Annotated in this window: 48 protein-coding genes and 2 pseudogenes (1 of these 50 cut by a window edge); 21 read left to right on the forward strand and 29 right to left on the reverse strand. The window is 72.2% G+C overall.

Annotation, left to right across the window (positions count from 1 at the left end):
• The first annotated feature begins 535 nt into the window (after positions 1-535).
• Positions 536-1,534, forward strand: a complete 999-nt coding sequence (locus tag IE260_RS28525; protein ID WP_189876968.1) for a small ribosomal subunit Rsm22 family protein — start codon at positions 536-538, stop codon at positions 1,532-1,534.
• Between the two features lie 21 nt (positions 1,535-1,555).
• On the opposite strand, the gene IE260_RS28530 is transcribed toward IE260_RS28525, so the two are convergent.
• A complete protein-coding gene (locus IE260_RS28530; RefSeq protein ID WP_189876970.1) occupies positions 1,556-1,771 on the reverse strand; it encodes a DUF6243 family protein in 216 nt (71 codons plus the stop codon).
• Between the two features lie 96 nt (positions 1,772-1,867).
• Here IE260_RS28530 and IE260_RS28535 point away from each other — a divergent pair, with 96 nt between their 5' ends.
• A complete protein-coding gene (locus tag IE260_RS28535; protein ID WP_189876972.1) occupies positions 1,868-2,503 on the forward strand; it encodes a TetR/AcrR family transcriptional regulator in 636 nt (211 codons plus the stop codon).
• A 91-nt stretch (positions 2,504-2,594) separates the two neighbouring features.
• Positions 2,595-3,326: a bifunctional DNA primase/polymerase gene (locus IE260_RS28540; protein ID WP_189876974.1), complete on the forward strand. Its 732-nt coding sequence runs from the start codon at positions 2,595-2,597 to the stop codon at positions 3,324-3,326.
• Positions 3,327-3,350: 24 nt separating this feature from the next.
• Here IE260_RS28540 and IE260_RS28545 read toward each other — a convergent pair whose 3' ends face one another.
• From IE260_RS28545 to IE260_RS28555, 3 genes and pseudogenes are all read right to left on the reverse strand, one after another.
• Positions 3,351-4,343 carry an SCO2278 family lipoprotein gene (locus tag IE260_RS28545; protein ID WP_189876976.1) on the reverse strand — a complete coding sequence of 331 codons (993 nt, stop codon included), beginning with the start codon at positions 4,341-4,343 and terminating at the stop codon, positions 3,351-3,353.
• A pseudogene (locus IE260_RS28550) lies at positions 4,303-4,410 on the reverse strand (iron transporter); the annotation flags it as partial. The pseudogene IE260_RS28550 and the gene IE260_RS28545, both read right to left, overlap by 41 nt.
• A 56-nt stretch (positions 4,411-4,466) precedes the next feature.
• Positions 4,467-5,243, reverse strand: coding sequence for an ATP-binding cassette domain-containing protein (locus tag IE260_RS28555; protein WP_229881395.1), 777 nt, complete (start codon positions 5,241-5,243; stop codon positions 4,467-4,469).
• A gap of 75 nt (positions 5,244-5,318) precedes the next feature.
• Here IE260_RS28555 and IE260_RS28560 point away from each other — a divergent pair, with 75 nt between their 5' ends.
• Positions 5,319-5,963 (forward strand): PhzF family phenazine biosynthesis protein, encoded by a 645-nt coding sequence (locus tag IE260_RS28560; protein WP_189876978.1) that lies wholly within the window; start codon positions 5,319-5,321, stop codon positions 5,961-5,963.
• Positions 5,964-5,990: 27 nt separating this feature from the next.
• Here the strand turns inward: IE260_RS28560 and IE260_RS28565 are convergent, their stop codons facing one another.
• Together IE260_RS28565 and map are read right to left on the reverse strand one after the other, a co-directional pair.
• Positions 5,991-6,638 (reverse strand): biliverdin-producing heme oxygenase, encoded by a 648-nt coding sequence (locus IE260_RS28565; protein WP_189876980.1) that lies wholly within the window; start codon positions 6,636-6,638, stop codon positions 5,991-5,993.
• 155 nt (positions 6,639-6,793) lie between these two features.
• Entirely contained in the window at positions 6,794-7,651 is an 858-nt protein-coding gene (gene map / locus IE260_RS28570; RefSeq protein WP_189876982.1) for a type I methionyl aminopeptidase, read from the reverse strand.
• Positions 7,652-7,710: 59 nt separating this feature from the next.
• Here map and IE260_RS28575 point away from each other — a divergent pair, with 59 nt between their 5' ends.
• Positions 7,711-7,941 (forward strand): hypothetical protein, encoded by a 231-nt coding sequence (locus IE260_RS28575; RefSeq protein WP_189876984.1) that lies wholly within the window; start codon positions 7,711-7,713, stop codon positions 7,939-7,941.
• A gap of 19 nt (positions 7,942-7,960) precedes the next feature.
• On the opposite strand, the pseudogene IE260_RS42025 reads toward IE260_RS28575, so the two are convergent.
• A pseudogene (locus tag IE260_RS42025) lies at positions 7,961-8,095 on the reverse strand (MFS transporter); the annotation flags it as partial.
• Positions 8,096-8,229: 134 nt separating this feature from the next.
• Positions 8,230-8,832, reverse strand: coding sequence for a hypothetical protein (locus tag IE260_RS28580; RefSeq protein WP_189876986.1), 603 nt, complete (start codon positions 8,830-8,832; stop codon positions 8,230-8,232).
• 339 nt (positions 8,833-9,171) lie between these two features.
• On the opposite strand from IE260_RS28580, the gene npdG reads away from it, so the two are divergent.
• Positions 9,172-9,885, forward strand: a complete 714-nt coding sequence (gene npdG, locus IE260_RS28585; RefSeq protein ID WP_189876988.1) for an NADPH-dependent F420 reductase — start codon at positions 9,172-9,174, stop codon at positions 9,883-9,885.
• A 65-nt stretch (positions 9,886-9,950) separates the two neighbouring features.
• The gene (locus IE260_RS28590) at positions 9,951-10,139 is read left to right on the forward strand and encodes a hypothetical protein (protein ID WP_189876990.1); all 189 of its coding nucleotides are present in this window, start codon (positions 9,951-9,953) and stop codon (positions 10,137-10,139) included.
• Here IE260_RS28590 and IE260_RS28595 read toward each other — a convergent pair.
• Positions 10,129-10,926, reverse strand: coding sequence for a site-2 protease family protein (locus IE260_RS28595; protein ID WP_189876992.1), 798 nt, complete (start codon positions 10,924-10,926; stop codon positions 10,129-10,131). The two genes, IE260_RS28590 and IE260_RS28595, sit on opposite strands and share 11 nt — an antisense overlap.
• Positions 10,927-11,167: 241 nt before the next feature.
• Here IE260_RS28595 and IE260_RS28600 point away from each other — a divergent pair, with 241 nt between their 5' ends.
• On the forward strand, positions 11,168-14,464 hold the full coding sequence (locus IE260_RS28600) for an AfsR/SARP family transcriptional regulator (RefSeq protein ID WP_189876994.1): 3,297 nt from the start codon (positions 11,168-11,170) through the stop codon (positions 14,462-14,464).
• Positions 14,465-14,481: 17 nt separating this feature from the next.
• On the opposite strand, the gene IE260_RS28605 is transcribed toward IE260_RS28600, so the two are convergent.
• The 3 genes from IE260_RS28605 to panB form a co-directional block, all read right to left on the reverse strand.
• Positions 14,482-15,342 (reverse strand): ABC transporter permease, encoded by an 861-nt coding sequence (locus tag IE260_RS28605; RefSeq protein WP_189876996.1) that lies wholly within the window; start codon positions 15,340-15,342, stop codon positions 14,482-14,484.
• A complete protein-coding gene (locus IE260_RS28610) occupies positions 15,339-16,364 on the reverse strand; it encodes an ATP-binding cassette domain-containing protein (protein WP_189876998.1) in 1,026 nt (341 codons plus the stop codon). The genes IE260_RS28605 and IE260_RS28610 overlap by 4 nt, the downstream gene beginning before the upstream one ends.
• Positions 16,365-16,573: 209 nt before the next feature.
• Positions 16,574-17,449 (reverse strand): 3-methyl-2-oxobutanoate hydroxymethyltransferase, encoded by an 876-nt coding sequence (gene panB / locus IE260_RS28615; RefSeq protein ID WP_189877000.1) that lies wholly within the window; start codon positions 17,447-17,449, stop codon positions 16,574-16,576.
• A 292-nt stretch (positions 17,450-17,741) separates the two neighbouring features.
• Here panB and IE260_RS28620 point away from each other — a divergent pair, with 292 nt between their 5' ends.
• Both IE260_RS28620 and IE260_RS28625 read left to right on the forward strand, forming a co-directional pair.
• The gene (locus IE260_RS28620; protein WP_189877002.1) at positions 17,742-18,794 is read left to right on the forward strand and encodes an endonuclease/exonuclease/phosphatase family protein; all 1,053 of its coding nucleotides are present in this window, start codon (positions 17,742-17,744) and stop codon (positions 18,792-18,794) included.
• Between the two features lie 165 nt (positions 18,795-18,959).
• Positions 18,960-20,180, forward strand: coding sequence for an MFS transporter (locus IE260_RS28625; RefSeq protein WP_189877004.1), 1,221 nt, complete (start codon positions 18,960-18,962; stop codon positions 20,178-20,180).
• Positions 20,181-20,428: 248 nt separating this feature from the next.
• On the opposite strand, the gene IE260_RS28630 is transcribed toward IE260_RS28625, so the two are convergent.
• The 3 genes from IE260_RS28630 to IE260_RS28640 are packed head-to-tail and all read right to left on the reverse strand — an operon-like array spanning position 20,429 to position 23,524.
• Positions 20,429-22,183 (reverse strand): NAD+ synthase, encoded by a 1,755-nt coding sequence (locus IE260_RS28630; protein WP_189877006.1) that lies wholly within the window; start codon positions 22,181-22,183, stop codon positions 20,429-20,431.
• Between the two features lie 52 nt (positions 22,184-22,235).
• Positions 22,236-22,862: a DUF305 domain-containing protein gene (locus IE260_RS28635; protein ID WP_229881400.1), complete on the reverse strand. Its 627-nt coding sequence runs from the start codon at positions 22,860-22,862 to the stop codon at positions 22,236-22,238.
• Complete coding sequence (locus IE260_RS28640; RefSeq protein ID WP_189877008.1) at positions 22,859-23,524, reverse strand: thioredoxin-like domain-containing protein; 666 nt, start codon at positions 23,522-23,524, stop codon at positions 22,859-22,861. Before IE260_RS28640 ends, IE260_RS28635 begins: the two co-directional genes overlap by 4 nt.
• 366 nt (positions 23,525-23,890) lie before the next feature.
• Here IE260_RS28640 and glnA2 point away from each other — a divergent pair, with 366 nt between their 5' ends.
• A complete protein-coding gene (glnA2, locus tag IE260_RS28645) occupies positions 23,891-25,252 on the forward strand; it encodes a gamma-glutamylpolyamine synthetase GlnA2 (RefSeq protein ID WP_189877010.1) in 1,362 nt (453 codons plus the stop codon).
• A 101-nt stretch (positions 25,253-25,353) separates the two neighbouring features.
• Here glnA2 and IE260_RS28650 read toward each other — a convergent pair whose 3' ends face one another.
• Positions 25,354-25,800, reverse strand: a complete 447-nt coding sequence (locus tag IE260_RS28650; RefSeq protein WP_189877012.1) for a VOC family protein — start codon at positions 25,798-25,800, stop codon at positions 25,354-25,356.
• 192 nt (positions 25,801-25,992) lie between these two features.
• Between IE260_RS28650 and IE260_RS28655 the strand changes: the two genes are divergently transcribed.
• On the forward strand, positions 25,993-28,989 hold the full coding sequence (locus IE260_RS28655; RefSeq protein ID WP_189877014.1) for a bifunctional [glutamine synthetase] adenylyltransferase/[glutamine synthetase]-adenylyl-L-tyrosine phosphorylase: 2,997 nt from the start codon (positions 25,993-25,995) through the stop codon (positions 28,987-28,989).
• A 219-nt stretch (positions 28,990-29,208) separates the two neighbouring features.
• On the opposite strand, the gene IE260_RS28660 is transcribed toward IE260_RS28655, so the two are convergent.
• Both IE260_RS28660 and IE260_RS28665 read right to left on the reverse strand, forming a co-directional pair.
• A complete protein-coding gene (locus IE260_RS28660) occupies positions 29,209-30,063 on the reverse strand; it encodes a phosphatase PAP2 family protein (protein ID WP_189877016.1) in 855 nt (284 codons plus the stop codon).
• Positions 30,064-30,248: 185 nt separating this feature from the next.
• Positions 30,249-31,283 carry a LacI family DNA-binding transcriptional regulator gene (locus IE260_RS28665; RefSeq protein WP_189877018.1) on the reverse strand — a complete coding sequence of 345 codons (1,035 nt, stop codon included), beginning with the start codon at positions 31,281-31,283 and terminating at the stop codon, positions 30,249-30,251.
• Positions 31,284-31,661: 378 nt separating this feature from the next.
• Between IE260_RS28665 and IE260_RS28670 the strand changes: the two genes are divergently transcribed.
• The 7 genes from IE260_RS28670 (at position 31,662) to IE260_RS28700 (ending at position 44,312) form a co-directional block, all read left to right on the forward strand.
• Positions 31,662-32,933 carry an extracellular solute-binding protein gene (locus IE260_RS28670; RefSeq protein ID WP_189877020.1) on the forward strand — a complete coding sequence of 424 codons (1,272 nt, stop codon included), beginning with the start codon at positions 31,662-31,664 and terminating at the stop codon, positions 32,931-32,933.
• Between the two features lie 130 nt (positions 32,934-33,063).
• Positions 33,064-34,068: a carbohydrate ABC transporter permease gene (locus tag IE260_RS28675; protein ID WP_189877022.1), complete on the forward strand. Its 1,005-nt coding sequence runs from the start codon at positions 33,064-33,066 to the stop codon at positions 34,066-34,068.
• Positions 34,069-34,081: 13 nt separating this feature from the next.
• Complete coding sequence (locus IE260_RS28680) at positions 34,082-34,993, forward strand: sugar ABC transporter permease (RefSeq protein ID WP_189877024.1); 912 nt, start codon at positions 34,082-34,084, stop codon at positions 34,991-34,993.
• 186 nt (positions 34,994-35,179) lie between these two features.
• Positions 35,180-36,862, forward strand: coding sequence for a glycoside hydrolase family 13 protein (locus IE260_RS28685; RefSeq protein ID WP_189877026.1), 1,683 nt, complete (start codon positions 35,180-35,182; stop codon positions 36,860-36,862).
• A gap of 135 nt (positions 36,863-36,997) precedes the next feature.
• A complete protein-coding gene (locus tag IE260_RS28690; protein WP_189877028.1) occupies positions 36,998-38,371 on the forward strand; it encodes an alpha-amylase in 1,374 nt (457 codons plus the stop codon).
• 133 nt (positions 38,372-38,504) lie between these two features.
• The gene (gene pulA / locus IE260_RS28695; RefSeq protein WP_189877030.1) at positions 38,505-43,907 is read left to right on the forward strand and encodes a pullulanase-type alpha-1,6-glucosidase; all 5,403 of its coding nucleotides are present in this window, start codon (positions 38,505-38,507) and stop codon (positions 43,905-43,907) included.
• A gap of 51 nt (positions 43,908-43,958) precedes the next feature.
• A complete protein-coding gene (locus IE260_RS28700) occupies positions 43,959-44,312 on the forward strand; it encodes a 5-carboxymethyl-2-hydroxymuconate Delta-isomerase (RefSeq protein ID WP_189877033.1) in 354 nt (117 codons plus the stop codon).
• 1 nt (position 44,313) lies between these two features.
• Here IE260_RS28700 and IE260_RS28705 read toward each other — a convergent pair whose 3' ends face one another.
• The 5 genes from IE260_RS28705 to IE260_RS28725 all read right to left on the reverse strand — a co-directional run bounded on the left by IE260_RS28705 (position 44,314) and on the right by IE260_RS28725 (position 49,623).
• Positions 44,314-45,003, reverse strand: a complete 690-nt coding sequence (locus tag IE260_RS28705) for a TetR/AcrR family transcriptional regulator (RefSeq protein WP_189877035.1) — start codon at positions 45,001-45,003, stop codon at positions 44,314-44,316.
• A 57-nt stretch (positions 45,004-45,060) separates the two neighbouring features.
• Positions 45,061-46,134, reverse strand: coding sequence for a PDR/VanB family oxidoreductase (locus tag IE260_RS28710; protein WP_189877037.1), 1,074 nt, complete (start codon positions 46,132-46,134; stop codon positions 45,061-45,063).
• The gene (locus IE260_RS28715; RefSeq protein WP_189877039.1) at positions 46,131-47,045 is read right to left on the reverse strand and encodes a metal-dependent hydrolase; all 915 of its coding nucleotides are present in this window, start codon (positions 47,043-47,045) and stop codon (positions 46,131-46,133) included. The genes IE260_RS28710 and IE260_RS28715 overlap by 4 nt, the downstream gene beginning before the upstream one ends.
• Positions 47,046-47,143: 98 nt before the next feature.
• Complete coding sequence (locus IE260_RS28720; protein WP_189877041.1) at positions 47,144-49,063, reverse strand: hypothetical protein; 1,920 nt, start codon at positions 49,061-49,063, stop codon at positions 47,144-47,146.
• Positions 49,064-49,113: 50 nt separating this feature from the next.
• A complete protein-coding gene (locus tag IE260_RS28725) occupies positions 49,114-49,623 on the reverse strand; it encodes a tetratricopeptide repeat protein (RefSeq protein ID WP_189877043.1) in 510 nt (169 codons plus the stop codon).
• 137 nt (positions 49,624-49,760) lie between these two features.
• Between IE260_RS28725 and IE260_RS28730 the strand changes: the two genes are divergently transcribed.
• Positions 49,761-50,189 (forward strand): hypothetical protein, encoded by a 429-nt coding sequence (locus IE260_RS28730; RefSeq protein WP_189877045.1) that lies wholly within the window; start codon positions 49,761-49,763, stop codon positions 50,187-50,189.
• Positions 50,190-50,274: 85 nt separating this feature from the next.
• On the opposite strand, the gene IE260_RS28735 is transcribed toward IE260_RS28730, so the two are convergent.
• The 6 genes from IE260_RS28735 to IE260_RS28760 all read right to left on the reverse strand — a co-directional run bounded on the left by IE260_RS28735 (position 50,275) and on the right by IE260_RS28760 (position 56,660).
• The gene (locus IE260_RS28735; protein ID WP_189877047.1) at positions 50,275-51,789 is read right to left on the reverse strand and encodes a DUF1996 domain-containing protein; all 1,515 of its coding nucleotides are present in this window, start codon (positions 51,787-51,789) and stop codon (positions 50,275-50,277) included.
• A gap of 162 nt (positions 51,790-51,951) precedes the next feature.
• Entirely contained in the window at positions 51,952-52,980 is a 1,029-nt protein-coding gene (locus IE260_RS28740; RefSeq protein ID WP_189877049.1) for an SDR family oxidoreductase, read from the reverse strand.
• Positions 52,981-53,040: 60 nt separating this feature from the next.
• Complete coding sequence (locus IE260_RS28745) at positions 53,041-53,634, reverse strand: winged helix-turn-helix domain-containing protein (protein ID WP_189877051.1); 594 nt, start codon at positions 53,632-53,634, stop codon at positions 53,041-53,043.
• Positions 53,635-54,013: 379 nt separating this feature from the next.
• Entirely contained in the window at positions 54,014-55,045 is a 1,032-nt protein-coding gene (glnII, locus tag IE260_RS28750) for a glutamine synthetase (RefSeq protein ID WP_189877053.1), read from the reverse strand.
• Between the two features lie 372 nt (positions 55,046-55,417).
• Entirely contained in the window at positions 55,418-56,143 is a 726-nt protein-coding gene (locus IE260_RS28755) for an SCO2207 family protein (protein WP_189877055.1), read from the reverse strand.
• 157 nt (positions 56,144-56,300) lie between these two features.
• Positions 56,301-56,660 carry an arsenate reductase family protein gene (locus IE260_RS28760; protein WP_189877057.1) on the reverse strand — a complete coding sequence of 120 codons (360 nt, stop codon included), beginning with the start codon at positions 56,658-56,660 and terminating at the stop codon, positions 56,301-56,303.
• 176 nt (positions 56,661-56,836) lie between these two features.
• Here IE260_RS28760 and IE260_RS28765 point away from each other — a divergent pair, with 176 nt between their 5' ends.
• A protein-coding gene (locus IE260_RS28765; RefSeq protein WP_189877059.1) for a hypothetical protein crosses the window boundary here: on the forward strand, positions 56,837-56,944 show its 5' end (the start). The gene runs 207 nt beyond the window's last position; only the first 108 of its 315 coding nucleotides appear in the window; its start codon is at positions 56,837-56,839; its stop codon lies off the right edge, out of view.

Here is a 56,944-nt window from a genome sequence, read left to right on the forward strand (position 1 = left end):
CGTGCCGGGGGGTGTCCGTCCTCGGAACGGCGCGGAATCGGTGGGTGACCGGCTCGCCCGGCGTTGACGCGCCAACCTCTGCGGGCGGACACCCCCCGGCACGTCCCCTTCTCGCCGTACGCGCCTGCCGCGCCGTCGCGGTGCCCTTGAGACGGATGTCGATCTGGGACGGCTCGATGCCGTCGCGCTGCAGAGCGGTCGGCATCTCGGTGCCGAACTGCCGGGCGCGGCCCCCTGTACGACACACCTGCGGGCGGGCGCCGACCCAACGACCTCTACGACGACCCCGACAACCCGGAGCCCGGTGACGAGAAGCGAAAGCTCCCGCGGGTGCGCTCGTGGGCGGCGACAGCCTCGAGCTGACGCATGACGCCGCGCGGGAAACGGTGGGCACCGGCCCGTTGCAGGCCCGTACCAGAGTCCGCTCTCCGCAGGCCCCGGCATCCCGTCCAGCGGACCGCGCCAGGGCCTGCGGCCAGGCGTGGGGGGCCCGCGCCCGCGTCGGGCGACCCGTCGTGCGCCGTAGAATCGCCGGGTGAACGCCCCCGCAGCCCCCGCCGCCGACACCCTGCGCGCCGCCCTCGCCGGTCTGGTCGACGGGCTTCCGCCCCGGCAGGCCGCGCAGGCGGTGGAGCGGCTGATCGCCAACTACCGCGGGGCCACCCCGACCGACGCCCCGATCCTGCGCGACCGCGCGGACGTCGTCGCGTACGCCGCGTACCGGATGCCGGCGACCTTCGAGGCGGTGCGGTCGGCCCTGGCGGCGTTCGCGGAGGCCGTGCCCGACTGGGTGCCCGGCTCGCACGTCGACGTCGGCGGCGGCACCGGCGCGGCGACCTGGGCCGTGGAGGCCACCTGGGGCGGCGTCCGTCCGGTGACCGTGCTCGACTGGGCCGAGCCCGCGCTCGCGCTCGGCCGGGAGATCGCCGCCGCCAACCCCGCCCTGCGGGACGCCCGCTGGCAGCGCTCCCGGATCGGATCGGCGCTCAGGGTCGAGAACACCGACCTCGTCACCGTGTCCTACGTCCTCAACGAGCTGACCGCCCCCGACCGCGCCGCCCTCGTCGACGCCGCCGCCACCGCCGCGCAGGCCGTGGTGATCGTCGAGGCGGGCACCCCCGACGGCTACGCCCGCGTCATCGAGGCCCGCGACCGGCTGATCGCCGCCGGCTTCCAGGTGGCCGCGCCCTGCCCGCACAGCGCCGTCTGCCCCATCGTCCCCGGCACGGACTGGTGCCACTTCTCGGCGCGGGTCAGCCGTTCCTCCCTGCACCGCCAGGTCAAGGGCGGCTCCCTCGCCTACGAGGACGAGAAGTTCAGCTATGTCGCCGCGGCCCGCTTCCCGGTGGCTCCGGCTGCCTCCCGCGTGGTGCGGCGCCCGCAGATCCGCAAGGGGCAGGTCCTGCTCGACCTGTGCGAGGCCGACGAGCAGCTCCGCCGCCGGACGGTCACCAAGCGCCACGGCGACCTGTACAAGGCCGCCCGTGACGCGGACTGGGGCGACCCCTGGCCGCCGGCGGGGGAGCAGCCGTAGGACCCGCCCGGCAGGGACCGGTCACGAGGACGCCTCCGCGTCCGTGCCCCTCCCTTCCGTCGCGTTCGACTCCTCCCGCTTCTCCTGGAGCCTGCGCAGCAGCTCCCGCTTCTGGGCCCGGGGGTCCTGGCCGCCGCCGATCCGGCCGTTGCGGCCGCCGCCGCGCAGCGCCTTGCGGCCGAGGTTCCGGCGGGTGCCGCCGACTCCCAGCATGTTTCCCGCTCCGCCTCGGGTCATGGTGACGGTCCTCTCCCTTCGCAGTACGAGACGGTTCGTCTCGTGCATTCACTGTCCGGCGAGACGCGCCGTCTTGTCAACTGATAAATTCGACGCATGGCCGTACAGAAATCCGCCGCCCCCGGCAAGCCGCACCCCGACGCCACCCGGCGCAGCGAGCGGTCGCGCCGGGCGATCTACGACGCCGCCCTCGCGCTCGTCGGGGAGGTCGGCTACCCCAAGACCACCATCGAGGCCATCGCCGCCCGCGCCGGCGTCGGCAAGCAGACGATCTACCGCTGGTGGTCCTCCAAGGCGGACGTCCTGCTGGAGGCGTTCATGGACCTCGGCGAGCGGACCGCGCAGGCGGCGGGGCAGGACGCCGACGCCGTCCCGGACACCGGCGACCTCGCCGCCGACCTCAAGGCCGTGCTGCGCGCCACCGTGGACGAACTGCGCGACCCGAGGTTCGAGGCACCCTCCCGCGCCCTGGCCGCCGAGGGCGTCGTCAACGAGGAGCTCGGCCGGGTCTTCGTGACCAAGCTGCTGGAACCGTCGCTCCAGCTCTACGTCGACCGGCTGCGCGCCGCGCAGGAGGCCGGCGACATCCGCCCCGACATCGACCCGCGCATCGCCCTGGAGCTCTTCGTCTCACCGCTCGCCCAGCGCTGGCTCCAGCACACGGCCCCGTTCTCCTACGAGTACACCGACACCCTCGTCGACTACGCCCTGTACGGACTCGTCCCGCGCTGACCAGGGAAGTTTGTCCCTCCGCGCCCCCGACGCACGGAATGGTGGGACCATAGGGCATGCTGTTGCGCACGACGGCGAGGCGAGGGGATAGATGAGCGCGGAGTTCGGCGGCCGGACCGGCCTGCAGGGCAAACTCTCCCAGTGGCTGCGTGGACGCCGCCCGAAGGAGGCCGCCGACGAAGGCGGCCGCGAGTCCCTGCTGCTCGCCGCCGCCGCCGCGGGACTGCCGCTGGCGCCCGCCGCGCACCCGGCCGGCTACCGGTGTTCCTGCGACCGCGTCGGCTGCCCCACCCCGGCCCGGCACCCGGTGTCGTTCGCCTGGCAGACGCAGTCCACCACCGACCGCGCGCAGATCGAGCGCTGGGCCCGGCACCAGCCCGAGGCCAACTTCATCACCGCGACCGGCATGGTGCACGACGTCCTGGACGTGCCCCTGGAGGCCGGTTCCGAGGCGCTCAGGCGGCTGCTCGACTCCGGCGTCGAGGTCGGCCCGGTCGCCGAGAGCGACGACGGCCGCATGCTGTTCTTCACCGCCACCCGCGGCACCCCCGAGGACGAGGACGAGTGGTGGCCGTGCGAGCTGGACTGCCACCCCGAGACGATGGACGAGCATCCGGGCCTGCGCTGGCACTGCCGCGGTTCCTACGTCCTCGTACCGCCCGCCCGGCTGCCCGGCGAGCACCAGACGGTGCACTGGGTGCGCGGTCCCGAGCATCCGCTGCCGGATCCGCTGACCCTGCTGGAGTCCCTCACCGACGCCTGCGCCCGCTACGTCGGCGAGGAGAGCGGCCACGCGGGTACAGCCTGGCCCCTGCGTCACTGAGCTGAGCGCGCCCGACGCGGCGCCCTACTCGCCCTTCGCCGACGTCAGTCCCTGGATCCGGCCCAGGACGGACACCTGGCCCGGGCCCGCCGGGTCCATGGCGACCTCGTTGGAGACGAACTCCATCGTCAGCGACTGCTTGATCTCGCCGTCCGTGAGCGCCAGCACGTCCTTGTTCGGGGTGGGCACCGAGGCGCCCCGCGCGGCGGTCTGCTTCTCGAAGTGGCGCGTGGCGAAGAACACCAGCGCCCCGCCGTCCTTCGTGCGCAGCGCCAGCGGAGCGTAGTCGCCGTTCGTCAGGGGCTCGTCGATGTACTGGGTGACCAGTCCCGGCCGGGTCGACCGCTTCTCGCGCAACTGCCGCCAGGAGCTGGTGTGGGCGCCGTCCGCGAAGGTCTTCCCGCCGTCCTCGAGGTACGTGGCGTAGTCCTCGCTCAGGTCGGCGGGCGCCGCGGCCAGGTCGGTGGAGTTCGCGGGGACGGCCTCGGCCCAGCCGTCCTCGTCGGTCTTGAACTCGGGCACGTCGTCGGGGGCGACCAGCGTGAGGTAGGCAACCTCCCAGGGGTCCTCCAGGCCGTCCCGGGTGAACACCAGCAGCCAGCGCGCCTCGCCGCCCTTGTTGCCGCGGGCGTCGGCGAGGAACCAGCGCGGCCAGCCCGCCTTCTCGGGGATCGTGTACTTCGCGTCCGTCAGCTTCAGCGGGGTGTGCGACGGATTGCCGTCCGGGTTGTTGGCCCGGCCGGCCTTCAGCCGCGCCGAGTCGATGGCGGCGAGGGCGCCGGTGGTGTGGTCGGCGTCCAGGGAGGCGTCGTACGCCTTGTCGGCCTCGTTGTACGCGGCCGTGAACTGCCGGAGCGCCTCCGCGGCCTCGGCCCGGGTGGTCGCGGGGAGCACCACGCGCTCGCCGTGCACCACCACGCAGCCGCTCGCCGTCAACGACAAAGCGGTCACCGAGGCCGCTATCAGTGCGCTCCGGTCAAGCCTGCGGGGCCTTCGAGGGCCGCGATCCCTGCTCATCAGGTTCCTTCACCTTCCCCTTCCCGGAGGCGAACCCTACCGGGGCGGGGAACGGCGCGGGCGGGGGGCCGGGGTACCGCCGTCACACCGTGACCTCACGCCCGAACTGCGGGCCGTGTCAGGTCACATGTCGCGTCGGGGAGTGACCGGCACCGCGCCCGTGCGGGGATGCGGGAGCACCTCCACGGGCCGGTCGCAGACCTCGGACAGCAGCCGGTCGGAGAAGACCTCGGCCGGCGGACCGTCGGCCGTGACCCGGTGTGCGTAGGCCGCCGCCGGCCCCAGGTCGTGCAGGACGACGACCACCGCGTCCCCGGCCCGTGCCCGGCACAGCCGAAGCACCAGTTCCTGGTGCCGCAGGTCCAGGGCGGCGGTCGGTTCGTCGAGCAGCAACAGCGGGGTGCGCTGGGCCAGCACGCGGGCCGGCGCGACCCGGGCGCGTTCGCCGCCGCTGAGCGCGGAGAACGGCCGGGCGGCGAAGCCGGTCACCTCCGTGCGGGCCATCGCCTCGGCCACGGCCGCGTCGTCCTCGTCCTCGAGGTCCGTACCGGACCAGGGCGCCCGGCCCATCCGGACGACCTCCTCCACCGGGAACGGGAAGGCCCCGCCCCCGACGCACCGCGCGTGAAGGCGTACCGCAAGCACGTGCGCGAGGGCACCCTCGCCCCCGTCCCGCTGTGGTGGGTGTCCTTCCTCGACGGCCGGCTGATCCTCGACGGCCACGACCGGGCCGCGGCCCTGGCGGAGAGCGTCGAGCCGGCCTGCGTGGAGCTGGCCCGCCTGCCGGACGAGGCGGACTGGCGGCGGACCGCCGAGGAGATCACCGCGGCGCACGAGGAGCGGCTGCGCACCTGGTCGCCCGCCCCGCACAGCCGCACCACGGGTGGCAACGCGCGGCACTGGAGCAGACCCACGGCGATGTGATGTCCACCCTGCCGTACGACGAGGCCGCCACCCCGGTGTTTGAATGCCACCGTGACTGACTACGACGTGCTGCGGGTCTTCTGCGCGCCGAACGGCGGCTACGGCAACGAACTGGGTGTCGTCCGCGACGGCTCGGTGATGCCCGAGCGGGCCGACCGGCAGGCCCTCGCCGCCAAACTCGGCTTCAGCGAGACGGTGTTCGTCGACGACCCCGAGCGCGGCGTCGTCGACATCTACACGCCCACCCTGCGGCTGCCGTTCGCCGGTCACCCCTGCGTCGGCACCGCCTGGCTGCTCGACGTGCCCGAACTCGTCACCCCTGCGGGAGTGGTCGGTGCCCGGCTGGACGGGGAGTTCAGCTGGATCGAGGCGCGGGCGGAGTGGGCGCCGCCCCGCACCCTGCGCCGGTACGCCACCACGGCCGAGGTCGACGACCTCGCCGTGCCGCCGCCGGGGGAGTGGATCTACGCCTGGGCCTGGCAGGACGAGGCGGCGGGCCGGATCCGCGCCCGTGCGTTCCCGGGCCGTGACGACGGGATCGACGAGGACGAGGCGACGGGCGCGGCCGCGCTGCTGCTCACGGACCGGCTCGGCCGGGCCCTGAACATCACGCAGGGCGCCGGATCGCAGATCCTCACGGCACCGCAGCCGGGGGGCTGGGTGGAGATCGGCGGGCGGGTGTTCCTGGAGCGCTGAGCCGGCCCACGCCCGCCCGGGGCCGGCTCACGCGGAGAGCGGGAACTCCTCGCCGAGCGCCCGGAAGACCGCCGTGTTCAGGGCGAACGCCCGCTTGCACTCGGCCACCACCCGCAGCTTCTCCAGGTCGTCCGCGCGGATGCCGTCCAACAGCTCCCGGTACTCCCGCTTGAACGCGGCGGGGTTGGGGATCGACTCGAAGACGTAGAAGCGGACGCCGTCGCCCTTCTTCGCGAAGCCCCAGGTCCGCTCCGCCTTGTCGCGGATGATCTGGCCGCCGGACAGGTCGCCCAGGTAGCGGGTGTAGTGGTGCGCCACGTATCCGGCCGGCCACCGCTCGGCGCACTCGCGCACCCGTGCCGCGTACTCCTCGGTCGCGGGCAGTGCGGCCAGCCCCGTCCGCCAGCCGGGCCCGCGCAGGTGCGCCAGGTCCCGCTCCAGCGAGGACAGGCGCATCAGCTCCGGCCGGATGAACGGCCCGGCCACCGGGTCCGACGCCAGCCGCCCGGCAGCGGCCTCCAGTGCCTCGTAGACGAACCACAGCTGCTCGGTGTAGCGCGCGTACGCGGCGACGCCGAGCCGGCCGCCGAGCAGGTCGCTCATGAACGTCGAGGTCTCCGCTTCGACGTGCTGCTCGTGGGAGGCCGTGCGGATGAGAGTCGAGAAGGAGTCCATGAGCCTGATCTTCTTTGGTTAGGCTAACCTAAGTCAATGCCTTTCCCGACGGGTCGTCGGTAAAGTTTCCGACAGAGTGTCGGTAAAAGAGTACCCTGGTGGGACGAAAACGGCCCGCTCTCCGAAGAGGGCGGGCCGGCCGGCGGTCGGTGCGGTCAGGGCAGCGTGAGGATCTCCGCGCCCGTGTCCGTCACCACCAGCGTGTGCTCGAACTGGGCCGTCCGCTTGCGGTCCTTCGTCACGACCGTCCAGCCGTCGTCCCACATGTCGTACTCGTGGGTGCCGAGCGTCAGCATCGGCTCGATCGTGAACGTCATCCCGGGCTGGATGACGGTCGTCGCGTGCGGGCTGTCGTAGTGCGGGATGATCAGGCCGGAGTGGAACGAGCTGTTGATGCCGTGACCGGTGAAGTCGCGGACCACGCCGTAGCCGAAACGCTTGGCGTAGGACTCGATGACCCGGCCGATGATGTTGATCTGCCGGCCCGGCTTGACCGCCTTGATCGCGCGGTTCAGCGACTCGCGGGTGCGCTCCACCAGCAGGCGGCTCTCCTCGTCGACGTCGCCGACCAGGTAGGTCGCGTTGTTGTCGCCGTGCACGCCGCCGATGTACGCCGTCACGTCCAGGTTGACGATGTCGCCGTCGCGCAGCACCGTGGAGTCCGGGATGCCGTGGCAGATGACCTCGTTGACCGAGCTGCACAGCGACTTGGGGAAACCGCGGTAGCCGAGCGTCGAGGGGTAGGCGCCGTGGTCGCACATGAACTCGTGCGCCACCCGGTCCAGCTCGTCCGTGGTCACGCCCGGCGCGATGAGCTTCGCGGCCTCGGCCATCGCCTGCGCCGCGATCCGCCCGGCCACGCGCATCGCCTCGATGGTCTCGGGCGTCTGCACCTCCGGTCCGGTGTACGGCGTGGGCGCGGGCTTGCCGACGTACTCGGGCCGGCGGATGTTTCCGGGTACGGAACGGGTGGGAGACAGCTCCCCTGGTACGAGCAGCGACTGGCCAGACATGCCAGCGAGTCTAACCAGCGGGCATACGAGAGCATGTTCCCTGGCGAAAGGAGCCGGTCATGGCCCTGTTCAAGAAGCGCACGGTCGGAAAGCCGGGCGAGTGGTACTACTGCCTGGAGCACAAGAAGGTCGAGGAGGGGCCGGAATGCCCGGCCAAGAACCGCTTCGGGCCGTACGCGTCCCGCGCGGAGGCCGAGCACGCGATGGAGACCGCCCGCGAGCGCAACCTCGAATGGGAGAACGACCCCAAGTGGCACGACGCCCCGGCCACGCGCGGGGACGACGACTGACCGGTCGGCCCGCCACGGCCGTCGGCGCCGCGGCTGCGCGCTTCTCGCGCAGCCGCACCGCGTGCAGGCCGGTCCGCACGTCGTACGTCATCAGCTTCGGCAGGCACAGCGCCGGCAGCTCCACCGCGCCCGCGCACAGCAGCCCGCCGGACCACCCGGGAGGCCTGCCGGGTGGAGAGGCCGGGCAGCAGTGCGCAGGCCCGAGGGGGCTGCGGAGCCGTCGGTCACGGGGCTCGTGGTCGACCGGGGGCAACCGGTGTGCGCGGCGGCCTCCACTCGCCCCCTCCCTCACCAGCGGGGCGGGGGCGGGGCCGTCAGGTGGTCTGCGAGACGGGAGAGGAAGGAGCGGACACGAGGGCGGCTCCGTGGGGGTGGCACCGCGTTCTCCCCGGCCGCCGCGCTGACCAGGTGCTGCACCGTGTCCAGGTCCAGCTCGGCGCCCTCCGGCACGGTCAGCGTCTCGTGCGCCATCGCCGTCAGCTCCCGTTCACCGGAACCCAGCGCCAGCACCGTCGCCCCGGCCCGCCGGGCGTCGTGCACCCGCTCCAGGAGCGGCGCGCCGGGAGCGTCGGGCGTCACCACCAGCAGGGTCTCCCCGCGCCGGGCCGCCGCGAGCCGGCCCAGCCCCACCGCCAGATGCGCGGGATCCGAGGGGCGCGCGTCGTGCCGCACGAGGGTGGGGGCCAGCTCCGGGGTCCCCGACCAGGCGGCCTCGTCCACCAGGTGCGCCGCCAGGTGCCACGGCTCGTGGCCGGCGGTGCCCACCAGCAGCAGCCCGCCCCCGTGCGAGACCACCGATCCCCGCAGCGTCCCCGCGAACCTCCGGGTGGCCCCCAGCCACTCGGTCCCGGCGAGCACTTCCCGCAGCAGCGCGACCCGTACGGCGTCCATGCGCACGCATCCTGCCGCAACCCGCGCCGTCCGGCCCGGATTTCGCCCCGGATTCGCCCGACCCGGCGAAGGCGCCGCAGGCGTCCCGGCCGGTGAAGCGGTGGCTGTCCGCCCAGGTGGCCGACCGGCCGTCGGCGAGGTCGCCCCAGGAGTGCGGGCCGCAGCCGTCGTGGACGGCGCCCGGGGCCTCCTCGGCGTGCAGGGCGCCGGTCGTCGAGGCAGGCATCGCGCTCGCCAGCCTCCCGGCGGAGCCGACGGCGACCGCCTCGCGGCGCGCGGCCGGGCCGGCGGGGCGCACCCGGACCGGTGGGGCGGCCGGGGCGGACGTAGGGTCGGCCCATGACCACTAGCGACAGTGCACAGCAGTCCGCGAAGGCCCCCGCCAAGGACCCCTGGGACCTGCCCGACGTCTCCGGACTCGTCGTCGGCGTGCTCGGCGGCACCGGCCCCCAGGGCAAGGGACTGGCCTACCGCCTCGCCAGGGCCGGCCAGAAGGTGATCGTCGGCTCCCGGGCCACGGAGCGCGCGCAGGCCGCCGCCGAGGAGCTCGGGCACGGCGTCGAGGGCGCCGACAACGCCGAGACCGCCCGCCGCAGCGACGTCGTGATCGTCGCCGTGCCCTGGGAGGGACACGGCAAGACACTGGAATCGCTGCGCGAGGAGCTGGCCGGCAAGCTCGTCGTGGACTGCGTGAACCCCCTCGGCTTCGACAAGAAGGGCGCCTACGCGCTGAAGCCGGAGGAGGGCAGCGCCGCCGAGCAGGCCGCCGCCCTGCTGCCGGACAGCCGGGTCACCGCCGCCTTCCACCACCTGTCGGCGGTCCTGCTGCAGGACCCGGCGATCGAGGAGATCGACACCGATGTGATGGTGCTGGGCGAGGAGCGGGCCGACGTGGAGATCGTGCAGGCCCTCGCCGGACGCATCCCCGGCATGCGCGGGGTCTTCGCGGGACGGCTGCGCAACGCCCACCAGGTGGAGTCGCTGGTCGCCAACCTGATCTCCGTCAACCGCCGCTACAAGGCACACGCCGGGCTCCGCGTGACGGACGTATGAGGCGATGGGGGACACTGGTGGGCACAAGCAGTGCCCGCACGTGTCCCCCGACAGGAGCCCCTTCCATGCCCCGTCTCGCCCTCTACGCCCTGATCGTCTGCGCCCTCGCCGTGGTCGCCGCCGTCGTCTCCTTCGTGGAGGGAACCGTCCTGATCGGCGTCGTGTGGGTGCTGCTGGCGGGGCTGTCGTCCAACATGTGCTGGTACTACGTCAAGCGCGGGCGGGCCGTGCGGCGCGAGTCCGTCACGGGCTGACCGAGCAGATCTCGGCCGTCTGCCAGAAGCGGAACAGCTCGAAGCCGCAGTACGAGTCGAAGTCGCTGATCCCCAGGGCGCGCAGGATCGTGTCGATCACGTCGAAGAACACGGCGTTCAGCGACGGGATCCACAGCAGCGCGAACACGATCAGCAGCCCGAAGGGCGCGAGCGGCTCCAGCTGCCGCCGGACGTTGTACGACAGCCAGGGCTCGATCACCCCGTAGCCGTCCAGGCCCGGCACCGGCAGGAAGTTCAGGATCGCGGCCGTGACCTGGAGCAGGGCCAGGAAGGCCAGCGCGAACCGGAAGTCGCGCGGCACGCCGTCCAGCGCGTCCAGCCAGAACGGGGCCGTGCACACCGCGGCGAACAGCACGTTCGTCAGCGGACCCGCCGCGGAGATCAGACTGTGCCGCCAGCGCCCGCGGATGCGGCCGCGCTCGATGAAGACGGCACCGCCCGGCAGACCGATGCCGCCCATGATCACGAAGATCACGGGGAGCACGATGCTCAGCAGGACGTGCGTGTACTTCGCCGGGTTCAGCGTGAGGTAGCCCTTCGCGCCGACCGAGATGTCGCCGCTGTGCAGGGCGGTGCGCGCGTGCGCGTACTCGTGCAGGCACAGGGACACGACCCAGGCCGCCGTCACGAACAGGAACACGGCCAGACCGGGCTGTTCGGCGAACCCGGTCCAGGTGGCCCAGCCGGTGACCGCCGTGACGGCCAGGATCCCGACGAAGACGGGACTGATCCGCCGGTCGCCGGGGCGGATGGTGGCGGTGGTCATGGGAGGGCTCCTGGGCTCGCGATGCTCTCGACGGGAAGGGGTCCGACCGTACCGGTGCTGTGGGGGGAACGTCATGCGGCCGGTGCGGGTTCCTGGCCACGGTGCCGTCACCGCGCCGCGCGCCGGTACCCTCCCGGCCCGCCGCCGGCGCCTCCAGGCCCCCGGACGGTGCCCACGCCCCCGGCGACGCGGTTCATGCGGGCGTAAACCCAGGGGCGGGAGCGGGGCGCCGCCAGGGACAATGGTCCGCGTGCGCTATCGCATCCTCGGCACCACCCAGGCACTCCGTCCCGACGGCACCGTCGTCCCGGTCGGCGGGGCGCGGCTGCGCGCCCTGCTGACCGTGCTTGCCCTCCGAACCGGCCGCACCGTGCCGGCGGGCCTGCTGGTGGAGGAGGTGTGGGGCGGCGACCCGCCCGCCGACGCGCCGGGTGCCCTGCAGGCGCTCGTCGGCCGGCTGCGCCGGGCGCTCGGCGCGGACGCGGTCGCCTCCGAGGACGGCGGCTACCGGCTCACCGCCGTCCCCGACGACATCGACCTGCACCGCTTCGACCGGCTGGCCGGCGAGGGCACCCGCGCCCTCGCCGACGGCGACCCCGCCAAGGCGGCCGTCGTCCTCGACGACGCGCTCACCCTGTGGCGCGACCCCGCGCTCTCCGACCTGCCCGACCGCACCGCCGAGGCGGCCCGCTGGGAGACCCGGCACCTGGATGCGCTGCGCGCCCGCCACACCGCCGCCCTCGACCTCGGCCACGCCGAGCAGTCCCTGCCCGAGCTGACCGCCCTGTGCGACGGCCACCCGCTGGACGAACCCCTCCAGGCGCTGCGGCTGCGCGCCCTGCGCGACACCGGCCGCACGGCCGAGGCGCTGGCCGCCTACGACGACGTGCGACGGCTGCTCGCGGACCGGCTCGGCACCGACCCGGGACCCGAACTGCGGGCGCTGCACGCCGGACTGCTGCGGACGGAACCGGTCGCCGCGCCCGCCGCCCCGGCCCCGGGCGATGCCCCCGGCGCCCGCCCCCGCGGCAACCTGCGCGCCCGCCTCACCTCCTTCGTCGGCCGGGACGCCGACGTCGAGGCGCTCCGCGCCGACCTGGCGACCGCACGGCTCGTCACCCTGCTCGGGCCCGGAGGCGCCGGCAAGACCCGGCTGTCGCTGGAGACCGCCGAGGCCGCCGGGGACGCCGTCCGCGACGGCGTCTGGCTGGCCGAGCTCGCCCCGGTCGACGACCCGGAGGCGGTACCAGAGGCCGTGCTCACCGCCGTCGGCGCCCGCGAGACCGTGCTGTACGGCGCCGGCGCCGAGGAGATGCGCGCCGTCGCCGACCGCAACAGCACGGCCGTCGAGCGCCTCGTCGAGCACTGCGGCAGGCGCCGCATGCTGATCGTCCTCGACAACTGCGAGCACGTCGTCGACGCGGCGGCCCGCCTCGCCGAGGAGCTGCTCGCCCACTGTCCGGGGCTGACCGTCCTCGCCACCAGCCGCGAACCCCTCGGCGTCCCGGGGGAGCTGCTGCGTCCGGTCGAGCCGCTGCCCGAGCCGGCCGCACTCCGGCTCCTCGCCGACCGGGGCGCCGCGGCCCGCCCCGGCTTCCGCATCGAGGCCGACGAGGAGACCGCGGCGGCGTGCGCCGAGATCTGCCGCCGCCTCGACGGCCTGCCGCTCGCCATCGAACTGGCCGCCGCCCGGCTGCGCATGCTGACCCCGCGTCAGATCGCCGACCGGCTCGACGACCGTTTCCGCCTGCTCACCTCCGGCAGCCGCACCGTCCTGCCCCGGCAGCAGACGCTCCGCGCGGTCGTCGACTGGTCCTGGGACCTGCTGGACGCCGACGAGCGGGACGTGCTGTGCCGGCTCTCGGTGTTCGCGGGCGGCTGCGACCTCGCCGCCGCCGAGGCCGTGTGCGGGCCCGCCGCCCTGGAGGCGCTCGGGTCACTCGTCGACAAGTCCCTGGTGGTGGCCGCTCCGTCGGGCGACGGGGAGATGCGCTACCGGCTCCTGGAGACCGTCGCCGAGTACGCGGGCGAGCGGCTCGACGAGGCCGGCGGGCGGGCCGAGGCCGAGCGCGCCCATCTGACGTACTACCGCGAACTCGCCCGCACCACGGACCCGTTGCTGCGCGGCTCCGGCCAGCTCGCCGCCGTCGAGCGGCTGGAGCGGGAGTACGAGAACCTGCGCACCGCCCTGCGGCACGCCGTCGCCGAGCGCGACGAGCAGGAGGCGCTGTGCCTGGTGCTGTCGCTGGCCTGGTACTGGCAGCTGCGTGACCTGCGCATCGAGGCCCGCGGCTGGTGCAAGGAGGCGATGGCCCTCGGCCCGGACCCGTTCGACGAGCCGGTCCGGCCGGCCGCCCCGGTGTGGCAGCGGTGCACGGAGGCACCTCCTCCGATGACCGGCGAGATCCTCGCCGAGGCCCGGCGCGGCGTGCACCTGGCCCACCTCGCCTGCATGGACACCGAGCTGGACGCCTGGCAGAACCCGCAGGCCCAGCGGAAGCTGCGGATCATCGCGCGCACCTACGAACCCGGGATGCCGCAGACCTGCCGCAGCCCCGGCATGCTCTGGTTCTTCGCGGTGATGCTCACCGGCGACATGGAGCGGCTGCGCACGATCATGGACGCCTCCGTGCGGACCTGCCGCGAGACCCCGGGCTTCGAGTGGGACCTGGCCGGAAGCCTGCAGATGCGCGCCAACCTCCTCGCCAACCGCACCGACTGGGCGGGCGACGCCGCCCGCGACGCCGACGAGTCGCTGGAGATCTACCGGCGGCTCGGCGACATCTGGGGCACCGCCGAGGCGCTGTCCGCCCGCGCCGAGGCCCGCGAACGCAAGGGCGACTACCTGCTCGCCGCCGCCGACTACGAGGCCGCCGCCGAGCACGCCGAGCGGCTCGGCGCGCACGGTCAGGTGGACGTGCTCGGCGCCCGGCTCGGCAGCGCGCTGCTGGAGGCCGGACAGACCGAGCGGGGGGAGCGCATCCTGCGCGAGGTGATCGACCGGTCGGAGGGCGGCGTGCACAACGGGGCCATGCCCGCCGCCCGGCTGTTCCTCGCCGGATGGCTCGGCATGACCGACCGCATCGCCGAGGCGCGCGAGCAACTGCGGCTGCTGCGGGAGCAGTTCACCATCGCGCACTTCGTGGTCTTCGACGCCTTCATCCTCGCGGCGGAGTCCTGGCTCAGCGCGCTGGAAGAGCACTACGACGACGCCCTGGACAAGGTCAGGCGGGCGCTGGCGCGGGCCGAGGACCCGTTGGCCACGGCCGTCGCGCCGCACATGCGCTCCGCCTACCTGGTGATCGCCGCGATGTCGCTGGCCCGCGTCGACGGCGGACGCCGGGCCCGGGACGCCGCCCGGTGCATCGGCGCCGCCGCCGCGATGCTGCCGCCCGGCCATGTCACGACGGGCCTGGAACGGCACGGGTGGGCCCGTGCCGTCGAACGCACCCGGGACGCGCTGGGCGCCGAGGCGTACGGGGCCGCGTACGCCGAGGGCGGCGGCCTCTCCCCGCAGGAGGCCGCCGCCCTGGTCTGAGCCGTGCCGTCGGCCGGTCAGCTCTTCGTCCGGAACTTGTGGATGGCGACCGGCGCCATGACCGCCGTCAGGGCCACGGACCAGCCGAGCGTCAGCCACAGGTCGTGCGCGACCGGACCGCCCACCATCAGGCCGCGCGCGGCGTCGGCGAGGTTCGACAGCGGGTTGTAGTCGGTGAACGCCTGCAGCCAGCCCGGCATGGAACCGGGCGGTGCGAAGATCGACGAGCCGAACTGGAGCGGCATCAGCACCAGGAAGCCCATCGCCTGCACGGACTGCGCGTTCTTCATCGTCACACCGAGGGTGAGGAAGATCCACATCAGGGCGGAGCCGAACAGCACCGACAGCCCGACCGAGGCCAGCAGACCGCCCCAGTTGGTGATGTCGAAGCCCACCAGGACGCCGACGATCAGCAGGACCGCCGTGGCGAACAGCATCCGCAGCAGCTCCACCGCGATCTTGGCGAACAGCACGGAGCCGCGCCCGATCGGCAGGGACCGGAAGCGGTCCATGACACCGGAGTTGAAGTCCTGGTTGAAGCCGGTGCCGACGCCCTGGGCCATGTTCATGCCCATCATGGCCATCAGGCCGGGCACGACGTACTGCACGTACTGCTGCTGGCCGCCGCCGAGCGACTGCCCGATGGAGCCGCCGAAGACGTACACGAACAGCAGGGTGAAGACGATCGGGAAGAGCAGGGCGTCGAACATCGACTCGGGGTCCTGCCGGATCCACAGCAGGTTCCGGCGCACCAGCGCGCTGGTGTGCCACAGGTGCCCGCGCAACGGGATACGGGCGTCGGCGGTCACGGTGGTGGGGGAAGGGGCGGCGCGAAGCGGCTCGCTCAGGGTGGCGGTGGACGAGGGACGGGCGCTCATACGGCGACCTCCTGGCGGGCGTCGGCGGGCTCGGCGTCCTGCGGGGCACTGGCGCGGTGGCCGGTGAGGGACAGGAAGACCTCGTCCAGGCTGGGCAGTTCGGTGGTGACGGAGGCGAGCGTGATGCCGCGCGCGGTGACCGCGCCGACCACGGCGGTCAGCTGCTCGTCACTGAGGATCGGGACCAGGACGGCACCGCGTTCGGCGTCCACGGTGGAGGAGGCGAGCCCGGTGATGCCCAGCTCGTCCAGGTGGGCGGCGAGCGGACGCAGGTGCAGCGGGTCGGCCGGGCGGACCCGCAGGGTGCGGCCACCGACCTTCGCCTTCAGCTCCTCGATGCCGCCCTTGGCGATGACCTTGCCGCGGTCGACGACGGTCAGCTCGGAGGCGAGCTGCTCTGCCTCCTCCATGTACTGCGTGGTGAGCAGCACGGTGACGCCGTCGCCGACCATGCGCTTGACCTCGTCCCACACCTCGTTGCGGGTACGCGGGTCCAGGCCGGTGGTGGGCTCGTCCAGGTAGAGGACGGCCGGGCGGCCGATCATCGAGGCGGCCAGGTCGAGCCGCCGTCGCATACCGCCGGAGTAGGTGGCGGCGGGGCGCTTGGCGGCCTCGGTGAGCGAGAACCGCTCCAGCAGCTCGTCGGCACGCGCGCGTGCGTCCTTGCGGGACAGGTCCAGCAGCCGGCCGATCAGGTACAGGTTCTCCCAGCCGGGTAGCTTCTCGTCCACGGAGGCGTACTGCCCGGTGAGCCCGATCACCCGCCGCAGCTGCCGGGGCTGCCGTACGACGTCGTAGCCGGCGACGTGGGCCTGGCCGGCGTCGGGCGTGATGAGCGTGGACAGGATGCGCACGAGGGTGGTCTTGCCGGCGCCGTTCGGCCCGAGCACACCCATCACGGTGCCCTCGGACACGTCCAGGTCGACGCCGTCCAGTGCCTTGGTCTCGCCGTAGTGCTTGACCAGCCCCCGTACGGTGACCGCGCTGTTCGCGGCCTCGGGGTGGGTGTCGATTCGCGTCATGACCACCACGGTGTCAGCGCCCGCCGACAAACCACCGACAGCCCGCCGACAGCACCGACGACTTCCCGACGAGCACCGCCCTCGCCGGTCGGGGAGCCGCGACGGCGAGCGGCCGGGCCCGTGAGAGCGGCACCGTGTTCAGGTGCAGAGGCAGCGCCGGCCCCGCCGACGGGGGAAGATCGGCGGGGCCGGCGTCGTACCGCGATGGCTCAGTGGACGGAGTGCTCCTCCTGCGGGAACGTTCCGCCGACGACGTCGTCGGCGAACGCCTTCGCCGCGTCGCCGATGACCTGACGCAGGTCGGCGTACTTCTTCACGAATTTCGGCACCCGGCCGCCGGTCAGCCCGAGCATGTCGGTCCACACCAGCACCTGGGCGTCGGTGTCGGGCCCGGCCCCGATGCCGACCGTCGGGATCTGCAGCGTCCGCGTCACCTCGGCGGCCAGCTCCGCCGGCACCAGCTCCAGGACGACCGCGAAGGCGCCCGCGTCCTGCACGGCCTTGGCGTCCCGCAGCAGCTGCTGGGCCGCCTCCTCACCGCGACCCTGCACGCGGTAGCCCATGGCGTTGACGGACTGCGGGGTCAGACCGATGTGCGCCATCACGGGGATGCCGGACTCCACCAGCAGCTCGATCTGCCGGTGCGAGCGCTCGCCGCCCTCCAGCTTCACGGCCCCGACACCGGCCTCCTTCACCAGCCGGGTCGCCGACCGCAACGCCTGCACGGGACCCTCCTGGTAGGAGCCGAAGGGCAGGTCGCCGACGATGAGCGCGCGGCTCGTGCCGCGCACCACCGCGGCCGAGAGCATGGTCATCTCGTCCAGCGTGACCGGTACGGTCGTGTCGTACCCGAGGTGGCAGTTGCCCGCGGAGTCGCCGACGAGCATGACCGGGATCCCGGCCTCGTCGAACACGGACGCGGTCATCGCGTCGTACGCGGTGAGCATGGGCCACTTCTCACCGCGCTCCTTGGCGGCGGTGATGTCCCGGACGGTGATGCGGCGGGTGCTCTTGCCCCCGTAGAGCGCCCTGCCGCCGTCGGCGGGCTGGTGCTGAGGCGTCTGGGCAGCCGAAAGCTGCGTCATGGCAACGGCTCCTTCATGTCATCTCGAGGCGCCCTGACGGCGTCCCCGGATCCCCTCCATGGTGGCACCTCGTGCCTTCCGACGGCTAGGGGACCCCCGGCGACCGGTCCGGCGAATGTGCGCGTTGTGTCACAGACCCCACCTGTTCCACCCCTGACCGGAACTCCGCGCGCCGACTCGTACGTCCTCGTGCCCGTACGGCCGTCGCAAGACGGCGGGAGAGGAACCGATCATCCCCTAGGGTGCTGATGCACGGGGTGACGGTGTGCACGGCAGGCAGTGAGGCGACGGTATGGCGCAGCAGGCGTACATGACGGAGACGGACAGCGGCGGCTCGGGGCCCGAGCGCCGGGAATCCCGGCTTCGGCGCCTGCGCGAAAGGCTGACCGCCGGCTGGCGCGGCGACCGCCGGGTCTGGCGCCGGGGCCTGGTCACCGCGGCGGTGGCCGTCGTCCTGGCCGTGGTCATGGCGGGTCACGCGCGGATCCCGAACCGGATCGGCAACCTCGGCAGCCTCACGGAGACCTTCCTGCCGTGGTTCGGCCTGCTGATCCCCGTCCTGCTGGTGATCGCCCTCGTCCGCAGGTCGGCGACGGCGCTGATCGCGGTCCTGCTCCCGGCGACCGTGTGGTTCAACCTGTTCGGCGGGCTGCTGACCGACAAGACCGGCGCGGGCGGCGACCTGACGGTGGCCACGCACAACGTCAACGCCGACAACGCCGATCCCGCCGGCACCGCCCGTGCCGTGGCCGCGTCCGGCGCGGACGTGGTGGCGCTGGAGGAGCTGAAGGCGTCCGCGGTCCCGACGTACGAGAAGGCGCTGGCGTCCACCTACCGGCATCACGCGGTCGTCGGGACCGTCGGGCTGTGGAGCAAGTACCCGATGAGCGACGTTCGGGCCGTCGACATCCGGCTGGGCTGGAAGCGCGCGATGCGCGCCACCGTCGCCACCGACAGCGGGCCGGTCGCCGTCTACGTCGCCCACCTTCCGTCGGTCCGTGTGAAGCTGGAGGCCGGGTTCACGGCCCGGCAGCGGGACAAGAGCGCCGACGCCCTCGGCGAGGCCATCGCCGACGAGCGGCTGCCCCGCAAGATCCTGCTCGGCGACCTCAACGGCACCATGAACGACCGCGCGCTGAAGGCGATCACCTCACAGATGCGTTCCACGCAGGGCGCCGTGGGCGACGGCTTCGGCTTCAGCTGGCCCGCCTCCTTCCCCATGGCCCGGATCGACCAGATCCTGGTGACCGGCGTCGAACCGGAGACCAGCTGGACCCTGCCGGAGACGGGCAGCGACCATCTGCCGATCGCGGCGCGTGTGAAGGTCGACACATCCGCTTCCTGACGGTCTGCCGAAAGTCCCAGGTCGGCCCCTTATGCGCCTCCTGTGACCCCCTCGCCGAAACCCGTCCGTCACCTCGCGGAATACTCGCCCTGAGAGGCTTTGTTCCGTACTGGAACATACGAACGTCCAGTACGCACATCCGCTCTCGAAAGGCGACGACCCTTCATGCCCCTGGCCCTGCTCGCCCTCGCCGTGGGCGCCTTCGGCATCGGCACGACCGAGTTCGTGATGATGGGCCTGCTGCCCGATGTCGCGGACGACCTGAACATCTCGATCCCCACCGCCGGCCACCTGGTCTCGGCGTACGCCCTGGGCGTCGTCGTCGGCGCCCCGCTGCTCGCCGCGGTGACCGCGCGGATGCCCCGCCGCACCGTCCTGATCGGCCTCATGGCCCTCTTCGTCGCGGGCAACGCCCTGTCGGCCCTCGCCCCCGACTACCACTACCTGCTGGCCGCCCGGCTGCTCAGCGGCCTCCCGCACGGCGCCTTCTTCGGCGTCGGCGCCGTGGTGGCCACCGGCATGGTGGCGCCGGAACGCAAGGCACGCTCCGTCTCCCTGATGTTCCTGGGCCTCACGGTCGCCAACATCGCGGGCGTGCCGGTGGCCACGGCCATGGGCCAGCAGCTGGGCTGGCGGGCCACGTTCCTCGGCGTGAGCGCCATCGGCGTGGCGGCGATAGCGGCGCTCGCGCTCCTCATCCCGCGCGACCACGCCCCCGCCCCCGCCACGGGCCTGCGCGGCGAACTCGCGGCCCTGCGCTCCCTCCCCGTCTGGCTGGCCCTCGGCACGACCGTCGCGGGCTTCGGGGCGCTCTTCGCCGCCTACAGCTACATCACCCCGATGCTCACGGACGCCGCCGGGTACGCCGACTCCAGCGTGACGCTGCTGCTGGCGCTGTTCGGCGTCGGCGCCACCGCCGGCAACCTGCTGGGCGGCCGCATGGCCGACCACTCCCTGCGCGGCACCCTCTTCGGCGGCCTGATGTCGCTGGTCCTCGTGCTCGCCCTCTTCCCGCTCCTGATGCGCACGGAGGTCAGCGCGGCCGTCGCGGTGGCTTTGCTGGGCACGGCCGCCTTCGTGACCGGCTCCCCGCTCCAGCTGATGGTCATGGAGAAGGCGTCGACGGCCCCCTCACTGGCCTCCTCGGCCAACCAGGCCGCCTTCAACCTCGCCAACGCCGGCGGCGCCTGGATCGGCGGCCTCGCCCTGGCCGCGGGCTTCGGCGCCACGTCCCCCGCCCTGGCCGGCGCGGCCCTGGCGGTGCTCGGCCTGGCGGTGGCCGGGGCGGCGTACGCGGTCGACCGCCGCGCCGTCCCGCCGCGGACCGGCCGGGAACGGGTGGTCGCCGGGCACGTGCCGGAGGAGTCGGAGACCGTACGGCGGTGACGCTCCGGGGCGGCGATCCTGCGGGGGGCCGCCCCGACCCGTCCCCCGTTCCCCGCCGCGGACCGGCGGGGAACGGGTGGTCGCCGGGCACGTGCCGGAGGAGTCGGAGACCGTACGGCGGTGACGCTCCGGGGCGGACCGACCCGTCACTTCCCCGCCGAGCCCCCCACGGTGACGTGGGGGCGGAAGGGACACGCACGCCCGCGGAAGGGCTCACGCCCCGCTCGTCGCGCCGCCCGGGGCGGCCGTCAGCCGGTCTCGCGCCACCGGTTGGTGATCGGCAGGCGCCGGTCCTTGCCGAAGCCCTTGGCGGAGATCTTGGTGCCCGGCGGGTACTGCCGCCGCTTGTACTCCGCGGTGTCCACCATCCGCAGCGTCCTGGTCACCAGCTCCCGGTCGAAGCCGGCGGCGACGATCTCGTCCGCGCCCCGGTCCCGGTCGACGTACAGCTCCAGGATCGCGTCCAGCACCGGGTAGTCCGGCAGCGAGTCCGTGTCGACCTGCCCGGGCCGCAGCTCCGCGCTCGGCGGCTTGGTGATCGAGTTCTCCGGGATCGGCGGGGTCTGGCCGCGCTCCCGGGCCGCCCGGTTGCGCCATTCCGCCAGCCGGAAGATCGACGTCTTGTACACGTCCTTGATCGGCCCGTACGCGCCCACCGAGTCCCCGTACAGCGTCGAGTAGCCCACCGCCAGCTCCGACTTGTTGCCGGGTGCCAGCACGATGTGGCCCTCCTGGTTGGAGATCGCCATCAGCAGCGTGCCGCGCAGGCGGGACTGGAGGTTCTCCTCCGCCAGGCCCGTCAGCCCCAGCGACCCCATGTACGCGTCGAACATCGGCTCGATCGCGACCGTCCGGTAGTTCAGGCCGGTGCGCCGTGCCAGCTCCGCCGCGTCGTCCTTGGAGTGCTCGGACGAGTACTTCGACGGCATCGACACGCCGTACACGTTCTCCGCGCCCACCGCGTCGCACGCGATCGCCGCGACCAGCGCGGAGTCGATGCCGCCGGACAGCCCGATCAGCACCGACCGGAAGCCGTTCTTCGCGACGTACGCCCGCAGGCCGACGACCAGCGCAGAGTAGACCTCCTCGTCGTCGTCCAGCCGCTCGGCGTACCCGCCGGTCAGCTCCGGCTCGTAGGCCGGCACCGGCTCCTCGGACAGCACGACCCGCTCGATGCGCAGCCCGTCGTCCACCACGCCGGCCGGCGCGTCGGCGTCCGCGGCCGGCAGGTCGAGGTCGAGGACGACACAGCCCTCGGAGAACTGCGGCGCCCGCGCCACGACCTCCCCGTCCCGGTCGACCACGATCGAGTCGCCGTCGAAGACCAGCTCGTCCTGACCGCCGGTCATCGCGAGGTACGCCGTGGTGCACCCGGCCTCCTGGGCCCGCTTGCGCACCAGCTCCAGCCGGGTGTCGTCCTTGTTCCGCTCGTACGGCGACGCGTTGACGGAGAGCAGCAGCCCGGCCCGTGCCGAGCGCGCGGCCGGCACCCGGCCGCCGTCCTGCCAGAGGTCCTCGCAGATGGCGAGGGCCACGTCGACGCCGTGCACCCGCAGCACCGGCATGGTGTCGCCGGGCACGAAGTAGCGGAACTCGTCGAAGACGCCGTAGTTCGGCAGGTGGTGCTTGGCGAAGCTCAGCACCACCTCGCCGCCGTACAGCACCGCCGCCGCGTTCTGCGGCGCGCCGGCCGGCTGGCCGTACTTCGGCTGGGCGGTCTCCGAGCGGTCGAGGTACCCGACGACGACCGGCAGCCCGCCGAAGCCCTCCTCGGCGAGGCGCGTCGCAAGCGAGCGCAGCGCCGCGCGGGAGGCCTCCACGAAGGACGACCTGAGGGCCAGGTCCTCGACGGGATACCCGGTCAGCACCATCTCCGGGAACGCCACCAGGTGCGCTCCCTGCTCGGCGGAGTGCCGGGTCCAGCGGACGACCGACTCGGCGTTTTTGGCGAGGTCGCCGACGCTCGAGTCGATCTGGTTCAGGGCGAGTCGTAGTTGAGGCACGCGCCCAGTGTAATCGTCAGACCGACGCGATGGGGTGACGCGGGCGCCGGGCTCACGACCGCGGCTTCGCGCCCCGCTCCGCCAGCAGGTCCGCCATCAAGCGGATCTCCGACTCCTGCGCCTCGGCCATCCCCCGGGCCAGCCGCTTCTCCACACCGACCGCGCACTTCTCGGCACAGCCCTCGGCCATGTGCACGCCGCCCTTGTGGTGCTCGGTCATCAGCTGGAGGTAGTAGACCTCCGCCTGCCTCCCGTCGAGCGTCCCGAGCTTCTCCATCTCGGCGTCGGTGGGCATCCCCGGCATCAGCGACCCCTCCCCGGCGGAGGGCGCCTCGCCCATGCCCATCCACGCCATCGGCGGCTCGGACGACACCTTCGGCAGCCCCCACAGGTCGAGCCAGCCGATCATCATGCCCCGCTGGTTGGCCTGCGTCTGCGCGATGTCGTACGCGAGACGCCGCACCTCCTCGTCCTTCGTGCGGTCGCGCACGATGTACGACATCTCCACGGCCTGCTGGTGGTGCACCGCCATGTCGCGGGCGAACCCGGCGTCCGCCGAGTCGGCGGACGGGACACGGCTCGCGCCGTCGTCCCCGGCGACCGCGTAGGTGATCGCGCCCGCCGCGACGAGGGCCGCCGCCGCGGCCCCCGCGATCCAGCCGGCGGCCGCACGCCTCACTGCGCCAGCCCGTTGGTGCAGGCCGCGCCCGGCTCGGGTGTCTGCTCGCCCTGGACGAACTTCTCGAGGAACTTGTCCACGTTCGGGTCGCTCGCCCCCGTCACCGTGCGCTGGTGGCCCCAGGCGGTGAGCATGATCGGGTCCTTCTGCTCGTCGTTCGGGCTCATCAGCGAGTACGGGGTCTTCTTCACCTTCGCCGCCAGCGCCTCGACGTCCGCCTTCGGGGCCTTGTCGGTGTACGTCACCCACACGGCGCCGTGCTCCAGGGAGTGCACGGCGTTCACGTTGTTCAGCGGCTTGGTGTAGACGTCGCCGTTGCAGTTCATCCAGACCTGGTTGTGGTCGCCGCCGACCGGCGGCTCGGCCGGGTAGGTCACGTCCTTGGTGACGTGGTTGCGGGACAGGGTGCCCTTCCAGGTCCGCACGCCGTCCTCGCCCGTGACGAAGCCGCCCGAGTTCTTGGAGTCGGCCGCCGTGTCGCCGGAGTCGCCGGACTGCGACCGGACGAGGACGACCCCGCCGGCGACGAGGGCGCCGACGACCACCACACTGGCCGTGATCGTGAGAATCCGGTTCCGGCGTTCGCGGGCCTCCTCGGCGCGGCGCATCTCGGCTATGCGTGCCTGGCGCGCCGTGCTGCTGGTCTTCTTGGCGGAACCCATGGGGTGTGCCCTTCTGGGAAAGGGGGGCTGTGGAGTCCGCTGATCGTAATGGTGAAGGAGGGGAGTGGCGTAGGGAGATCACAGGATCTGTCGCTACGGGCCCCCAGGAATGGCCCGATCGAACACGTGGCCTCTACGCTGCGGGGAGAGCGGTGCACCATGGCGGTACACCTACGGCGGGTACACCTACGGCGGTACACCCGGACGTACATCCGCCGTAGGCGGGGCGTTCAGTCCGGAGTCGGCCGGCCGATCGAGGACCGCAACGCGTACGAAACGGTGCTGTGGTGGGATGCTCAGGTGCCCGACCGCCTCCCGCGGTACCGGAGACAGGCGGCCTGACCAGCAAGGATGGGGAAGCGGAAGATGGACAAGCAGCAGGAGTTCGTGATCCGGACGCTGGAGGAGCGCGACATCCGGTTCGTACGCCTGTGGTTCACGGACGTGCTGGGCTTCCTCAAGTCCGTGGCCGTGGCCCCGGCCGAGCTGGAACAGGCCTTCGACGAGGGCATCGGCTTCGACGGCTCCGCCATCGAGGGCTTCGCCCGGGTCTACGAGTCCGACATGATCGCCAAGCCGGACCCGTCCACCTTCCAGGTCCTGCCCTGGCGCGCGGAGGCCCCCGGCACGGCCCGGATGTTCTGCGACATCCTCATGCCGGACGGCTCCCCGTCCTTCGCCGACCCGCGCTACGTCCTCAAGCGCGCCCTCGCCCGCGCCTCCGACCAGGGGTTCACCTTCTACACCCACCCGGAGATCGAGTTCTTCCTGCTGAAGGACAAGCCGGTCGACGGCTCGGTGCCGACCCCGGCCGACAACTCCGGCTACTTCGACCACACGCCGCAGAACATCGGCATGGACTTCCGCCGCCAGGCGATCACCATGCTGGAGTCGATGGGCATCTCGGTGGAGTTCTCCCACCACGAGGGCGCCCCGGGCCAGCAGGAGATCGACCTGCGCTACGCCGACGCGCTGTCCACGGCGGACAACATCATGACCTTCCGCCTGATCATGAAGCAGGTGGCCCTGGAGCAGGGCGTCCAGGCGACCTTCATGCCGAAACCGTTCTCCGAGCACCCCGGCTCCGGGATGCACACCCACCTCTCCCTCTTCGAGGGCGACCGCAACGCCTTCTACGAGTCCGGCGCGGAGTACCAGCTCTCCAAGGTCGGCCGCTCCTTCATCGCGGGCCTGCTGCGGCACGCGGCGGAGATCTCGGCCGTGACGAACCAGTGGGTGAACTCCTACAAGCGCATCTGGGGCGGCAGCGAGCGCACGGCGGGCGCCGGCGGCGAGGCCCCCTCGTACATCTGCTGGGGCCACAACAACCGCTCGGCCCTGGTCCGCGTGCCCATGTACAAGCCCGGCAAGACCGGCTCGGCCCGCGTCGAGGTCCGCTCCATCGACTCCGGCGCCAACCCCTACCTCACCTACGCCGTCCTCCTCGCCGCCGGCCTGAAGGGCATCGAGGAGGGCTACGAACTCCCGCCGGGCGCCGAGGACGACGTCTGGGCGCTGTCCGACGCCGAGCGCCGCGCGATGGGCATCGAGCCCCTCCCGCAGAACCTCGGCGAGGCCCTGACCCTGATGGACCGCAGCGACCTGGTCGCGGACACCCTCGGCGAGCACGTCTTCGACTTCTTCCTGCGCAACAAGAAGCAGGAGTGGGAGGAGTACCGCTCCGAGGTCACCGCGTTCGAGCTGCGGAAGAACCTGCCGGTGCTGTAGCGGGCCGCCGAGAGGGTGTGGAGGACGCGGGCCGGCCCGCGGTGGCGGAGCCGCAGGCCGTGCCGCACGCGATCCGGCCCGGATCCGCCGCTCCTCCCCGGCTACCGCCGGCGGGCGGCCAGCTCCGCCAGGAGCACGTGCAGGGGTTCCGTCGAGCGGCGGCGGTACTCCTGGACCGACCAGCCGTTGCCGTCCGGGTCGGAGAAGTACATGAACGTGGCGCCGTCGTCCGGGGCGTACCGGACCGGCTCGGAGACCTCCAGGCCGCGGCCGACGAGTTCCGCGTGGGCCGCCTTGATGTCGGCGACGCACAGTTGCAGGCCCTGGTAGGAGCCTGGGGCCGGCGTCGGGCCCGGGGTCATCTCCCACAGGGTGTCGCCGAGGGCGATCGAGCAGCCCGATCCCGGGGGCGTCAGCTGGACGATCCGCATGCCGGGCATGACCTCCTGGTCGATGTCGACGTGGAAGCCGACCTTGTCCCGGTAGAAGTCCCGGGCCCGGTCGATGTCGCTCACGGGCAGCGGGATCACTTCGAGGGTGATGTCCATGCGTGACTCCTTCGGCTCATCGGTCGACGGCTCTGTCTCACCGAAGCGGAAAACGGTGCGGGACGCCACCGAAACCCGCGAATGCCGGGGCTCCCACAGGGCGGCTCCGGCACCCCGGAACTCACCGGCGCCACGGCCGGTCAGTCCGGTTAGGCTCTGGCCAGGACGACCTTGATCCGACGGGAGGCCGGGATGACGGCGCCGGGGCGCAGGAGCAGTACCTTCACGCGGCTGCTGCGGCACGGGTTCACCGATCCCTCGGCCGCCGAGCGGCTGCTGGACAGCGGGGACCTGGCACCGGTCCGCGACGACCCGGTCCTGCTGGAGGCCCTCGGTGCCACCGCCGACCCCGATCTCGCCCTGCACGGTCTGGTCCGGCTGCTGGAGGCCCAGCCCGAGCCCAGCGCCCGCCGTGAACTGCTGGACACGCTGACGGCGTCCAAGCCGCTGCGCGACCGCCTCCTCGGCGTGCTCGGCGCCTCCGAGGCACTCGGCGACCACCTCGCCCGGCACGCCGGCGACTGGCAGGCCCTCGTCACCTACGAGCCCCGGGACCTGCACCGGGGCGTGGAGGAGTTCGAGCGCGGCCTCGCCGACGCCCACGACCCCGTCGCGCTGCGCGTCGCCTACCGGCGCTGCCTGCTGTCCATCGCCGCCCGGGACGTGTGCGGCACCATCGACGTCGCCGAGACCGCCGCCGAGCTCGCCGACCTCGCCACCGCCACCCTGCGCGCCGCCCTCCGTCTCGCCGAGACCGCCGCGCCCGAGGACGCCGCGCTGTGCCGGCTCGCGGTGATCGCGATGGGCAAGTGCGGCGGGCACGAGCTGAACTACGTCTCCGACGTCGACGTCATCTTCGTCGGCGAGGCCGTCGGCGGCGCGGACGAGGCGAAGGCGCTGCGCGCCGCGACCCGGCTCGCCTCGCACATGATGCGGGTCTGCTCCGAGACCACCGTCGAGGGCTCCATCTGGCCCGTGGACGCCAATCTGCGCCCCGAGGGACGCAACGGTCCGCTCGTGCGGACCCTCAGCAGCCACCTCGCCTACTACCAGCGCTGGGCCAAGACCTGGGAGTTCCAGGCACTGCTCAAGGCCCGCCCGGTCGCCGGCGACCCGGGCCTCGGAGCCGAGTACGTCGCCGCCCTGCAGCCCCTGGTGTGGCAGGCCGCCGAGCGCGAGAACTTCGTCGCCGACGTGCAGAAGATGCGCCGCCGGGTGGTGGAGAACATCCCCGCCGCCGAGGTCGACCGCCAGCTCAAGCTCGGCCCGGGCGGCCTGCGGGACGTCGAGTTCGCCGTGCAGCTGCTCCAGCTGGTGCACGGACGGGCCGACGCCTCCCTGCGCAGCGGCACGACGCTGGACGCGCTGCGGGCGCTGTCGGCGGGCGGGTACGTCGGCCGGGTCGACGCCACCCAGCTCGACGAGGCGTACCGCTTCCTGCGCTCCATGGAGCACCGGATCCAGCTCCACCGGTTGCGCCGCACCCATCTCGTCCCCGAGGACGAGACCGACCTGCGCCGCCTCGGCCGCTCCCTCGGCCTGCGCACCGACCCGGTCGCGGGGCTGCTGCGCGAGTGGAGGCGGCACGCGGCCGTCGTACGGCGCCTGCACGAGAAGCTGTTCTACCGGCCGCTGCTCGACGCGGTCGCCCAGCTGGCGCCGGGGGAGGCCCGGCTGAGCGCGGAGGCGGCCCGGGAACGGCTGGTCGCCCTCGGGTACGCCGACCCGGCCGCGGCGCTCAGGCACCTGGAGGCGCTGGCCTCCGGCGTCACCCGCAAGGCGGCGATCCAGCGGACGCTGCTGCCGGTGCTGCTGGGCTGGTTCGCCGACTCCGCCGACCCGGACGCCGGTCTGCTCAACTTCCGCAAGGTGTCGGACGCGCTCGGCAAGACGCCCTGGTATCTGCGGCTGCTCAGGGACGAGGGCGCCGCGGCGGAGAACCTCGCCCGTGTGCTGTCCGCGGGTCGGCTCGCCCCCGACCTGCTGATGCGGGCTCCCGAGGCGGTGGCGCTGCTCGGGGACGGCGACGGCGGGGGCCTGGAGCCCCGCGGACGGGCCCAGCTGGAGCAGGAGGTGCTCGCCGCGGTCCGCCGCGCCGACGGCGCCGTCCAGGCCGTCACGGCGGCACGCGGGATGCGGCGGCGGGAGCTGTTCCGTACGGCCGCGGCCGACATCGTCGGCTCCTACGGCACCGAGGCGCAGCCCGTCGAGGCCGACCAGGGCGCCCTGGTGGACCGGGTCGGTGCGGCGGTGTCGGACCTGACGGCGGCGACGCTGGCGGGGACGCTCCGGGCGGTCGTGCGGGACGGGTGGGGGGACACCCTGCCGACCCGGTTCGCGGTCATCGGCATGGGCCGGTTCGGCGGGCACGAGCTGGGCTACGGCTCGGACGCGGACGTGCTGTTCGTGCACGAGCCCCGCGACGGGGTCGGCGACCGGGAGGCCGGGGACGCCGCGGGCAAGGTCGTCGCCGAGATGCGCCGCCTGCTCGCGCTGCCGAGCGCCGACCCGCCGCTGCTCATCGACGCCGACCTGCGTCCGGAGGGCAAGTCCGGACCGCTGGTGCGCACCCTGAAGTCCTACGAGGCGTACTACCGGCGCTGGTCGCTGGTGTGGGAGTCGCACGCGCTGCTGCGGGCCGAGTTCGTCGCCGGGGACGAGGACCTGGGGCGGCGGTTCATCGAGCTGATCGACCCGCTGCGGTACCCGGCGGACGGGCTCGGCGAGGACGCCGTACGCGAGATCCGGCGGCTGAAGGCCCGGATGGAGTCCGAGCGGCTGCCGCGCGGCGCGGATCCCAAGCTGCACGCCAAACTGGGGCCGGGCGGACTGTCCGACGTGGAGTGGACCGTGCAGCTGATGCAGCTGCGGCACGGCCACGGGGAGCCCGGGCTGCGCACCACCCGGACACGTGAGGCGCTGGCGGCCGCCTCTGCCGCCGGGCTCATCTCCGAGGAGAACGCCGGCACCCTCGACGAGGCGTGGGTGCTGGCGACGCGGGTGCGCAACGCCGTGATGCTGGTGCGGGGGCGGGCCGGGGACACGTTCCCCTCGGAGAGCCGCGAGCTGGCCGCGGTGGGCCGCTACCTCGGATACGGCCCCGGCCACGCGGGCGACATGCTGGACGCGTACCGCCGCACGACCCGCCGGGCCAGGGCAGTGGTGGAGGAACTCTTCTACGGCGGCTAGCCGGTCGTGACGGCGAGCAGCCGCCGCGGGCCGTCGCGCCGCAGCCGCCGCGGGCCGTCGCCCGCGCCGTGGCCGCGGGCAGTAGTCGTGCCTCCCCCAGTGCCCGAACGGCCTGGGAGCCCCCCCCAGGGCGGCACGGGCGGGCAGTGGAGGGAGAACACCCCGTCGGCGCGCCGGGCTGCGCGACCCGTCCCCGGCCCGCAGCGACGCCGGGCAGCCCTACGCCTTGGTCGGCAACCACGCCCCCTGCCGCGCCGGCACCACCCTGGGCAGCTCGTGCGGCAGCGCCCCGTACCACACCCGGGCCACCCCGTACCCGAACCCCAGACACAGCACCCCGCCGACCGCGTCCAGCCAGAAGTGGTTGGCCGTCGCGACGATCACCACCAGCGTGGCCGCCGGGTAGACCAGGCCGAGCACCCGGACCCACGGCACCGTGGCCAGCGCGAACAGGGTCAGCCCGCACCACACGGACCAGCCGATGTGCATCGACGGCATCGCCGCGTACTGGTTCGACATGTTCTTCAGGTCGCCGGACGCCATCGAGCCCCAGGTCTGGTGGACCATCACGGTGTCGACGAAGTGTCCGCCGTTCATCAGGCGGGGCGGGGCGAGCGGATACAGGTAGTAGCCGACCAGGGCGACGCCGGTCGTCGCGAAGAGGACCAGGCGGGTCGCCGCGTAGCGGCCGGGATGGCTGCGGTACAGCCAGACCAGCACCCCCAGGGTGACCACGAAGTGCAGCGTCGCGTAGTAGTAGTTCATGCCGACGACGAGCCAAGTCACCGAGTTCACGGCATGGTTGACCGACTCCTCGACGGCGATGCCGAGTTGGTGCTCGACCCGCCAGATCCAGTCGGCGTTGCGCAGGGCCTGGGCGCGCTGTTCCGGCACGGCGTTGCGGACGAGGGAGTACGTCCAGTAGCTCAGCGCGATCAGCAGGATCTCGAACCACAGCCGGGGCCTGCGCGGTGTGCGCAGCCGGCTCAGGACACCGGGCTCCGACTCGGCCGCGACGGGACGCGGGGCGGCCTCTGCCAGGCAGTCCGGAGTCGTCGTGGTCGTGTCACCCATAGGCACAAAGTCTGCCAGAAAAGCCTTCTGCCACCGATCATCCCCCCGTCGGGTCCGGGTCGCACTCCCTCCACCCGACGGAGGCGGGGTGTTTCCTCCCCACGCAGGTCACCACGCGTGCAATCTCCGTCTTGAGGACGATTCGGGGGTGGTGCGGGGGTGGTTCGGGGCGGTCCGGGACGGTTTCAGGTCCGGATCCGGTCGCCCGGCGCCGACGCCGTCGAGCCGCGCACCACCAGTTCCGGCATGAACACGAACTCGCTGTGCGGGGCGGGCGTGCCGCCGATCTCCTCCAGCAGCGTGCGCACCGCCGCCTGCCCCATCGCCGGGACCGGTTTGCGGACGGTCGTCAGCGGCGGGTCGGTGAAGGCGATGAGGGGGGAGTCGTCGAAGCCGACGACCGAGATGTCCTTGGGCACGTCCAGGCCCTGCTGCCGGGCCGCCCGTATCGCGCCGAGCGCCATCATGTCACTGGCGCACACCACGGCCGTGCAGTTCCGTTCGATGAGCGCGGTGGCCGCCGCCTGTCCGCCCTCCAGGGTGTAGAGGGAGTGCTGGACGAGCTCCGACTCCACCGTCTCGGCGCTCAGACCCAGTTGTTCCTGGACCGCGCGGACGAAGCCCTCGATCTTGCGCTGCACGGGCACGAAACGCTTCGGGCCGAGGGCCAGGCCGATGCGGGTGTGGCCCAGGGAGACGAGGTGCGTGACCGCGAGGCTCGTCGCGGCGCGGTCGTCGGGGGAGATGAACGGCGCCTGCACCTTCGGCGAGAAGCCGTCGACGAGGACGAACGGCACGCCCTGCGCCCGCAGCCGTTCGTAGCGCTGCATGTCGGCGGTGGTGTCGGCGTGCAGGCCGGAGACGTAGATGATGCCGGCGACGCCGCGGTCGACCAGCATCTCCGTCAGCTCGTCCTCCGTCGAACCGCCCGGAGTCTGGGTGGCCAGGACCGGCGTGTACCCCTGGCGGGTCAGCGCCTGGCCGATGACCTGCGCCAGGGCCGGGAATATCGGGTTCTCCAGCTCGGGAGTGATCAGGCCCACCAGGCCCTCGCTGCGCTGCCGCAGCCGCACCGGGCGCTCGTAGCCCAGCACGTCGAGGGCGGCCAGTACGGACTGGCGGGTGGTGGCGGCGACGCCCGGCTTCCCGTTGAGGACGCGGCTGACGGTCGCTTCGCTCACCCCCGCCTGGGCAGCGATGTCGGCAAGCCGTGTGGTCACAGGATTGGACTGTACCGGCCGGATGTCACCTTGCACACCGACCGGACGCCGTGGGCGGCCTGTTGGACGGCCCGGCGCGGGCTGCTGCGTCATCGCGCTCCCTCGAGAAAGTGGTGGCAAGAGCTTGCAGAGTCTTGCACAACCGGCCCCATACCGCTCCACCCCCGTAAACAAGCGTCTCGCGACGGTCGCCAGAAGGTCACGCCCGGATAACTTCGGAGATCTCTTGCACTTTTTTGCTGCAAGACCTTTCGCGCTGCTTACATCGCTGTTACGTTCACGTCGCCCGGCGGCGGCAACGGCGCAGTCGGCATGTCGACAGGAGCGGCGGACGGGACCCCTCCTGCACACACGGGCTTTCACCCTCAAGGAGAACTCATGCGGCGTGGCATAGCGGCCACCGCGCTGGTGGCGTCCCTCGCCCTGGCGGCGACGGCGTGCGGCGGGGACAGCGGCAGCGACAGCGAGTCCGGCGGACCGGTCACCATCACTTACTGGGACACCTCCAACGCGACCAACGAGGCCCCCACGTACAAGGCCCTGGTCAAGGAGTTCGAGGCCGCCAACAAGGACATCAAGGTCAACTTCGTCAACGTCCCGTTCGACCAGGCGCAGAACAAGTTCGACACCGCCGCCGGTTCCAAGGGCGCCCCCGACGTGCTGCGCTCCGAGGTCGGCTGGACCCCGGCCTTCGCCAAGAAGGGCTTCTTCCTGCCGCTGGACGGCACCGAGGCCCTCGCCGACCAGGCGAAGTTCCAGCCCAGCCTGATCGAGCAGGCCAAGTACGAGGGCAAGACCTACGGCGTCCCGCTGGTCACCGACACGCTCGCGTTCGTCTACAACAAGGAGCTGTTCCGGAAGGCCGGCGTCGAGGCGCCGAAGACCTGGGACGACCTGAAGAAGGCCGCCGCCACCATCAAGGACAAGACCGGCGTCGACGGCTACTGGGGCTCCACCGCGGGCTACTACGCGCAGCCGTTCCTCTACGGCGAGGGCACCGACACGGTCGACGCCGAGGGCAAGAAGATCACCGTGAACTCGCCGGAGGCCAAGAAGGCGTACGGCACCTGGCAGAGCCTGTTCGACGGCAAGGGCCTGCACAAGGCCGACACCACCGCCGACGCCTACGCGCACATCCAGGACGCGTTCGTCAGCGGCAAGGTCGCCTCGATCATCCAGGGCCCGTGGGAGATCACGAACTTCTACAAGGGCTCGGCCTTCAAGGACAAGAACAACCTCGGCATCGCCACCGTCCCGGCCGGCTCCACCGGCAAGGCGGGCGCCCCGACCGGCGGCCACAACCTCTCGGTGTACGCCGGCTCGGACAAGGCCCACCAGGAGGCGGCGCTGAAGCTGGTGAACTTCATGACCTCGGCGAAGTCGCAGGAGACCATCGCCCTGAAGAACTCCACGCTGCCGACCCGTGACGACGCCTACACCGCCGAGGTCAAGGCCGACCCGGGCATCGCCGGCTACCAGGGCGTCCTGCCCGCCGCCCAGCCGCGTCCCGCGCTGCCCGAGTACAGCTCCCTGTGGACCCCGCTCGACGACGAGCTGCCGAAGATCGCCGGCGGCAAGGAGTCCCTGGACAAGGGGCTGAGCAACGTCGAGGTGGCGTTCACCAAGCTGGTGCCGGACTTCAGCAAGTGACCCCGCCCGGCCGCCGCGCTCCGACCGGGGGGATCGGACGCGGCGGCCGGCGGCCTGGGCGCCGTGCCCCTCGATCCCACGGAACCTCTCGACCTCTCGACCTTCCCGAACCTCCCGAAGGTGTCGAACCATGACAGTCGCCATCGACCGCGCGACCGGCAAGCGCCGCGGTGACCGCACCCCGCGGCCCGGGCTCGGCCGGCGTCTGAAAGACGGGTACCAGAAGCACTGGTACGCCTACGCCATGATCGCGCCGGTGGCCGTCGTGATCGGCGTCCTCGTGCTGTACCCGCTCGGTTACGGCCTCTACCTCACCCTCACCGACGCCAACAGCCTCAACACGGCACGCACCATCGGCGTCAACGAGATCGAGGCCACCTACAAGTTCATCGGCCTGGACAACTACGCCGACATCCTGTGGGGCCCGACCGCCTACGACCGCTTCTGGTCGCACTTCATCTGGACGATCGTGTGGACGGCGGTCTGCGTCGGCCTGCACTACTGCATCGGCCTCGGCCTCGCCCTGCTGCTCAACCAGAAGCTGCGCGGCCGCACCTTCTACCGGCTGGTCCTGGTCCTGCCGTGGGCCGTGCCGACCTTCGTCACCGTCTTCGGCTGGCGTTTCATGCTCGCGGACGGCGGCATCATCAACGCCGGCCTCGACGCGCTGCACCTGCCGACGCCGCTGTGGCTGGAGGACACCTTCTGGCAGCGGTTCGCCGCGATCATGGTCAACACCTGGTGCGGTGTGCCGTTCATGATGGTCTCGCTGCTCGGCGGCCTGCAGTCCATCGACAAGAGCCTGTACGAGGCCGCCGAGATGGACGGGGCGAACGCCTGGCAGCGGTTCCGCTACGTCACCCTGCCCGGGCTGAGGTCCGTCAGCTCCACCGTCGTCCTGCTCGGCATCATCTGGACCTTCAACCAGTTCGCCGTCATCTTCCTGCTGTTCGGCAACACCGCCCCCGACGCCCAGATCCTCGTCACCTGGGCGTACCAACTCGGCTTCGGACAGCAACCGCGCGACTTCGCACAGTCCGCCGCCTACGGCATCCTGCTGCTGGCCATCCTGATCGTCTTCACCTCCTTCTACCGCCGCTGGCTGAACCGCAATGAGCAGCAGCTCGCGATCTGAGGCAGGAGCCCCCATGAGCACTACGACCGTTCCGGCGCCCGCCCCGGCCGAGGAGGGCACCGCGTCCGCCACCCCGCCGCGCCGGGTGCGCGGCCGCGGCGAGCGCAGCCTCGGCGCGTCCCTCGCCTCCCACGGCCTGCTGATCGTCGCGAGCCTCGCCGCGCTCTTCCCGATCGCCTGGCTGGTCTTCCTGTCCCTCGGCCCGGACAAGGACGACTACCTGCACCCCGAGCGCATCTGGTCGAAGATGACCTTCGACAACTACGCGTACGTGCTCCAGCACACGAACTTCTTCGACTGGATGAAGAGTTCGCTGATCGTCTCGCTCGGCACCACGGTCATCGGCGTCATGGTCGCCGCCACCACCGGCTACGCGGTCTCCCGCATGCGCTTCCCGGGCTACCGCAAGCTCATGTGGGTGCTCCTGGTCACCCAGATGTTCCCCATCGCGGTGCTGATCGTGCCGATGTACCAGATCCTGTCGGAGCTCCAGCTCATCGACAACTACCTCGGTCTGATCCTCGTCTACTGCTCGACCGCGGTGCCGTACTGCGCCTGGCTGCTCAAGGGCTACTTCGACACCATCCCGTTCGAGATCGACGAGGCCGGGCGCGTCGACGGGCTGAGCCCCTTCGGCACGTTCTTCCGGCTGATCCTGCCCCTCGCCAGGCCGGGCCTGGCGGTCGCCGGCTTCTACAGCTTCATCACCGCCTTCGGCGAGGTCGCCTTCGCCTCGACGTTCATGCTGAGCGACACGAAGTACACCTTCGCCGTCGGTCTGCAGAGCTTCGTCAGCGAACACGACGCGCAGCGCAACCTGATGGCCGCCACCGCCGTGCTGGTCGCGATACCCGTCTCGGCGTTCTTCTACCTCGTGCAGAAGAACCTGGTGACCGGGCTGACCGCGGGCGGCACGAAGGGCTGACCCCCGTGTCCGACGTCTCCCGTGCGCCTCGCCGCGCGCGGGTGGCGGCGCGGTGCCCTCCCCCACTCTCGGCTTCGCTCGAGCGGGGGGACCCCCAGACCCCGCTGTCACCGCGGCCGCCTCGTCACCCGTCGCCGACCACCCCACGACTCCATGACCCGCCCCCAGTTACGCATCAAGGACGACATGAGCCAGCAGCACTCCGCAGCCCCGGCCCCCACCTCCGCCACTGCCACCGTCGCGGGGCACCGCGACTGGTGGCGGGACGCGGTGATCTACCAGGTGTATCCGCGCAGCTTCGCCGACAGCAACGGCGACGGCATGGGCGACCTGGAAGGCGTCCGCACCCGCCTGCCGTACCTGCGCGACCTCGGCGTGGACGCCGTGTGGCTCAGCCCCTTCTACGCCTCGCCGCAGGCCGACGCCGGCTACGACGTGGCCGACTACCGGGCCGTCGACCCGATGTTCGGCACCCTGCTGGACGCGGACTCGCTGATCCGGGACGCCCACGGGCTGGGCCTGCGCATCATCGTCGACCTCGTCCCGAACCACTCCTCCGACCAGCACGAATGGTTCAAGCGCGCACTCGCGGAGGGCCCGGGCTCCCCGCTGAGGGAGCGCTACCACTTCCGCCCCGGCAAGGGAGCGGACGGCGAACTGCCGCCCAACGACTGGGAGTCCATCTTCGGCGGCCCGGCCTGGACCCGCGTGACGGAACCCGACGGCACGCCCGGCGAGTGGTACCTGCACCTGTTCGCCCCCGAGCAGCCCGACTTCAACTGGGAACACCCGGCCGTCGGCGACGAGTTCCGCTCCATCCTGCGCTTCTGGCTCGACATGGGCGTCGACGGCTTCCGCATCGACGTCGCCCACGGCATGGTGAAGGCCGAGGGCCTGCCGGACCTGGGATCCCACGAGCAGCTCAAGCTGCTGGGCAACGATGTCATGCCGTTCTTCGACCAGGACGGTGTCCACGACATCTACCGGCAGTGGCGCCTCATCCTCGACGAGTACTCCGGCGAGCGCATCTTCGTCGCGGAGGCGTGGACCCCGACCGTCGAGCGCACCGCCAACTACGTCCGCCCCGACGAGCTGCACCAGGCGTTCAACTTCCAGTACCTGGGCACCCACTGGGACGCCGAGGAACTGCGCGGGGTCATCGACCGCACGCTGGAGGCGATGCGCCCGGTCGGCGCCCCGGCGACCTGGGTGCTCTCCAACCACGACGTCACCCGGCACGCCACCCGCTTCGCCAACCCGGCCGGCCTCGGCACCCAGATCCGTCTGGCCGGCGACCGCGAACTGGGCCTGCGCCGGGCCCGTGCCGCGAGCCTGCTGATGCTGGCCCTGCCGGGCTCGGCCTACGTCTACCAGGGCGAGGAGCTGGGCCTGCCGGACGTCGTCGACCTGCCGGACGAGGTGCGCCAGGACCCGGCGTACTTCCGCGGCGCGGGGCAGGACGGCTTCCGCGACGGCTGCCGGGTGCCGATCCCGTGGACGCGCACCGGGTCGTCGTACGGCTTCGGTGCCGGCGGCAGCTGGCTTCCGCAGCCCGACGGCTGGGGCGAGCTGAGCGTCGAGGCGCAGACCGGCGTGCCCGGCTCGACGCTGGAGCTGTACCGCACGGCGCTGGCCGTCCGCCGTGACCGGCCCGACCTGGGCGCGGGCGACGCGGTGGAGTGGCTGCGGGCGCCCGAGGGCGTGCTCGCCTTCCGGCGCGGGGAGTTCGTGTGCGTCGCCAACACCACCGGCGAGTCGGTGACGATGCCCGCGTACGGCCGGGTGCTGCTGGCCAGCGGTGAGGTGACCGAGGCGGACGGCGAGACGAAGGTGCCGGCGGACACGACGGTGTGGTGGACGACCGTCTGACGGCCACGCGGTAAGAATCTTCGTTCAATTGCGTACGGCCCGCTGCCCTTTCGGGCGGCGGGCCTTTACCATCTGCGTCACCGCAAGGTTGCTGAAGATTTCAGCAAGAGCCTTCAATGGAGAAGGAACCCCCACATGGCACGCAGAACCCTCTCCGGGGCAGTCGCCCTCGCGGCAGCTGCCCTTGTCATGACCCCATCCACAGCCGACGCCTCACCGCCCGGCGCCAAGGACGTCACCGCCGTGCTGTTCGAGTGGAACTTCGCCTCCGTCGCCAAGGAGTGCACGAACACCCTCGGCCCCGCCGGCTACGGATACGTCCAGGTCTCCCCGCCCGCCGAGCACATACAGGGCGGGCAGTGGTGGACCTCCTACCAGCCCGTCAGCTACAGGATCGCCGGACGGCTCGGCGACCGCACCGCCTTCAAGAACATGGTGGACACCTGCCACGCGGCCGGCGTGAAGGTCGTCGCCGACGCGGTGGTCAACCACATGTCGGCGGGCAGCGGCACCGGCACCGGCGGCTCGTCGTACACGAAGTACGACTACCCGGGCCTGTACTCGTCGTACGACTTCGACGACTGCACCGCGCAGATCGGCAACTACCAGGACCGCTACAACGTCCAGCACTGCGAACTGGTCGGCCTCGCCGACCTCGACACCGGCGAGGACTACGTCCGCGGGAAGATCGCCGGATACCTGAACGACCTCCTCTCCCTCGGTGTCGACGGCTTCCGGATCGACGCGGCCAAGCACATCCCGGCCGCCGACCTCGCGAACATCAAGTCCCGCCTCACCAATCCGTCCGTGTACTGGAAGCAGGAGGTCATCCACGGCGCCGGCGAGGCCGTCCAGCCCACCGAGTACACCGGCAACGGGGACGTGCAGGAGTTCCGCTACGCCTACGACCTCAAGCGCGTCTTCAACAACGAGAACCTCGCGTACCTGAGGAACTACGGCGAGGGCTGGGGCTACATGAGCAGCGGTGTCTCCGGTGTCTTCGTCGACAACCACGACACCGAGCGCAACGGATCCACCCTCAGCTACAAGGACAACGCGAACTACACCCTGGCCAACGTCTTCATGCTGGCCTGGCCCTACGGCGCCCCCGACGTCAACTCCGGCTACGAGTGGTCGAACGCCGACGCCGGGCCGCCCAACGGCGGGGCCGTGAACGCCTGCTGGCAGGACGGCTGGAAGTGCCAGCACGCCTGGCCGGAGATCAGGTCGATGGTGGCCTTCCGCAACGCCGTGCGGGGGCAGTCGGTGACGAACTGGTGGGACAACGGGGGCGACGCCATCGCCTTCGGGCGCGGCAGCAAGGGCTTCGTCGCCATCAACCACGAGAGCGGCTCCCTGAACCGCACCTACCAGACCTCGCTGCCGGCGGGGGCCTACTGCGACGTCCAGGGCAACCGCACGGTCACCGTGAACTCCTCCGGCCAGTTCACGGCGTCCCTGGGTGCCAACACCGCCCTCGCGCTGTACGCGGGGAAGTCCAGCTGCTGAACGGCCGCCGCACGCAAGGGTCGTGAAATTCCTTTCCGTTACTTTCACGACCCTTGCTGCAACGCTTGCGGCGCCGTTACCGTCTCGCCGGGGTCGGACCCGATCGAGCCGTAATCGCAAGGAGTTCACACCGGTGATACCGAGATGGCCGGCGCCTGTGGCGCGCCGAACCGCCGCTGTCCCACGGGTAGCGGCCGTCACCGTCGCCGCGCTCGCGGCGACGCTACTGACACCCCTCGCGGCGCGGGCCGACACCCCGCCCGCGCCACCGTCCGACGCGAAGCTGGCGAAGACCGCCGCGCGCCACGACCTCACCCGCGAGCAGTTCTACTTCGTCCTGCCGGACCGCTTCGCCAACGGCGACACCGGCAACGACAGGGGCGGCCTGACCGGCTCCCGCCTCACCACCGGGTACGACCCCACCGACAAGGGCTTCTACCAGGGCGGCGACCTCAAGGGCCTGACCGAGAAGCTCGACTACATCAAGGACCTGGGCACCACGGCCATCTGGATGGCGCCCATCTTCAAGAACCAGCCCGTGCAGGGCACGGGCGCCAACGCCTCGGCGGGGTACCACGGTTACTGGATCACCGACTTCACCCAGGTCGACCCGCACTTCGGCAGCAACGAGGACCTGAAGAACCTCATCTCCAAGGCGCACGCCAAGGGCATGAAGGTCTTCTTCGACGTCATCACCAACCACACGGCCGACGTCGTCGACTACGAGGAGAAGTCCTACGACTACCTCTCCAAGGGCGCCTTCCCGTACCTGACGAAGGACGGCGAACCCTTCGACGACGCCGACTACGCGGACGGGACCGAGCGCTTCCCGTCCGTCGGCGCCGGCTCCTTCCCTCGCACGCCGGTCGTGCCCGCCGCCAAACGGAACCTCAAGGTCCCCTCGTGGCTCAACGACCCGGCGATGTACCACAACCGAGGCGACTCGACCTGGGCCGGCGAGTCCACCACCTACGGCGACTTCTCCGGCCTGGACGACCTGTGGACCGAGCGTCCCGAGGTCGTCGAGGGCATGGAGCGCATCTACCGGCGGTGGGTGAAAGACTTCAACATCGACGGCTTCCGGATCGACACGGTCAAGCACGTCAACATGGAGTTCTGGACCCAGTGGGCCACCGCGCTGGACGCGTACGCCGCGCAGCGGGGCCGCGAGGACTTCTTCATGTTCGGCGAGGTCTACTCCGCCGACACCGCCGTCACCTCCCCGTACGTCACCCAGGGCCGCCTGGACTCCACGCTCGACTTCCCCTTCCAGGACGCGGCCCGTGCGTACGCCTCCCAGGGCGGCAGCGCGAAGAGGCTCGCCCAGGTCTTCGGTGACGACTACAAGTACACGACCGACAAGGCCAACGCGTACGAGCAGGTCACCTTCCTCGGCAACCACGACATGGGCCGCTTCGGCACCTTCCTCAAGCAGGACGACCCCAAGGCGACCGACGCCGAACTGCTGCGGAAGGACCGCCTCGCCAACGAGCTGATGTTCCTCAGCCGGGGCAACCCGGTGATCTACTACGGTGACGAGCAGGGCTTCACCGGCGCGGGCGGCGACAAGGACGCCCGCCAGCCGATGTTCGCCTCCCGCACGGCCGACTACCTGGACGACGACCAGCTCGGCACCGACCGCACCCACGCCCGGGACGCCTACGACACGCAGGCACCGCTCTACCGGCGGATCGCCGCTCTGGCCGAGCTGCGCAAGGCCCACCCGGCCCTCGCCGACGGAGTCCAGACCGAGCGGTACGCGGCCGACGGCGCCGGTGTCTACGCCTTCTCGCGCACCGGCACCGACCGGACCGAGTACGTCGTCGCCTTCAACAACGCCGAGGAGGCGAAGACCGCGACCTTCGCGACCGACTCGGCGGACATGACGTTCCGGGGCGTCTACGGCACCGACGCCTCGGTGAGGACCGGCGCCGACAAGAAGATCACCGTCACCGTCCCCGCCGGCTCGGCCGTCGTGCTCGAGGCCGCCGGCCGGCTCACCGAGCCCGCCGCCGAGCCCACGATCACCCTCACCGCGCCCGGCCCCGGCGCCACCGGCACCGTCGAGCTGTCCGCCGACGTGGCCGGCGGCGGGCTCAACCGGGTCGTCTTCGCCGCCCAGACCGGCAACGGCACCTGGCGCACCCTCGGCTCCGCCGACCACGCCCCCTACAAGGTCACCCACACCGTCGGCGAGGACGTGCCCGCCGGCACGGCCCTGCGCTACAAGGCGGTCGTCGTCGACTCGGCCGGTCGTACGGCGAGCGCGACGGCCACGTCCACCACCGGCACCCCGCCCGCCGAACAGCCGCCCACCGCCTCCTCCCGCGACTACGCGATCGTCCACTACAAGCGCGCGGACGGGAACTACGACGACTGGGGCCTGTACGCCTGGGGCGACCTCGCCGACGGCGAGTCGACCACCTGGCCGGACAGCCACCCGTTCACCGGCCGGGACGCCTACGGCGCCTTCGCCTACGTCAAGCTCAAGCCCGGCGCCTCGAACGTCGGCTTCCTCGTGATCGACGAGGACGGAGACAAGGACGTCGCCGCCGACCGCACGATCGACGTGACGAAGACCGGCGAGGTGTGGATCGAGCAGGGCGAGGAGCGGGTCGTCACCGAGCGCCCGGAGTACCCGGCCCAGGACACCACCAAGGCCGTCCTCCACTACCACCGAGCCGACGGCGACTACGACGGCTGGGGCCTGCACGTCTGGACCGGCGCCGCGAACCCCACCGACTGGTCGAAGCCCCTGATGCCGGTGAAGACTGACTCCTATGGCGCGGTCTTCGAGGTACCGCTCACCGAGGGTGCCACCCATCTCGGCTACATCGTCCACAAGGGCGACGAGAAGGACCTGCCCACCGACCAGTCCCTGGACCTCAGGGCCGCCGGCCACGAGGTGTGGCTGTTGAGCGGGCAGGAGAAGCACCTGCTGCCGCAGCCGGCGGGCTCCGCCGCGGCCGTCGACCTCACCACCTCCAAGGCGATCTGGATCGACCGGAACACCGTCGCCTGGAACGGCTCCGAGGGCGCCGCCTCCACCCAGCTGCTCGCCTCCCGCACCGGCTCGATCAGGGCCCAGGACGGCAGGCTGACCGGCGAGGACGAGACGTGGCTCCGCCTGACGCGGACGGCCCTCACCGACGCCCAGAAGGCGAGGTTCCCGCACCTGAAGGAGTACACCGCCTGGTCCGTGGACCCGCGCGACCGCGACCGGGTGCGCGAGGCGCTGCGCGGGCAGGTCGTCGCCTCCCAGCGGGCGGCCACCGGCGCGGTGCTCGCGGCGACGGGCGTCCAGATCGCCGGCGCCCTGGACGACCTCTACGCCGGTGCGACGAAGGCCGACCTGGGGCCGGTCTTCCGCCACGGCCGTCCCACGCTGGCCGTGTGGGCGCCGACCGCGCAGAGCGTGACGCTCGAGATCGGTGACGACACGGCCCGGATGCGGCGCGACGACGCCACCGGCGTCTGGTCGGTCACCGGCCCGAGGTCCTGGAAGGGCAAGCCCTACCGGTACGCGGTGAAGGTGTGGGCGCCTAGCGTCGGCGAGGTCGTCACCAACAAGGTCACCGACCCCTACTCCCTCGCCCTGACCGCGGACTCCGAGCGCAGCCTCCTGATCGACCTGGGCGACAGGTCCCTCGCGCCGCGCGGCTGGCACAGCTACAGCAAGCCCAGGGCCGTGCCGCTCAGGGACGCCCAGATCCAGGAGCTGCACATCCGGGACTTCTCCGTCGCGGACCGGACGGCCGACCACCCGGGCACGTACCTGGCCTTCACCGACAAGGACAGCGACGGCTCCGAGCACCTGCGCAGGCTTGCGGAGGCGGGCACGTCGTACGTCCACCTCCTCCCCGCGTTCGACATCGCCACCATCCCCGAGAAGAAGTCCGACCAGGCGACCGTCGACTGCGACCTCGCCGCGCTCCCGGCGGACTCCGACAAGCAGCAGGAGTGCGTGGCGAAGACCGCCGCCGAGGACGCCTACAACTGGGGCTACGACCCGTACCACTACACGGTCCCCGAGGGCTCCTACGCCACCGACCCGGACGGCACCGCCCGCACCGTCGAGTTCCGCGAGATGGTCAAGGCGCTCAACGAGGACGGCCTCAGGGTCGTCATGGACGTCGTCTACAACCACACGGCGGCGAGCGGCCAGGCCAGGACGAGCGTCCTGGACCGGATCGTGCCCGGCTACTACCAGCGGCTGCTGGCCGACGGCTCGGTCGCGAACAGCACCTGCTGTGCGAACACCGCCACCGAGAACGCCATGATGGGCAAGCTGGTCGTCGACTCGGTCGTCACCTGGGCCAAGGAGTACAAGGTCGACGGCTTCCGCTTCGACCTCATGGGCCACCACCCGAAGGCCAACATCCTCGCCGTGCGCAAGGCGCTGGACGCGCTGACCGTCGAGAAGGACGGCGTCGACGGCAAGAAGATCATCCTGTACGGCGAGGGCTGGAACTTCGGCGAGGTCGCCGACGACGCCCGGTTCGTCCAGGCCACGCAGAAGAACATGGCCGGCACCGGCATCGCGACCTTCTCCGACCGCGCCCGCGACGCCGTGCGCGGCGGCGGCCCCTTCGACGAGGACCCCGGTGTCCAGGGCTTCGCGTCCGGCCTGTTCACCGAGCCCAACGCCTCCGGGGCCAACGGCACCCCGGCCGAGCAGAGGGCCCGCCTGCTGCACTACCAGGACCTGATCAAGGTCGGGCTCTCGGGCAACCTCGCCGGCTACACCTTCACGGACACCAGCGGCAAGGAGGTCAAGGGCTCCGACGTCGACTACAACGGCGCCCCCGCCGGATACGCCGAGGCACCGGGGGACGCCCTCGCCTACGCCGACGCGCACGACAACGAGTCGCTGTTCGACGCGCTCGCCTTCAAACTGCCGAAGGACACGTCCGCGAACGACCGGGCCCGGATGCAGGTCCTCGCCATGGCGACCGCCGGCCTCTCGCAGGGCCCGGCGCTCTCCCAGGCCGGCACCGACCTGCTGCGCTCGAAGTCGCTGGACCGCAACTCCTACGACAGCGGCGACTGGTTCAACGCCATCCACTGGAACTGCGCCGACGGCAACGGCTTCGGCCGCGGTCTGCCCCCGGCGGCCGACAACGCCTCCAAGTGGCCGTTCGCCAAGCCGCTGCTCGGCGCGCTGAAGGTCGGCTGCGAGCAGATCCAGGGCGCCTCGGCGGCGTACCGGGACCTGCTGAGGATCCGTACGACGGAGAAGGCGTTCTCCCTCGGCACGGCCGAGCGGGTCCAGGCGCAGCTCTCCTTCCCGCTGTCGGGGACGCAGGAGACGCCCGGCGTGATCACCATGCGCCTCGGTGACCTGGTCGTCGTCTTCAACGCGACCCCCGAGGAGCAGCGGCAGCGGGTGAGCGATCTGGCCGGGACCGGCTACCGACTGCACCCGGTGCAGGCGTCCGGAGCGGACCCCGTCGTGAAGAACGCGGCCTACACGGAGGAATCGGGCACCTTCACGGTTCCGGCCCGCACGGTGGCGGTCTTCACCCGCGCGGGCTAGCGGGACGCTGCGGTTAGGGTGCTCCTGTCCGCCGCAGAACAGGAGCACCCCATGCCGCAGATCACTGTCGAGCGTTCCCCCCATCTCGACGACGTCGACTGGGAGGAGTTCGCGCTCGCCCTGCACGCGGTGGTCGTCGAGACGGCGGCGGCGCGGCTGGAGGCGTGCAAGACGCGGGTGCTGCGCACCGAGGACGAGGTCGTCGGCGCCGAGCGGGAGCGGCACGCCGTCGTGAACGTCTCGATCGCCCTGCTCGCCGGGCGCAGCGACGAGACCAAGGCGCGGCTCACCGAGGCCGTGGTGGAGCTGCTGCGGGAGCACGTGGAGCCCAGGGACGGGCTCGGCCTGCACCTGTCGGCCGAGGTGCGCGACCTCGACCCGTCCTACCGCAAGGCCGAGGTCTGATCTACGACGCCAGCCCGATCAGCCGGCCGACCAGGTCCGTGAACGGGCCGTCGGCCGGTTCGTCGGCGAGGATGCGGCGCAGCAGGGCGCTCATCTCCTCGTCGTAGGCCGCGCTGACGGCGGCGAGGGCGGCGAAGTCGTGCACGAGCTGGGCCTCCAGCTCCGCGCGCGGGATGCGCCGGCCGTCCAGCCAGATCAGTGCCGTGGACTCGGCGAGCGAGATCCAGGACCGGACGACCAGTTCCAGTCGCGCCGGGGGATGCGTGACGCCCAGGTGCGAAAGGATCTGGACATACGCGGCCTGCCGTACGGAGTCGACGAGGGCGTTGGTGGTGGACGAGCCGACCGCCGGGCCGCCGCGCATCAGGGCCGAGAAACCGGGGCCGTGCTCGTCGACGAAGTCGAAGTAGCGACCCATCACCCGCAGCAGCCGCGCGCCCAGCGGGCCCTCCGCGGGCTCCACGAACCGGGCCGCCAGATCGTCCGAGGCGCGCTGCAACGCGGCCTCGTACAGGCTGAGTTTGCCGGGGAAGTAGTGGTAGACCAGCGGGCGCGAGATGCCTGCCGCCGACGCTATCTCGTCGATGGAGACCTCGTCGGGAGAGCGGCGGCTGAACAGTTCGAGGGCGACGCCGATCAACTGCTGCCGACGCTCCTCGACTCCCATTCTGCGGCGTACCCCGGTAGTCATACGAACACCTTACCGATCGAATCCGGCCCGCGAACGAGCCGGACCGGGCACCGGTGTTCACATGTCCAGCACCAGACGCTCACCCCGGGCACGCGAGACGCAGATGAGCATCGAGTCACCGCGCTCGGAGTCCGTCAGCAGCTCGTCGCGGTGGTCGATCTCGCCCTCCAGCACCTTCTGCTGGCAGGTCCCGCACCAGCCCTGCTCGCAGGAGTACGGCGTGTTCGGCAGCTCGGCGCGCACGGCGGCCAGCACGGACGAGTCCGCGGCCACGGTCAGCGTGCGGCCGCTGCGCCGCAGCTCGACCTCGAACTCGCCGTCGCCGCCGGCCGTCGTGCGGGGCGCGAACCGTTCCAGGTGCAGCGCCGTCCCTTCCGGCAGCCGCTCCTCGACCGCCGTCATCAGCCCCTGGGGGCCGCAGCAGTAGACGGCGGCACCCTCCGGCACGCCCGCGAGGAACGCGTCGAGGTCGGGCAGCCCGTCCTCGTCCTCGGCGACGACGGTGACCCTCCCCCGCTCGCTTCCCTCGCGGTCCGGGTCCAGCTTCTCGATCTCCTCCAGGAACGGCATCGACGCCCGCGTCCGCCCTCCGTACAGCAGCCGCCATTCGGTCCCCTCCGGCAGGGCCCGCAGCATCGGCAGCACGGGGGTGATGCCGATGCCGCCGGCGACGAAGACGTACGAGGGCGCCTCGACCAGCGGGAAGCGGTTGCGCGGCCCGCGCACCTCCAGCTCCACCCCCTCCTGCACCTGCTCGTGCACCTCGCGGGATCCGCCCCGCCCGTCCTCGACCAGCCGGGTGGCGACCGTGTACGACGAGGTGTCCTCCGGGTCGCCGCACAGCGAGTACGGGCGCACCAGGCCGGACGGCAGCACCAGGTCCAGGTGCGCCCCCGGCTCCCAGCGCGGCAGGTCGTGGCCCTCCAGGCGCACGCGGACCACCCCGTCGGCGATCCGCTCGTGGGCGGTGACGAGCAGCTTCAGCGCCCGGGAGCGGGGCCGTCCGGAGACCGGCGGCTCCAGGGCCGGCATCGGCCACAGCGGCGAGCCCTGGATCCGGCGCCGCATCGCCCGCCGGACGACCAGTGCGGCGGCGGCCGCGATCGCCAGGGTCATCGGCTTCGGCTTCATGCGGCTTCCTCCTGGGACTTCTCGGCGGCCAGTGCGGCGGGGGAGGCGGCGAGGTAGGCTACGGCCTGCTCGGTCGAGCCCTCCTGCGAGGGGTGGTAGGCGTGGCCGAGATAACGCGGGATCGACCGGAGCATGGCGCCGGTCGAGGGCAGCAGGCCCCGGCGGCCACGGCGGTGGAAGTCCATGAAGGTGGCGCGGCCGTCGATGAGCGTCGGGTCGTTCTCCATGAAGAACCGCGCCCCGCGCTGCCACAGGAACACCAGCGCCGAGAAGGCGACGGCCCAGGTGCGCACCCGCCGTGCGTAGCTCCCGTCCACGTGCAGGAAGAGGTCGAAGGCCACGGACCGGTGCTCGACCTCCTCGGCGCCGTGCCAGCGCAGCAGGTCCAGCATCGTCGGGTCGGCGCCGCGCCGGTCCAGTTCGCGGGCGTTCAGCACCCAGTCTCCGAGGAACGCCGTGTAGTGCTCGATGGCCGCGATCAGCGCCACCCGCTCCATCAGCCACCACCGGCGCGGCCGGCCCGGCGGCAGGGTGCGGTCGCCGAGCAGCTTCTCGAAGAGCCAGTCGACCTGCGCGGTGTACGGCGTCGGATCGAGCCCCTGGTCCTTCAGGTGCGGCAGCACCTCGTCGTGGGCCTGCGAGTGCATCGCCTCCTGCCCGATGAACCCGATGACGTCCTCGCGGAGCCGCTCGTCGCGGATGTACGGCAGCACCTGCTTGTAGACGTGCACGAACCACCGCTCACCGGCGGGCAGCAGCAGGTGCAGCACGTTGATGGTGTGTGTCGTGAACGGGTCCCCCGGCACCCAGTGCAGCGGGGTGTCCTCCCAGGAGAAGGAGACCTTCCGTGCCTTGAGCGGTATGCGCTCGGACTCCACCGGCCGGGGCAGCCGGGCCTGCGTATTAGACATGGCGTCAATGTACTGACGGGTAGGTCGCGGGGGAACCCTTGTGCCGGTACTTGTTGACGCCAGTGTCAGCTAGCGGGTGCCGGGAGGAGCGTCCGCCCTCACCGCAGGCCGCTGATCGTCCGCCCGTCGTCGAGCGTGCCCTTCAGCTCGGCCCGTGCCCCCTTCTTCGCCTTGGCCGTCAGCAGGTTCCCCTCGGCCGAGGCGCTGATCCCGCCCGTCGCCCGGACCGACTCCGTGTCACGGCCGCCGGCGGCCAGCAGGTACCAGCGCCCGCCCTCCGACTTCCACAGCACGCCGGCCAGCACCTGCGGATCACGCCTGCCGCACGCCGGCACGTCCTCGGCCTTCGCCGCCACCGCCCCGTACTTCGCGCCCGGCGTCCGGAACTGGGCCAGCACCCGGGCCCCGTCGCCCCGCCAGGTCTCCGCCCGGGTGCACACCCACGCGGCCGACCCTCCCGCGCCGGGCAGCCGCTGCGTCGCGAACTCCCAGGCGTTCACCGACCGCACGCCCTGCCCGCGCACCGCACCCAGCGAACAGGCGTACGGCGCCCAGGTGCGCAGCGCCGCGGCACCGGAGGCGTCCTTCGCCGACCCGGGCCGCCCGGTGGTGAGCCGGGCCGGGACCAGCTCCCCGAGGTCGCTCATCAGGCGGGTCGTGGAGCCGTCGGTCAGCTGGAGCACGTTCCACGACGTGCAGGCGCCGGTCCGCTCGGCGGGACCCGCCATCGGCGAGGTCACCCCGTCGGTCAGGGGCAGGTCCATCGCGCCCGAACCCGGCCTGGTCAGGTCGCGCTCGGCCGCCCGCGTCACCCAGGGCGCCGTCAGATAGCGGACGTTGCCGTCGGTCCGGCCGAGGACCACCGCGCCCGCATCGGCCCGGCCGGCCCCGTCGGTCCGCGCGAAGTCCAGGGCCGCACCCGCCGTGCCGTCCTTCGCCTCGGCGTACCGGGCGATGCGCAGGCCGTCGTGGAGGATCACCACGCGCGCGGCGTCGACGTTCCCGGCGTACAGCAGCTGCGGCGGCCCGGACGGGCCGCCGGTGGGTGTGCCCGGCGTCGCCGACACCCGGACGGTCTCGCCGGGCCGGGCCCAGACGGCGAGGGCCCGCCGCAGCAGGTCCTCGTCGTCGGTGAGGTCGCCGCGCGCCGGCCACACCGAGAAGTCGGTGCGCGCGGAGGTCCGCCACGCCGCGGGCGGGACCTTCGTCAGCTCGCCCGGGTCGAGCGCGGCCTCGGCCGCCGGATTCCGTGCGTACGGCGGGGCGGCGGGGCCGTCGGACCCCCAGCCGTCGCCGGGCAGGCCGACCAGCGCCCCGCACACCACGAGGGCGGCCCCGGCGACCAGCGCGGCCCTGGTGTGCTGCCGGCGCCGCATCAGGTCGGTCGGCCGGGCCTGCAGCGAGCAGGGGTCGAACTCGGGGGAGGCGAGCAGCGTGCACGCACCGGTGACCCCGTCGGCCTCGCGCAGGGCGGCGTCGGCGTCCGCGACACCGGCGGCCCGCAGCAACTGCCGTACGTCGCCGTCGGGGAGCCGCTCCAGGCCGCGCAGCACGTAGGCGGCCCGGCCCGCCGCGGACAGGGCGGTCAGCTGCTGGTCCAGGGCGAGTTCGTCGGCGCCGCCGGAGCGCGGGAAGAGCTTCAGGCCCCAGACCTGGGGCAGCAGCGGAGGCAGCTGGGAGCGCTTGGGCCAGGCCCGGCGCTTCAGCGGCAGGCCCGCCTCCAGCGCCGTACGCACGACACGCAGGCGGATCAGGGCGTAGCCCGGGTCGCCCTCACGGTCCGCGGACTGGGCCGGGATCACGGGCGTCGCCGTCCGGTTCCCGGGCAGGGCGCGCTGGGTGAGGGAGTGCGCGGTCAGGACCCGGCGGCTGCGGCCGAGCCCCGGCGGCAGCACCAGGTAGGCGAGCCGGACCAGGCGCGGGTAGTGCTCGACGAGCGCGGCCTCGGCCTGCTCCACGCCGACGACCGGGTCGGTGGCGGACGGTGCGGGGTGCGGGACGACATCCTGTGACTGCACGTCCAGCAGAACGAGCGGATCAGCGCTTGGTCACCGCCACCGCACCGGCGCTAGCGGACCGGTTCGGCCAGCGCCCGCGCGTACGCGGCCATGGAGCGCTGGTAGCGCGGCAGGTGGGGGGCGAGCGCGCCGAGCACCAGCGACAGTCCCTCCCGGTCGCGGCCGAGGCCGGACAGGCACAGCGCCAGCACGGCCCGCACCGCGTCGTCCAACTCGTCGGAGGGCGCGTCGAGTTCCGGCGTGAGCAGGGCTACGCCCTCTTCCGGGCGTCCGACGTTGCGCAGGGAACTGGAGAGCTGGATCTTGGCCCGCCGGCCCTTGTAGCCGCTGACCTCGCTCAGCCCGCGGGCGAGCGCCTCCCGGTAGAGGGGCACGGCCTTGTCCGAGTGCCCCGTCGAGTCCCAGGCGCAGGCCCGCTCGAACGGGCCGAGCGGGCTGTCCTCGGGCAACTCGGCGGCGAGCGCGTCGATCACGGCGCGGAAGTCCGCCGCGTCCTGCTCGGCGCAGTCGTCGAAGGCGGCCCAGGCCGCGGCCACGCGGTCTTCCCAGTCCTTGTTCACCGGGTCACCTTCGCACGGGCGCACCCGCCTCGGCACGGGTGTTTTTTGAGCGCTGCGCGCTCCGCGGCCGTATCGATGTCCGAGAGTCCCTCGCCGGGGCTCCGTGCGGCATGTCGCCGGAAGGACCGGAGGAACACATGAGGCTGACCCGACCGATGCTCGCAGCGGCCGCAGCGGCGGTACTGGCGCTGACGGGCTGCGGATCCGGCGGGGACGGCGAGGCAGCTGTCCCAAGGACGGCGACCGGGAGCCTGGAGCACCTGGCCGCCGAGGTGCGGTGCGAGCCGAACATGCAGGCCGACGCCGACACGGTCCGCCAGGCCATCTGTGAGAGGGGCGACGAGAAGTACATCCTCGCCACCTTCGCCACCGACCGCGGCCAGCGCGAGTGGATCAACTCGGCCAAGGACTACGGCGGTCACTACCTCGTGGGCCGCAAGTGGGTCGCCGTCGGCCACGAGGACGTCATGGCGGACCTGCGCGGCCGGCTCGGCGGGACCCTGGAGCAGGGCACCCTGCACGGCGGCGGCCCGCACTCGGCCGGGCACGCCGGGCACGGCGGCTGACCGCGGCGGCGCGGTACCCGGACAGACAGGAAGCCGGTGGCGGTCCGACCGTCACCGGCTTCCTCCTCGCGGACGACCGGCGGGACTACTGGCAGTCCTCGCCGCTGTTGATGCACTCGACCACCTGGTCCATCAGGTCCTCGTCCATGACGTTGATGAAGTCGTTGTGGTCGGTGATCGGCTTGTGCAACTGCTCCGGGAAGCTGTCCACGGCGTACGGGTTCTGCACCTGGCCGTTCTCGACGGTCGGGGTGGGGATGTCGTACACCAGGCGGACCTGCAGCTGGGGGATGGCCTGGAAGCCGTTCGGGCAGCCGCCGTCCTCCTGGACGAACGCCACGTGGTCACGGTGGTTGGCGCTGTCGATGTTCTGGCCGTCCCAGCAGCTCTGGAAGTTGGCCGTGCGCACCACCTGGCTGCCGTCCGGGCAGAGCGGGTACTTGTCCGTGACCTGCCGGTCCTCGAAGCCGGTGCAGCTCCACGAACTGTTGGCGTTCGCCACGCCGTTGGTGAAGGACTTGGCGTCGCCGGTGATGATGCGCAGGAACTTCGGCATGGCGACGACGTCGCTCTGCTTGTTGCCGACGAACCTGAGCTCGGCCTGGCTGGGCTTGAGGATCCTGCCGACGTTGCCCTCGGCGCCGCCGCCCTGGTCGCCGGCGTCGAACTCCTCGGTGCCGTCCTGGAGGCGCAGCACCGGCCAGTAGTACGTGGACTTGTCGCCCTGGTTCCGGCACGAGGTGTCCGCGTTCGCCAGGTCCTCGTCGCTGGAGAACGCGTCGTTGTCCTGGTTGCCGACGTAGTCGTGCGTGTGGTGCGCGCCGTTGTCGACACCCGGGGCCGCGATCAGGTTGTCGCTGTTGAACAGGTTGTTCTCGTTGACACCGCAGTCCGTGGTGAACGTTCCCGTGGAACCGCCGTCTCCGTCGGCGGCCAGGCCGTTGCGGCTGTCGCGGGAGTTCGGCTGGACGTCCTCGATGTCGATGAAGTCGTCGGCCACCGGGCCCGCGGCCCCGTTGCCGTTGTCGTCCTGGTTCTGCCCGTCGCCCTGGTCCTGGCCGCCGTCGCCGTTCTGGCCGTCGCCGTCTTGCCCGTCGCCCTCCTGGCCGCCGTCATTGGTCTGCGGCTGCTCCGCGGGCTGCCCCTGGCACTCGGCCAGCTCGTCCAGGTCGTCGTCGGCGTTGCCGCCCGCCCGGTCGATCTCCAGCTGGATCCGGTCGATGATCACCTTCCGGCGGTCCTTGAGCGGGCCCAGGATGCTGTTGCGGACGAACTGCCCGTCGCGTGCCTGCGCGTCCCGTGTGGTGGCCAGCCGCTGGTAGGCGTCGGTGATCTGGCTGTCCAGCGTGGCCAGTTCGCCGTCGACCTCCCCGCGCGCCCGGTCCGGCACCCCGGAGAGCTGCTGGCCGACGTCGGGGCAGTCGATCGTCGCCACCTGGGCCGTCGCGGACCTGGTCCGGTTCTGCGCCGGGCTCTCCTCGTGGGCCGAGGCGTAGAAGTTGGCCCAGATCAGCCCGCCCCCACCGAGCGCCAGGGCCGCCGCCCCGGCTACGGCCTTGGTGGCCAGCGGCGTACGGCGTTTTCGTGTGTTGCGTCCCATGGAACTCCTCTGACTTCCTTGCGGGGCATCGAGGCGCCCGACAGGAGTGAAGCGGCTCCCATCCATACGGAGGCCGCCCGAGGGGTGTTCAGCCGCAACCGAAAATTGGCGGGGCACGTGGGGCGGGTGAGGCCAGCCGGGGTGAGCGCGTCCGGGACCCGCTCAGTCTTCGGGAGCGGTGGTGCCGCGTACGTCCCGGCCGGCCGCGAGCACCTTCGCCTCCGTCTCCGCGTCCAGGCCCACCGTCGGCCGGTCCGGTCGCTGCGGTGCCGTGCCGCCGATGTCCGTCAGCCAGCGCCAGGTGTCGGCGACCGTCTCGGCGGCGGGCCGGCAGCGCAGCCCCGTCGCCAGCGCCCGGGAGACGTCCGCGCCGTGCAGGGCGTCGTGCAGCTCGCTGCCCGGCGGCACCCACACCGGCAGCTGCGTCCAGGGCTCGATGCCGGCGCCGAGGACGGCGTCGGGGCCGGTCCAGCGCAGCCGTGCCGCACCGCCCGTCGCCCGTGCGCAGGCTTCGAGCAGGGACTCCATGGTGGTGTGCCCCTGCGGAGCGACCAGGTTGTACGGCCCGCTCAGCTCCTGTTCCACCGCGCCGAGGGTCCACTCGGCCAGGTCGCGGACATCGACGTACTGCAGGGGCAGGTCCCGCGGACCCGGAGCGAGCACCGGGCCGCCGCGCGCGATCCGGGTCAGCCACCACGGCAGCCGGCCGACGTTCTCGTACGGCCCGAGGATCAGCCCGGCCCGCACGAACACCGAGCGGTCCGCGCCGAAGGCGTCCAGCGCGGCCAGCTCGCCGCCCCGCTTGTCCCGGGCGTAGTCGGTCCCACCGGCGTCCGGCGCCGCGCCCTCGACCAGCGGCGCGTCCTCGCCGTACCCGGCGGGGCGCGGCCAGGCGTACACCGAGCAGCTCGACACGTACACGTACCGGCCGGCGCGGTCCCGCAGCAGCCGCGCCGTGTCCCGTACCGCGCGGGGCGCCGCCGACCAGGTGTCGACGACGGCGTCCCACGTGCCCCCGGCGAGGGCGGCGAGACCGTCCGGCGCGGTGCGGTCGCCGTGCAGCGACCGCACTCCCGGCGGTGGCGTGTGCCGCCCCCGGTGGAAGACGGTCACCTCCCAGCCGCGCCCGAGGGCCGCCTCCACCAGGGCCCGTCCCACGAACTCCGTACCGCCCAGCACCAGTAGCCTCATGCCGGACACTCTGCCCGGCGCGCGGGCCGCGGGGAACGGGTGTCTGCTGTCGGCAGAGGGTCAGCGGCCGGCCGGCGGCGTGTACTTGTAGCCCACGCGCCGCACCGTCTGGATCGTCTGCCGGTGCTCGGCGCCCAGCTTGCGGCGCAGCCGCGCGATGTGGACGTCGACGGTGCGGCCGTCGCCCACGTGGCCGTAACCCCACACCGTGGTGACCAGCTGGTCGCGGGTGTGCACCCGGTGCGGATGCGTGACCAGGTGGGCGAGCAGTTCGAACTCCAGGTAGGTCAGATCGAGTTCGCGGCCGTCCACCGCGGCGGTGCGCTGGGCGGTGTCGATGCGGACGAGCGGGTCGACCGGGCCGTCACCGGCTCCGGCGGCCTCCGGCGTCCGGTCGGGGACGACGGACGGCAGGAAGGGCGGCTGCCGGTCGGCGGGGACGAGGACCAGGTAGCCGACCATCGGCGGCCGGCCCGGCAGCGCGGGCAGGGTGTGCGGGGGAGCGGGCAGCCAGGTGGCGCCGGGCGGCAGCAGGTCCGCCACGTCGACCGGCTCGTCGCGGTCGACGGCCCGGAGCCGGTGCCGGGAGGCGGCGGGCGTGGGCGGGGCGGGGGAGTCGAGGGTGACGGTGGACAGGGAACGGGTGGTCGCCATGGGACGTCAGCTCTTTCGCGCGAGATGTTCGTCGGAAGGGGCGACGGCCGCCGAGTTCGTCGTCGGGCGTCGCGGGGACGTACGTCGTGCGCGCTGGCCGGGGGCCGGGGTGTACGGCTCTACAGGGCCCGCGCGTTCACCGCGCGGCAACACACCCGGTCGAAGTCGTGGTGCTGACGGGAAGGCCAGAAGGGCTCGAGGTCATGGCGACCCGTCGCTGCGTACTTCCGGAAGCTGGCCATGGTCCCATTGAAGCAGACGGCGGGCCGGTGCAGGAGCCCACTCTCACAGCGTGGACGCCCGCACCGGTGAGAATGCGTCAGAAAACGCCATGAGGCGCCCACCGTTACGGTGGACGCCCCTGGCACGAGCGGGAGGATCAGACCTGGCCGGCCTTCTCCAGGGCTTCGCAGCAGGTGTCGACGAGCAGGCGGGTCACGACGTACGGGTCGACGTTGGCGTTCGGTCGGCGGTCCTCGATGTAGCCCTTGCCGTCCTTCTCGACCTGCCACGGGATGCGCACGGAGGCACCACGGTTGGAGACGCCGTAGGAGTACTCGTTCCACGGGGCGGTCTCGTGCAGGCCGGTCAGGCGGTCGTCGATGCCGGCGCCGTAGTTCTTGACGTGGTCGAGCGGCTTGGAGCCCTCGCCGAGCGACTCGCACGCGGTGATGATCGCGTCGTAGCCCTCGCGCATCGCCTTGGTGGAGAAGTTGGTGTGAGCGCCGGCCCCGTTCCAGTCGCCCTTGACCGGCTTGGGGTCGAGGGTGGCGGCGATGTCGAAGTCCTCGGCGGTGCGGTAGAGCAGCCAGCGGGCCACCCACAGCTGGTCCGAGACCTCCAGCGGGGACAGCGGGCCGACCTGGAACTCCCACTGGCCCGGCATGACCTCGGCGTTGATGCCGGAGATGCCCAGGCCCGCCTTCAGGCAGTTGTCCAGGTGCGCCTCGACGACGTCACGGCCGAAGATCTCGTCGGCGCCGACACCGCAGTAGTAGCCGCCCTGCGGGGCCGGGAAGCCGCCCTTGGGGAAGCCGAGCGGGTAGCCGTCCTTGAAGAAGGTGTACTCCTGCTCGATGCCGAAGATCGGCTCCTGCGCGGCGTAGCGCTCGGCGACCTCGGCCAGCGCGGCGCGCGTGTTGCTCGGGTGCGGGGTCATGTCCGTGTCCAGGACCTCGCAGAGCACCAGGACGTCGTCGCCGCCGCGGATCGGGTCGGGGCAGGAGAAGACCGGCTTGAGCACGCAGTCCGAGGAGTGGCCCTCGGCCTGGTTGGTGGAGGAGCCGTCGAAGCCCCAGACCGGCAGGGCGTCCAGACCGGCGGGGGCACCCGGGATGATCTTCGTCTTGGAACGGAGCTTGGCCGTCGGCGAGGTGCCGTCGATCCAGATGTACTCAGCCTTGAAGGTCACGGGGCCACATCCTTCGGGGTGGGTCTGGGCGCACTTGCGGGTGCTGCGGCGCTGCGGCACTGGGGCGCCGCGTTCACTGCCGGGAGCTTGTCAACAGGCGATTTCCCGGCCATTGCCCAAATGTGAACCCCGTGTTACCTGGGGGTGGTGTGGCGCGTCTCACGGTGTGAGGGCGGCGCGTGGGTCCGGTGCGGCCCGGAACGCCCGCGTGGAGCGGGCCGCGCCCGTCGTGGACGCGCGGCGCCCGGCCGCTCGTATGCGACGCGGTGAGCGCCGTGCGCGCCCTCGGGGAGGCGTGAGGCGGCGGCCGGGACCGGCCGGCACGGCCCGCGCCGCCGCCTCAGCGGTGTCCCCGTCCGGTGGGGCGGGGCCTCACCCCACCTTCTCGATCAGGGCCCGCCGGATCAGGAACTTGCCCGGCTCGCGGACCTCCTCGAAGGCCGCGTTGTTGAGCAGCGCGCAGCTTCCGGAGACCGAGGTGACCTCCACCGTCGTGGACTTGTTGTTGTCCAGGTTGGTGACCTTGAGCTTGGTGCCCAGCGGGAACTGGTTGCTGGACGCGGCGGGCGCGCCGCCCTCGCCGGAGAGGGTGACGGTGGAGCCGTTGCACACCTGCTCGCCGGCCTGCCCGGCGTCCCCGGCCTGCTCGCCGGCCTGTTCACCGGCCTGTTCACCGGCCTGTTCACCGGCCTGCGGGCCGCCCCCCTGACCGGCTTCCTGGTCCGCTTCCTGACCGGCTTCCTGGCCGTTCTGCGGCGGCTGTGCGGCCTGGGAGTCCTGAGCCGACTCCCCCGCCGCGCACCCGGACGCCTCCTGCTTGCGCTTGATCTCCTCGATGACCGCCTCACGGTTGGCGATCCGCGCCTCGGACTGCGCGTCCGGATCGGCCCGCTGGCCCTCGATGAACCGCTGGTTGTTGCCCAGTGCGGTGGCCAGGCCCTGACACACGGACGAGTCCTGCGCGGACCTCGTCGTCGGCGCGGGGGGCGTGGCGTTCGAGGTGCTCGCCATCACGAAGGCCCCGCCGCCCGCAACCGACGCGGCACCGACGAGCAGCGCGATCTTCTTCTTCGTACCGAGACTTCTCCTGCGCGACATGCGCGCCTCCTGAAGAGGTAGGGGAGCGTACGCCGCTATGTACGAGATGCCGAACGAGGTTACTCATCGGTCACGGGGATTGGCGCAAGTAACGTGCGTCACAATGCGTGTGACGCGAGGTCATCTCGCGCCGGAGCCGCCGCCGGGCAGACCGCGTCTAACGGGACAGCGCGTCCCGAACCGCGTCATCGGTGCGGGCGACGACGGCCGTACCGTCGTCCGCCGTGATGATCGGACGCTGGATCAGCTTCGGATGCTCGGCGAGCGCCGTGATCCAGCGGTCGCGTGCCGTGTCGTCACGGGGCCACTCCTTCATCCCCAGTTCCTTGGCGGCGGCCTCCTGCGTGCGGGTGATGTCCCACGGTTCCAGGCCGAGGCGGGTGAGGACCTCGCGGATCTCGTCCTCGCTCGGCACGTCCTCCAGGTAACGCCGCACGGTGTAGTCGGCCCCCTCGGCGTCGAGCAGGCTGATGGCGCTGCGGCACTTGGAACAGGCCGGGTTGATCCAGATCTCCATGCGGCACACGGTAGCCCGAGAGGCGTGAAAACCCGTTCTTCCCATGCGTCACCGTGCCCCCGAAAGCCCTTGTGGCCAGGGGCTTTTGTCAGTGGGGGGCGGTAAAATAGAAGCAGTGTTCGAGGGTGCCGCCGGGATGTGCCGGACGGCGCCCTGACCGCGACAGGAGGATGCCTGTGCCCGCTGCCGCACTCAAGCCGAAGCCGTTGCCCACCCAGTCGACCGCCGAGCGACCCGTCCTGCTCGACCTGCCGTACGAACCCGTGGAGAAGCGCCCGCTGCCG

Origin of the sequence: Streptomyces viridiviolaceus (assembly GCF_014650995.1) — a bacterium.
GTDB classification, from domain to species: domain Bacteria; phylum Actinomycetota; class Actinomycetes; order Streptomycetales; family Streptomycetaceae; genus Streptomyces; species Streptomyces viridiviolaceus.

What these genes read in the sequence shown, in the direction of transcription:
- IE260_RS28530 (WP_189876970.1), bottom strand. Translation starts at nt 1,771, where the DNA reads ATGACCCGAGGCGGAGCGGGAAACATGCTGGGAGTCGGCGGCACCCGC.
- IE260_RS28535 (WP_189876972.1), top strand. Translation starts at nt 1,868, where the DNA reads ATGGCCGTACAGAAATCCGCCGCCCCCGGCAAGCCGCACCCCGACGCC.
- IE260_RS28540 (WP_189876974.1), top strand. Translation starts at nt 2,595, where the DNA reads ATGAGCGCGGAGTTCGGCGGCCGGACCGGCCTGCAGGGCAAACTCTCC.
- IE260_RS28545 (WP_189876976.1), bottom strand. Translation starts at nt 4,343, where the DNA reads ATGAGCAGGGATCGCGGCCCTCGAAGGCCCCGCAGGCTTGACCGGAGC.
- IE260_RS28565 (WP_189876980.1), bottom strand. Translation starts at nt 6,638, where the DNA reads ATGGACTCCTTCTCGACTCTCATCCGCACGGCCTCCCACGAGCAGCAC.
- map (WP_189876982.1), bottom strand. Translation starts at nt 7,651, where the DNA reads ATGTCTGGCCAGTCGCTGCTCGTACCAGGGGAGCTGTCTCCCACCCGT.
- IE260_RS28575 (WP_189876984.1), top strand. Translation starts at nt 7,711, where the DNA reads ATGGCCCTGTTCAAGAAGCGCACGGTCGGAAAGCCGGGCGAGTGGTAC.
- IE260_RS28580 (WP_189876986.1), bottom strand. Translation starts at nt 8,832, where the DNA reads ATGGACGCCGTACGGGTCGCGCTGCTGCGGGAAGTGCTCGCCGGGACC.
- npdG (WP_189876988.1), top strand. Translation starts at nt 9,172, where the DNA reads ATGACCACTAGCGACAGTGCACAGCAGTCCGCGAAGGCCCCCGCCAAG.
- IE260_RS28590 (WP_189876990.1), top strand. Translation starts at nt 9,951, where the DNA reads ATGCCCCGTCTCGCCCTCTACGCCCTGATCGTCTGCGCCCTCGCCGTG.
- IE260_RS28595 (WP_189876992.1), bottom strand. Translation starts at nt 10,926, where the DNA reads ATGACCACCGCCACCATCCGCCCCGGCGACCGGCGGATCAGTCCCGTC.
- IE260_RS28600 (WP_189876994.1), top strand. Translation starts at nt 11,168, where the DNA reads ATGGTCCGCGTGCGCTATCGCATCCTCGGCACCACCCAGGCACTCCGT.
- IE260_RS28605 (WP_189876996.1), bottom strand. Translation starts at nt 15,342, where the DNA reads ATGAGCGCCCGTCCCTCGTCCACCGCCACCCTGAGCGAGCCGCTTCGC.
- IE260_RS28610 (WP_189876998.1), bottom strand. Translation starts at nt 16,364, where the DNA reads ATGACGCGAATCGACACCCACCCCGAGGCCGCGAACAGCGCGGTCACC.
- panB (WP_189877000.1), bottom strand. Translation starts at nt 17,449, where the DNA reads ATGACGCAGCTTTCGGCTGCCCAGACGCCTCAGCACCAGCCCGCCGAC.
- IE260_RS28620 (WP_189877002.1), top strand. Translation starts at nt 17,742, where the DNA reads ATGGCGCAGCAGGCGTACATGACGGAGACGGACAGCGGCGGCTCGGGG.
- IE260_RS28625 (WP_189877004.1), top strand. Translation starts at nt 18,960, where the DNA reads ATGCCCCTGGCCCTGCTCGCCCTCGCCGTGGGCGCCTTCGGCATCGGC.
- IE260_RS28640 (WP_189877008.1), bottom strand. Translation starts at nt 23,524, where the DNA reads ATGGGTTCCGCCAAGAAGACCAGCAGCACGGCGCGCCAGGCACGCATA.
- glnA2 (WP_189877010.1), top strand. Translation starts at nt 23,891, where the DNA reads ATGGACAAGCAGCAGGAGTTCGTGATCCGGACGCTGGAGGAGCGCGAC.
- IE260_RS28650 (WP_189877012.1), bottom strand. Translation starts at nt 25,800, where the DNA reads ATGGACATCACCCTCGAAGTGATCCCGCTGCCCGTGAGCGACATCGAC.
- IE260_RS28655 (WP_189877014.1), top strand. Translation starts at nt 25,993, where the DNA reads ATGACGGCGCCGGGGCGCAGGAGCAGTACCTTCACGCGGCTGCTGCGG.
- IE260_RS28660 (WP_189877016.1), bottom strand. Translation starts at nt 30,063, where the DNA reads ATGGGTGACACGACCACGACGACTCCGGACTGCCTGGCAGAGGCCGCC.
- IE260_RS28670 (WP_189877020.1), top strand. Translation starts at nt 31,662, where the DNA reads ATGCGGCGTGGCATAGCGGCCACCGCGCTGGTGGCGTCCCTCGCCCTG.
- IE260_RS28675 (WP_189877022.1), top strand. Translation starts at nt 33,064, where the DNA reads ATGACAGTCGCCATCGACCGCGCGACCGGCAAGCGCCGCGGTGACCGC.
- IE260_RS28680 (WP_189877024.1), top strand. Translation starts at nt 34,082, where the DNA reads ATGAGCACTACGACCGTTCCGGCGCCCGCCCCGGCCGAGGAGGGCACC.
- IE260_RS28685 (WP_189877026.1), top strand. Translation starts at nt 35,180, where the DNA reads ATGAGCCAGCAGCACTCCGCAGCCCCGGCCCCCACCTCCGCCACTGCC.
- IE260_RS28690 (WP_189877028.1), top strand. Translation starts at nt 36,998, where the DNA reads ATGGCACGCAGAACCCTCTCCGGGGCAGTCGCCCTCGCGGCAGCTGCC.
- IE260_RS28700 (WP_189877033.1), top strand. Translation starts at nt 43,959, where the DNA reads ATGCCGCAGATCACTGTCGAGCGTTCCCCCCATCTCGACGACGTCGAC.
- IE260_RS28705 (WP_189877035.1), bottom strand. Translation starts at nt 45,003, where the DNA reads ATGACTACCGGGGTACGCCGCAGAATGGGAGTCGAGGAGCGTCGGCAG.
- IE260_RS28710 (WP_189877037.1), bottom strand. Translation starts at nt 46,134, where the DNA reads ATGAAGCCGAAGCCGATGACCCTGGCGATCGCGGCCGCCGCCGCACTG.
- IE260_RS28715 (WP_189877039.1), bottom strand. Translation starts at nt 47,045, where the DNA reads ATGTCTAATACGCAGGCCCGGCTGCCCCGGCCGGTGGAGTCCGAGCGC.
- IE260_RS28730 (WP_189877045.1), top strand. Translation starts at nt 49,761, where the DNA reads ATGAGGCTGACCCGACCGATGCTCGCAGCGGCCGCAGCGGCGGTACTG.
- IE260_RS28735 (WP_189877047.1), bottom strand. Translation starts at nt 51,789, where the DNA reads ATGGGACGCAACACACGAAAACGCCGTACGCCGCTGGCCACCAAGGCC.
- IE260_RS28740 (WP_189877049.1), bottom strand. Translation starts at nt 52,980, where the DNA reads ATGAGGCTACTGGTGCTGGGCGGTACGGAGTTCGTGGGACGGGCCCTG.
- IE260_RS28745 (WP_189877051.1), bottom strand. Translation starts at nt 53,634, where the DNA reads ATGGCGACCACCCGTTCCCTGTCCACCGTCACCCTCGACTCCCCCGCC.
- IE260_RS28755 (WP_189877055.1), bottom strand. Translation starts at nt 56,143, where the DNA reads ATGTCGCGCAGGAGAAGTCTCGGTACGAAGAAGAAGATCGCGCTGCTC.
- IE260_RS28760 (WP_189877057.1), bottom strand. Translation starts at nt 56,660, where the DNA reads ATGGAGATCTGGATCAACCCGGCCTGTTCCAAGTGCCGCAGCGCCATC.